Raw genomic sequence first — 56,687 nt, 5'->3', positions numbered from 1 at the left:
GGCACCGCCATCTTCACCAACGACGACGGCGGCGCCGCCCGACAGTTCCAGAACGAGGTCGAGGTCGGCACGGTCGGCATCGACGTCCCCGCCCCCACCGCGTACCACTCCTTCGGTGGCTGGAAGAACCCCCTCTTCGGCGACACCCATGCTCACGATGACGAACTCCGAGGCGGCGCCGGCATGCACCTCGGCGTGGTCACCCACATTCACATGCGTGCGACTTCCAGGATTTTCGGTCCTCCCCTGTCTCTCCGCGCGCACGAATTCCCGGTCAGCCTCGATTCTCGTGCCCCGGCCCGTGCAAATCCTCGTTGCTGTGCGAATCGCGAACCCACTCGACGGTAGATGCGAACCTGCACGTCAGCACGCCGAATAGGCGCGGGGTCCTGAGCCGTCCGCGCGTGCGGTGGTCACTTTCGCGATCAATCCCTCTCACATCTCGATGCCTTGACAACGGCGATGCAGTGTGACCACCATTACTGCATCATGTGATAGAGGTTATCACAGTATGAGAGGAAATTATGAAGGTTGCGATCCTCGGCTTGGGTGAAGCCGGAAGTCTCTACTCGTCGGGATTCCTCGCGAAGGGCTGGGAGGTGACCGGGTTCGACCCGGCCGACACCGCCACTCCCGCGGGAGTGCTGCGCTTCGACGACGTCGCCGACACTGTGCGGGGTGCGGATCTGGTGCTGAGTCTGACCAGCGCGAAGGTGGCGGTGCGGGCGGCGCTCGACGCCGCACCGCATCTGTCGGCCGGCATTTGCTACGCGGACATGAATGCCGCGCCGGCCGAGATCAAGGCGCAGGTCGCCGACGTGGTCGGCGCGGCAGGCGCTGCGTTCGCCGATGTCGCGGTGGTCGGGTCCGTCCCCGCCCACGGGGCGCGTACCGCTCTGGTGGTCAGTGGCGACGGATCGACCGCGGCGGCCGCCTATTTCGAGGCGCTCGGCGCCGCGGTCGAGGACATCTCCGGTGCGCCCGGGGACGCGTCGAACCGCAAGCTGCTGCGCAGCGCGTTCATGAAGGGCCTCGGCGCGTTGATCGTCGAATCGGTCGATGCCGGGATCGCTGCCGACGCCGAGCAATGGGTGCGTGCGCAGATCGCCGGTGAGCTGTCCGGCAGCTTCTCGGCCCTGGACCGGCTGCGGGACGGCACCCGCAAGCACGCCGCCCGACGCTCGGTGGAGGCGGCCGCCTCGGTCGAGCTCCTCGACATCCTTGGGGTCCGCCCCGTCCTCGCGTCCGCGACGGCCGAGGTGCACCGCACCCTCGCCGATGCGAATGGACGCGCCACCGACGAGTTGCTCGAGGCCTACGCCGGGCTCCCGGTCGCCAACATCGGCGACGCCCGCCAGCGCATGGGCATGGTCGATTCGGGTATCCATGCCATGTGGAAAGGTGCACGGATCGTCGGCCGTGCCCGCACGGTGTGGACCCGGGCCGGCGACAACAAGGCGCTGCACGAGGCGCTGGCGAAGGTGCAGCCTGGTGAGGTGATTGTCATCAACGGACAGGGCGACCAGAACCGGGCCTTGATGGGTGAGTTGATCGCCGAACGCGCCCGCTCCCGCGGCTGCGTCGGCATGATCATCGACGGCGCCGCCCGCGACATCGATGTCCTGCAGGAGATCGGATTCGGTGTGTGGGCCCGCGCGGTGAACCCGTCCGGCCCCTACAAGGACGGCCCCGGCAAGATCGACGTCCCGGTCGCGGTCGGCGGTGTCGTCTGCGCACCCGGCGATCTGGTCGTCGCGGACGACGACGGCGTCATCATCATCCCGGCGGCCGAAGCGTTCACCAGCCTTGCGGGTGGCCGGGCGGTCGAAGCCGACGAGGCGCAGCGTCGCGCCGCGATCATCGCCGCCCGTAAGGTCGCGGCATGATTGCCATCTGGGCGTTGCTGGCGTTCATCGCGTCCATCGTCTTCTGGAATGCGGTGCTCAAACGCAACATCGGTGAGGCGATGATCGTCGGGTTCGTCGTCGTCGGGGCCTTCGCCGGCCGTGACGCCCCGAAGTACATGTGGGAGGGCTTCGTCAATTCGATGCAGGAGGAAGTGACGTTCGCCGGGCTGGCGTTCATCTTCATGAGCTTCATCCTCGCGAAGACCCCGGTGCTGGACCGGCTCATCGACATCCTCAACTCGTTCCTCGGCCGCCTGCGCGGCGGCCCGATCTACACGTCCACCGTCGCCGGCGGCATGTTCGGTGCCATTGCGCATGTCGGCGCCTCGGTCACCGCCGCGGTCGGCTCTGTCACCGTGCCGTGGATGAAACGCTCCGGCGTGAGCGGCGAACTGTCCGCGACGGTGGTAGCCGGCTGCGCGGGCATGGGCGTGACGTTCCCGTTCAGTGCGACCATGTTCATCCTGGTCGGGTCGAGCACCGTCACCGGGATGATGGCCGCGGACGACATCATCGTTCCGCTCGCCATCGCCGGCCTCTGGTGCCTCGGCTACCGGCTGGTGCTGAGCTACTACCTGGTCCGCAAGAACGGCCTGCAGCCGATCGCCCCGGAGGACCGGATCCCGGTCAAGCGGAGCCTGCGGGTCGGGTGGACCTCGCTGTTGCTGTTCGTCCCGATCCTGATCCCGCTGCTGCTCACCCGCGGTCCGATCGCCGCACCCATCGCGCACTACACCGACCTGGTGATGTCGAGTGCTCTGAGCCTGATCACCTGGATCCCCGTCCTGATGATCCTGCTGGTGCTCTTCCTCGGGCGCCGGCACCTGCCCAAAACCAGCACGGGCTGGTGGAAAGTCCTCGGCGACGCCGCCCCCCAGTTCGGCGTCATCGGTATCACCATCGTTGCCGCGTTCTCCGCGTCGGCGGTGCTCGCCAAGCTGAAACTGCCTCAGCAGTTGACCGCGATGCTCGAAAGCCTCAGCGCACCGTCCTGGCTGATGGCGATCCTCGTCGGGATCATCATCGTCATCATCGCGATCCCGCTGACCGCCTCTGCCACCATGGCCTCGGTCGGCCCCGTCGCCGTCGCCGCCCTGGTCGGCACCGGTATCGCCGCCCCCGTCGCCGCGGCCGCCGTCTTGGTCTTCGCGTCCACCGAGGGCGCCTCCCCGCCCTCGGGCGCTCCCATCTACGTCGCCTCCGGTATCGCCCGGATCGACCCGTCGAAGATCTTCATGCCACTCCTGAAGTACTACTGCATTCCCATCCTCGGCATCGGGGTACTGATCGCCCTCGGCCTCCTCCCCGTCTAATCCCGCGACAGGACACGTCATGTTCCAGAAAAGCGTCTCTACCCTCTTCCGCATCAGCGTCGTCGCGTTCCTGCTCGGCGGACTGGCGATCGTGCTCGGCCAATCCGTCGGACTGATCCTCGGAGACGGCGTCGTCGTCACCCACGTCGAGGAACTGCTCGCCCCTTACGCCTACGGTGCCGCAGGCATCGCCGGACTGCTCGCCTTCGTCTTGTCGTACTTCCACCACGGCGGAGAGGAGGACGCCCTCGGAAACGAGGACTCTCCCGCCCGCACCGCCGAACACGTCGGATGACCAGGCGGATGAGCACGATCGGTGCCGACTCCACCTACGCCGACCTGTGCGCCCGCACCGACGGCGCCCCGGCCGGGTCGAGTTGGGGAGTCTTCGACAACCGGGACCGGGGGACGGCGAACTTCGCCGGCCCCGGGCAGGTCCGCGACGCCGCCACCCTGGTCACCCGGGGTGCGGTGTTCGCCCTCGACTATCCGCTCGGCGCGTTCGACCCACCGATGGCCCGGTCGCGCACGGCGCCGAAGCACACCATCGTCTCCGCGCACGCCGAATCCCGCGACGACCTCCTCGACGGTTTCTACCTGCAAGCCAGCAGTCACCTCGACGGATTGCGCCACCGACGGGTGTCCGGGCACGGCTTCTATGGCGGCATTCCCGACGACCAGGTCACCGAAGGGTCCCCGGCGCTCGGGATCCAGGCCTGGTCGCAGGACCCGATCGTCGGCCGCGGCTTGCTCCTCGACCTCGAAGCGCTTCACGCCGAACGCGGGCATCCCCTCGACCACACCCTGGGTCCGGCGCTCGACCCTGCCGACCTGGACGCCGCCGCGCAGCGCCAAGGCTGCGAGATCCGCGGCGGTGACCTTATTCTCGTCCACACCGGCTGGGCGCACTGGTACCTCACCGCCACCGACGACCAACGCAACGAGGTCCGGACCGGCCGCCGTTCCACCGGCTTCGCACAGAGCCGCTACCTCGCACAGTGGTTGTGGAACAACAAGATCGCCCTCTTCGGCACCGACACCTTCGCCGTCGAAGTTCTCCCCGTCCTCCCCGACAGCCAGTTCACGGAGTCAGCCCCCGAGGATGCCGGCATGATGCACCAGGAACTGATCGGCAAACTCGGCGTCCCCCTCGGCGAACTGTGGAACCTCACCGCACTCGTCGAGGACAGCCGCCGCACCCACTCCTGGGACGCCCTGGTCACCGTCAAACCGCTCAACTTCGTCGGCGGGGTCGGTTCGCCCTGCAACGCGACCGCCATCCGCTGACAGGTTTATCGCACAATGATAAGTTTCATCGAAAGTAGGTGAATCGAGGAGGAAACATGGCGGCGCCGACCAACAACATGCGATCACTGGACCGCGCGTTCGACGTGCTCGGTGTCCTCCAGGAGGCCAAGCAGCCCCTGCGGCTCAGCGAAGTCGCCCGCCACGCCTCACTGCACGTCGCCACCGTGCAACGGATCCTCGGCGTGCTCCTCGAACGCGGGTACGCCGCCCGCATCGGCGACACCTACACCGCCGGGCCCGCTGCGCTCGCGGTCGCGCACGCGTTCATGGTCACCAACCCGCTCAGTGTCCTTGCCCAGCCCATGCTGCAGCAGCTCGCCGCGAGTACGGGGTTCACCGCGTCGATGTATGTGAAGGTCGAGTCCTCCCGAGTGCTCATCGCGCGGGTGGAAAGCGACCATCCGCTCAACTACATCCTCCCCGTCGGTGAGCGCCTGCCGCTCTACCTGGGCGGCGCCGGGAAGACGATCCTCGCTCATCTCGACACCGCGGAGGTCGACGAGATCCTCGGCGGTATCGGCGACATGGCATTGGCCAGCGGTGCGACCGTGTCGAAAGCGGAACTGTTCGCCCAACTCGACAAGATCCGCAGCGATGGCTTCGCCGTGTCGGTCAGCGAACGCCTCTACGGCATCGCCTCCGTCACCGCCCCGGTCCGCGCCTCCGACGGCACCCTCGTCGCCGTCCTCGGCGTCACCGGACCCGCCGACACACTGACCGACACCCAGATCGACCACCTGATCCCCGAAGTCCGTCGCGCCGCCACCACTCTCGGCACACGGGTACCCGTCGCCGGCTAGCCGGAGCAATGGCCAAACCTGCACGTAGTCAAGACATCATCGCCTTCGTCCATCAAAGCCAACGGGGCGGTTCCCCGACTTCACCGTCGATGTTCACGCCGACGGTGCCGCGTCCGGCGGCCCACCGCACGACCGCGGCGAGGGGTCCGGACACCTTCTCGGCGGGCGGTGAATCCGGCCGCACGGCAACCGGTTCATTTCCGTCGACCGCGAGCATCAGGCCGGCACCGAGGTCCTTGCGCCGCCACATCCCGACGATGTCGGTGAGCAGCGACTCGAGGACCACGTCGGGGAAGTCGCCGAACCGGCCGCCGTTGCCGAGGTCGACCGCATGGATCCACACCTCCCGGGTGCGCATCCACGCCGTCTCCGACACCGGCACCAGACGGCCCTGCGCGGTGCGGACCTGCGCATCCCACGCCGAGGCGGGCAGGTTGCGCCACTTCTCGTCGAGCCGGGCGACGGTGTGGTCGAACAGGTTCCGCAGCGCCGCCGCCGACAGGGTGGCGCCCTCGACGATCTCCCGGCCCCGCTGCTCCGCCGACGCATACATCGGGGTCTCGATCCCGGTGGCCGCCCAGTCCAGCAGCCGGCACAACGCGGCGGCGTTGTAACCGACGTGCGCGAGCAGATGCCGCCGCGACCACCCGGACAGGAGGGTCTGCCCGTCGAGGTCGGAATCGGACAGCTCGGCGAGGCGTTGCGCGAAGTACGCGGTGCCGCGGCGCGCGATCAGCAGCCGCTCGGCCAGGGGAAGATCGTGGAAACCCACCGGGTGCACCCCTACTTGACGATCGTCGTGTTGCGGACGGTGCCCAGGCCCTCGATGGTGACCTCGACGGTCTGCCCGTCCTGAATGTAGAGACCGGGCTTACGGGCGTGCCCGACCCCGCCCGGGGTGCCGGTGATCACCACGTCACCGGGCTGCAACGTCACGATGTGCGAGATGTACTCCACCAGCCTGGCCGGGGTGAACACCAGATCGTCGGTGGTGGTGGACTGCACCACCTGCCCCTCCAATTTCGTGACCAGAGTCCCGCCGAACGTGTACGAGTCGGTGGTCGTCAGGAACGGCCCGAAACCACTGGTCTTCTCGAACGTCTTGCCCTGATCCCACTGCAACGTCCGGTACTGGTAATCGCGCATCGTGTAATCGTTCATCACCGAATACCCGGCGATGTACTGCTCGGCGTCCGCCTCCGGCACCTGGTACGCCTGCCTGCCGACGACGAACGCCAACTCCCCCTCCCAATCCAACTGGGCGGCGGCATACGAGGGGACGATCACGTCGTCGTACGGACCAGTCAACGCCTCCTTGAACTTCGCGAACAGGGTCGGGTACTCGGGCAGATCCCGGCCCATCTCCTGGATGTGGTTGGCGTAGTTCAAGCCGACGCAGATGATCTTCCCCGGGTTCGGGACCACCGGGGCGTAATCGGCCCCGTCGAGATCGACGGTGGCACCGGACGCGTTCTGCGCGAGGGTTTTCCAGTCAGGGTCGGCCAGCAGGGCGGACAGGTCCGGGTACCCGTCGATGATCGTGGCGGTGGTGTCGGAATCGACGCGGACGGCGACGGTGGCGCCGGCGCGGCGCAGGGTGGCAAGCTTCATGGGATTTTCAGGCTCCTTCGGAGATGTAGGTGCGATCAAAGTGCAGGCGCTCGACGATGGGGGCGTCGGAGAACGCGAACAGGTCGAACTCGGTGTCGGCCTCGATCGACCACTCCGTCCAGGACGGGACGACGATCATGTCCCCCGTGCCGACCTCACGGTTCTCGCCGTCGAGGACGAACCGGCCGGAACCGTCGAACACCTGGTAGACGGTCGATCCGACGTCGCGGCGGGGCCGGGTGCGGGCGCCGACGCGCAGGCGGTGGAACTCGGCGCGGATCGTGGGCATCACGTCGCCGCCGGTGGTCGGGTTGGTGTAGCGGACCGCGGCGTGACCGGGTTCGGTGGTCGCCGCGTACCCCTCGTCCTCCAATGCCAGCTGCTCGCGCAGCGCGGCGTCGGTGTGCTCCCACCGGTACGCCGCGATCGGCGACGACGCCTTCGCGTCCAACCCGACCAGCGGCCGCAGCCCCGGATGCGCCCACAACCGCTCCGACCGGGACACATCCGGGGTGGAATCGTCGGTGACGTTCTCGGACCCGAATTCGAAGAACCCGGTGTCGGTGTAATGCACGAACGGGATGTCCAGGCCGTCGATCCAGGCCATCGGCTGATCGGTTTCATTGTGGTGACCGTGGAAATGCCAACCCGGGGTCAACAGGAAATCGCCGCGCCGCATCGCCACCGGATCCCCGTTGACGACCGTCCACACCCCCGCCCCCTCGACGACGAACCGGAACGCGTTCTGCGCGTGCCGGTGCTCGGGGGCCACCTCCTTCGGACCCAGATACTGGATCGCCGCCCACAACGTCGGCGTCACATACGGCACCCCACCCAACCCCGGGTTCGCCAGGGCGATCGCCCGCCGCTCCCCACCCCGGCCGACCGGCACCAGATCCCCGGCCCGCCGCGCCAACGGATACAACGTCGACCACTTCCACACGAACGGCACCGCCCGCGACGCCGGCGTCATCGGCATCAGATCACCGACTTGCGTCCACAACGGATTCAGGTGCTCGGCCTCGAAATCGGTGTAGAGCTGTGTCAGCTCCGGAGCGTCGTCGACGTGCGGTTCGGTAGCGGTCATGGCGTCGACGCTAGGAGGGTCGGCGTCCCGGCTGATAGAGAATTCTTCTGTCCAGAATTATCGTCAGGGTTCGAGGTCGGCGATGTCCACCTCGAGTTCGCGGATCGCGTTCTTGATCTGCGACACCAGCGGTCCCTGCGAGTGCTGCCGGAAGCGGGTGATGGGCACGGCCACCGTCAGCGCCCCGACGGCCGTGCGAGCCCGGTTCCGGATCGCGACACCGAACGCCGCGACCCCTTCCTCGGTCTGCTGCACGTTGACGGCGAATCCGACGGCGCGGGCGGCGGACAGTTCCCGCCGGAACCGCTCGAAGTCGTCGGGCGACAGGCGGCGGTCGCCCCACTCGCGGTCGTCGTCGGGCAGATCCGCGGGCCGCAGGTACAGCTGTTCGAGGGTCGCTCGCGGCAGTTCTGCCAGCAGAATGCGTCCTCCCGCAGTCAATTCCGCGTCGAGCACCTGACCCTGACGGTCACCGACGCGCAACATTCCCGTCGACTCGGCGGACGAGAGGAAGCGCGCCTGGGTGCCGACGCGGATCACGAGGTTGACGGTCTCGCCGCACAGGATCGCGAGGGCTTCCATGTGGGGCCTGCAGAGGTCGGTGAACTCGCGCGTCCACCCGCGCTGGGCCGGGCCGGCGCCCATCGCCGACCCGGGGTGGTACATGCGTTTCTCGTCCTGAACGGCGAACCCTCGGTACACCAGCATCGCCAGCAGCCGGTGCGCGGTGGACGGCGCGATGCCGAGTTCCTCCGCAGCGTCCTTGAGCCGCAGCCCGCCGACGTCGCGCAGCATCTGCAGCAGGCGCAACGCGTTGTCGACGGACTCCAACATGTACGTCGGCTTTTCGATCGTTCGCTTCTTCTGCACAGCAGAACTTTATTGCACGCGAGCTGTGCGCCGCATCACCCTCGATTCATGCCCCTCACTGCCACCACTACGGTGCCGCCGACGAACCGTGTCGGATTGGACCGCAACGCCGCGATCGCCGTCGTCGTCTGCTGGCTCTTCGTGGTCTTCGACGGCTACGACCTCATTGTCTACGGCAACGTCATTCCGAGCCTGCAGAAGGAGTGGGGCATCAGCGCCGCGACAGCGGGCACCCTCGGCAGCCTCGCATTCCTCGGGATGATGATCGGCGCGGTGCTCGCGGGACGCCTCTCGGACGTGGTGGGACGCAAGCGTGCGGTGATCGGGTGCGCGATCGTCCTGTCCGTGTTCACCGCGCTGTGTGCGCTGGCGACCGGACCCGTCATGTTCGGCGCGTTGCGTCTGATCGCCGGACTCGGCCTGGGCGGCCTCGTGCCCACCTCCAATGCGCTTGCTGCAGAACTGATTCCTGCGAAGTGGCGCGCCGCGGTGGCCACGATGATGATGTCCGGTGTTCCCATCGGCGGTTCGATCGCGGCGCTGCTCGGCATCCCCGTCATCCCGAACTGGGGTTGGCAGCCGATGTTCGCCTTCGCGCTCGTCCCGCTGATCCTGCTGGTTCCGATCGCGTGGAAGACGCTGCCCGACCACACTGCGGCGGTGACGTCGGCGGAGGTGCGGCCGGCAACCGGCTTCAGCGCACTGCTCGGTACCCGGTTCCGTTCCGTCAGTATCATGTTCGCGCTCGCCACGGTGGTCACCCTGCTCGCCTGGTACGGCCTCGGCACGTGGCTGCCCAAACTCATGCAGGGCGAGGGCACCGATCTCGGCAGCGCGCTCACGTTCGCCCTCGCTCTCAACCTCGGCGCCGTCGCGGGCTCGTTCGTCACCGCGTGGGGCGGCGTCCGGTTCGGCACGATCCCCACGAGCATCGTCGCCGCACTCCTCGCGGGTCTCGCCCTGCTGGCGTTGCTCACCGCCCCACCCGTGGCGCTGGTCTACGTCATATTCGTGCTCGCCGGCGTCGGGACACACGGAACCCAGTGCCTCATCATCGCCGCGGTCGCGTCCTACTACCCCGATTATCTGCGGGGCACGGCCCTCGGCTGGGCGCTCGGCGTCGGCCGCGTCGGAGCCGTCGCCGCACCGCAGATCGGTGGCTTGCTCCTTGCCGCCGGACTCGGCGCGGATTCGAACTTCATCCTCTTCGGCGTCAGCGCGCTCGTCGCCGCACTGCTGCTCACCGTGATCTGGCGACGCTTCCCCTCCCCCACGTGAGTGCCGCCGTGTGCCCCGGCACGCATTGCCACTCACATGCCCCGAACGCACGAAACGAAGGAACTGTCATGTCGAATCTGCAGGACGCACGCATCATCATCGCCGGAGGCGGGATCGGCGGCGCGGCCAACGCCCTGGCCCTCGCCCGGAAGGGCGCGAACGTCACGTTGTTCGAACGTGCCTCCGAGTTCGGGGAAGTCGGCGCCGGACTGCAGGTCGGACCGCACGGCGCCCGCATCCTCGACTCCTGGGGCGTACTCGACGACGTTCTCTCCCGGGCCTACCTGCCGAAGAACATCGTGTTCCGCGACGCCGTCACCGCGGAGGTGCTCACCACGATCGACCTCGGCACCGAGTTCCGTGCCCGCTACGGCGGACCGTACTTCGTGACCCATCGCAGCGACCTGCACGCGACACTCGTCGACGCCGCACGGGATGCGGGCGCCGAACTGCACACGGGCATCACCGTCACCGACGTAATCACCGACGGTGACAAGGTGACCGTCAGCACCGACGACGGCCGCACCCACGAAGCGGACATCGCGCTCGGCATGGACGGCCTCAAATCCCGGCTGCGGGGGAAGATCTCGAACGACGAGCCCGTGTCGTCCGGCTACGCCGCCTACCGGGGCACCACCCCGTACCAGGACGTCGAACTCGACGAGGACATCGAGGACGTAGTCGGCTACATCGGACCGCAGTGCCACTTCATCCAGTACCCGCTGCGCGGCGGCGAAATGCTCAACCAGGTCGCGGTGTTCGAATCGCCCGGTTTCAAGAATGGAATCGAGAACTGGGGTGGCCCCGAGGAGCTCGAACAGGCCTACGCGCACTGCCACGAGAACGTCCGCCGCGGGATCGACTACCTGGGGAAGGACCGGTGGTGGCCGATGTACGACCGCGAGCCGATCGAGAACTGGGTGGACGGGCGGATGATCCTGCTCGGCGACGCAGCGCACCCGCCACTGCAGTACCTGGCCTCGGGAGCTGTGATGGCGATCGAGGACGCCAAGTGCCTCGCCGACTATGCCGCCGAAGACTTCTCCACGGGCGGAAACTCCGCGTGGCCGCAGATCCTGAAGGAGGTCAACACCGAACGCGCACCGCGCTGCAACCGCATCCTCACTACCGGACGCATGTGGGGTGAGCTGTGGCACCTCGACGGCACCGCCCGCATCGCGCGCAACGAACTGTTCCGCACCCGCGACACGTCGAGCTACAAGTACACCGACTGGCTGTGGGGGTATTCGTCCGATCGCGCGTCATAACCGCTTCTCTGCCGGAATGGTTCGGCAGACTGGGAGCGTGACCCTCAACCTGGTGCAGACCCGTGTGTGGCGCGATGGCGAGTGCGTCGGCAAGGATTTCCCGCTTGCCGACGTGTCCGAACAGGTGAAGGACGAGAATGCGCTCGTGTGGGTCGACCTGTGCGACCCCGACCACGAGTGCCTGACCGAGCTTGCGGCCGAGTGGTCGCTCGATCCGAACGCCATCGAGGATGCCGTCGCCCGCGGTGAGCGGCCGAAGGCGACGCGCTATGCGGGCCATGCGTTCGTGACCGCGTACGCCACCTGGTTCGAGACCGACGACGTCAGCACTCTCGGCGTTCTCGATTCTCGGCTTCGGCTCAGCCGCGTCTCCGCGTTCGTGGTGTCGAACGGGATCATCACGGTGCGGCGGGACGATCGATTCGACATGTCGCAGGTGGTGGAGCGCTGGGAGGAGGACCCCGCACTGCTCACACCGGGTTCCGGCGCACTCGCGCTCCTGCACGGACTGCTCGACGCCATCGTGGACGGGCAGTTCGAGACGATCGAGACGATCGACGACGCGATCGAAGCGCTCGAGGAGGGCTTGTTCGACGAGTCCGCGCGGACCCGGGAGATTCAGCAGCGCACGTACCGGCTGCGGAAGGAACTGGTGCAACTGCGTCGCGTCGTGCTGCCGATGCGGGAGGTGGTGGGCGCCGTCATGCGCGGGCGGGCCGAATCCCCACGCGACAAGTCGCCGGTTCTCGACAGCTTGTACACCGATCTCTACGACCACGTGACGCGCGCCGCGGAGTGGACGGAGTCGTTGCGCGACATGGTGGTGACCGTCTTCGAGACGAATCTGTCGCTCCAGGATGCCCGGCTCAACACCGTCATGAAGAAGCTCACCGGATGGGCGGCCATCATCGCGGTTCCCACGGCGGTGACCGGGTGGTTCGGTCAGAACGTCTTGTTCCCCGGAGTCGGGCAGCTGTCGGGGATGATCGCCAGCACCATCGTGATCGTGACGTCGGCCACCCTGCTCTACATCCTGTTCCGCCGACGCGACTGGCTGTAGTCGGGACGGACAGCCCTCAGGGCGCCGTCTTCGCTCCTGGCGACCCGGTCTCGCCCGCGGGAACGGCGGCGGCCTCGCTCATCAGGCGGGTGATCTCGGCACGGTCGGCGTCACCGGGCAGCCCCCAGCCGGTCCGGTAACCGTAGAGGTCGGCGAGCGTGATCGAATGCCGGTTGCCGTCCGCGACCTCGACGTCCGACGCGGTGATCAGGCCCGGGTGCGCGACACCACACGCCTCGGCCACCTTGAATACGTCCCGGCGCAACGCCCGCAGGTAGTTCGCGGCCCGGACCGATTTGATGCCGGCGTCGAGTCCATGTGCGAGCCAGTGATTTTGCGTCGCAACACCCGTCGGGCACCGATCGGTGTGACACTTCTGCGCCTGGATGCACCCGACCGCGAGCATCGGCTCACGCGCCACATTGATCAGGTCACATCCGAGCGACATCGCCGCCACGGCATTGTCGGGCAGGCCCAGCTTGCCCGAGCCTATGAACGTGATGCCGTCGGTCAGACCGGCTTCCGCGAACTTGGCGTACACGCGCGCGAAGCCGCTACGGAACGGCAACGAGACCGCGTCGGTGAACACCAGCGGCGCAGCGCCGGTACCGCCCTCACCCCCGTCGATGGTCACGAAGTCGACACCCCGCCCGGAGTTGCTCATCGCGTCGACGAGCAGGTCCCAGAACGTCGGGTCGCCGACTGCGGACTTGATCCCGACCGGCAGCCCCGTCTCGGCGGCCAGGAGCTCCACCCAGTCGAGCATGCTGTCGACGTCACGGAAGGCCGTGTGCCGGGACGGGCTGATGCAGTCACGGCCCTCCGGTACGCCTCTGATCTCGGCGATCTCCGGTGTCACCTTCGCCCCGGGCAGGAGACCCCCGAGGCCCGGTTTCGCGCCCTGACTGAGTTTGATCTCGATGGCCCGCACCGGCGCCGACTCGACGAGCGCCCGAAGCCGCGCCAGGTCGAACCGGCCGTCCTCGTCGCGGCAGCCGAAATACGCGGTCCCGATCTGGAAGATCAGGTCTGCGCCGTTCCGGTGGTACCGGGAGATTCCACCCTCGCCGGTGTTGTGCAGGCAATCGGTGGCAGCGGCACCACGGTTGAGAGCGACCACGGCCGCGGACGACAGCGCCCCGAAACTCATCCCCGAGATGTTCACGATGGAGCGCGGGCGGAAGGCATTCGTCCGGCCGCGGGCGGCACCGAGCATCTTCGCCGACGGAATCGCGAGCTGTTCGTCGGCATGCGGCATCGCCGAGGGAGGAATCTCCGAGAACGTCCGGTGCTTGATGATGGTGTAGCCGTCGGTGAACTCGATGTCGTTGTCCGTACCGAACCCGAACGTGTCGGTCACCCGCTTCGACGACGCGTACACCCAGCGACGCTGGTCCCGGGTGAAGGGACGTTCCTCGTCGTTGCCGGTCGTAATGTACTGCCGGAGTTCCGGGCCGAGCGACTCGAGCAGATAACGTCCGTGCCCGACCACGGGAAAATTCCGGAGCAGCGCGTGACGTCGCTGAACAAGATCGTACGACGCGATCGCAGCCGCGGCGGCTGCCGGAATTGCCAGGGCGTTCCACCGCTTCATGAATTCACCGTACGCGCGCGCCGCCACTCGGATCGGCTCCTCGCGCCAATTTCACCCCGGCACGGACCCCTGAGTCGGAGCCTCCTGCGACACCGCAAGCAGCACCCGCAGATTGTCGGTGACCACCCGAGCGGAAATGGTCGGATCGATGGCGCGCTGAATACCCAGTCCGACACCGAGACTGAGGATGCTGCCGGCCGCGTCCTCCACGGGCACGGGCAGGACGACCCCGAGCGAGTCGGTGAACGACTTCAGCAGTGTCACCGTGATGTCCCGGGCCACCCCGAGAGTGGCGGTGAGTGCGTCGCGGAGTTCGGGATCGTGGCGGGACAGCACGATCAGCTCGAACTCCAGCATGGTCCACCCGACGTCGCCGAGCGTCTTCTCCGCCCAGGCCTGGAACGCCTCGAGCCGCTCCTCCATCGTGCCGCCGCCGCCGAGTGCCTCGGCGATCTCCTGCCCCTTGGTGGCGTGGATGAGCCCCAGCACCTCGAGGCACAGTTCCTTCTTGTTCTTGAAGTTGGAGTACACGGCACCCTTGGAATAGCCGGCCTCGTCGGCGACCTTCTCGAGCGACGTGGCCGCGTACCCGTCGGCCAGGAAGAGGTCGCGGGCAGTCGCGACGAGATGCGCCCGTGTGCGCGCCTGACTCTCCGACCTGGTCAATCGCGCCATGCTCACCCTTTCGCCGAAGCCCTTGCGAGAATATTCTAATTTTCATATACCACCGGTATCTGGTTTCTGCTAGCTTCTAGATATGACTTCGAGTGACATACAACCCAGCCGCGGACTGGTGATCGGGTGCGGCGGCACGCTCGGCGCGGCCTGGACCGTGGCGGCCCTGGTCGCCGTGAGCGACGCGCTGGGCTGGGACCCGCGCGACGCCGACGTACTCGTGGGCACGTCCGCGGGCGCCGAACTCGTCACCATGCTCGGCGGCGGGGCAGGCGTCGACGACCTGCTAGCGATGCAGCTCGGTGGGCCCACCCATCCGGCGCTCGACGGACACCTCGCCGCCGCACCGGGACGGTTCCCGCCGCTCCCCAGACCGGGCCTCGGCTCGCCCGGCTTGTTGCGCCGCGGGCTCCCACCCGTGACCGCCGCGAGCGGCCTCCTCCCCCACGGCCGCGGCGACGCCGCCTGGCTCGACCGGCTCGCACAGCGGTTCACCTGCGCCTCCGGCTGGGTGAGTCACCCCGCGGCGTGGCTGGTGAGCATGGACTACGACACGGGAGAGCGCATCGCGTTCGGCTCACCCGGTGCACCGACCGCCACCCTGTCCGAGGCATTGCGGGCGTCGTGGGCGATTCCCGGCTGGTATCCACCGGTCCCCATCGGCGGCCGCCGGTTCGTCGACGGCGGCGCGGCGTCCACCGCATCCGCCGACCTGGTGCTGCCCCTCGAACTCGACGAGGTGATCGTGCTGGCACCGATGGCGTCGACGGGCCGCATCGCCGGCCGCCGGGCGGCCCGCGTCGAACGCCTGATGCTGCGGAACTGGATGAGTGCCGGGCTGGACGCCGAGATCGCGAAGCTGGAGGCGGCAGGCACCCGGGTGATCCGGCTCGACGCGACCGCCGAGGACCTCGCCGTCATGGGTCCGAACTTCATGGACGGCCGGCGCCGGCTCGCCACCCTCGAACATTCCCTCGTCACCACCCGCGCTCAGCTCGCGAACGGAGTACGCGCATGACGCATTACGACATTCTGATCGTCGGTGCCGGGATCTCCGGCATCGGAGCCGCGATTCGCCTGAAGCAGAGCGGAATCGACAACTTCGCCATCCTCGAGAAGGGCGACGCACTGGGCGGGACCTGGCGTGACAACACCTACCCGGGCTGCGCGTGCGACGTCCCCTCGGCGCTGTACTCCTACTCGTTCGCACCCAACCGGGAGTGGTCGCGGTTGTTCGCCGGACAGGAGGAGATCCGCCGGTACATCGAGCGCACCGCCGCCGAACACGGGGTGCCCGCACACGTGAAGTTCGGCACCGAGATGCAACGTGCCCAGTGGAGCGAGCCGAGCAGGCGGTGGACGGTGGACACGTCCGCGGGCACGTTCACCGCGAACGCCGTCATCGCCGCCGCCGGACCGTGGAACGAACCGCTCGTTCCCGCCATCCCCGGCCTCGACACCTTCACCGGCGAGGTGTTCCATTCCTCCCGCTGGAATCACACCTACGATCTCACCGGCAAACGCGTGGCCGTCGTCGGAACCGGTGCATCCGCAGTGCAATTCGTCCCGGCGATCCAGCCGACGGTCGAGTCGCTGCATCTCTACCAGCGCACCGCGCAGTGGGTGCTACCGAAACCGGATCACACCCTGCCCGGTGTCGAGCGCGCGATCCTGCGCCGCGTGCCGGGTGCGATCCGGGCGCTGCGACGCGTCGAGTACGCGATCATGGAATCGCTCGGACTCGGTTTCCGGCACCCGTGGATCCTGCGGGTGATCCAGCAGGTCGGCAAGGCACAACTCCGCGCACAGGTGCGGGATCCGAAGCTGCGCAGGGCCTTGACCCCCGACTACACGCTCGGCTGCAAGCGACTGCTGCTGTCCAACACCTACTACCCCGCACTCACCCGACCCAATGTCGAGGTGCACGCCAACGCCGTGCAGTCGGTGCGCGGGAACGTCGTCGTCGGCAGCGACGGCGCCGAACGGGAAGTGGATGCCATCATCTTCGGCACCGGCTTCCACATCCTCGACATGCCGATCGCTTCCAAAGTGTTCGACGGCGACGGTCGCAGCCTCGACGATCACTGGAAGGGCAGCCCGCAGGCCTACCTCGGCACCACCGTCGCGGGTTTCCCCAACGCGTTCGTCCTCCTCGGACCCGCGCTGGGAACCGGCCACACATCGGCGTTCATGATCCTCGAGGCGCAACTCGACTACCTGATCCAGGCCGTCACCACGGCTCGGAGCAACGGGTGGACCAGGATGGAACCGCGCCGGGAAGTGCAGGACGCGTTCAACGCCCAGGTCCAGGAAGCCCTGGCCACCACCGTCTACAACGCCGGTGGCTGCCAGAGCTACTTCCTCGACGTCAACGGCCGCAACAGCTTCAACTGGCCGTGGTCGACCGACCGCATGCGGCAGCGACTCGGCCGGTTCGACGAGGCGGCGTACGACGTGTCGCGTGAGCCGGCATCGGCTACAGCGACTTCGCGATGATTCCCTTCATCACCTCGTTGGCGCCCGCGTAGATCTTCTGGACGCGGGCGTCCTCGTACATCCGGGCGATCAGGTACTCCCGCATGTACCCGTAACCACCGTGCAACTGCACACACCGGTCGATCACCGCGCACTGCTGCTCGGTGAGCCAGTACTTGACCATCGCCGCCTCGGACGGGTCCAGTTCCCCACGCAGGTGCGCCTCGATGCAATGGTCCAGGAACACCGCACACGTGCGGGCGATGGTCTGGCACTCGGCCAGCTCGAATGCCGTGTTCTGGAACTCGAACAGACTGTGCCCGAACGCCTGCCGCGACTTCGTGTACGCAACGGTGTCCTCCACCGCACGAGTCATCGCACCGGACGCCTGCGCGCCGATGATCAACCGCTCCTGCACCAACTGCGCCATCAACTGCCCGAAACCCTGCCCCTCCTCGCCGAGCAGATTCGACACCGGCACCCGCACATCGGTGAACGACAACTCCGACGTGTCGGCGCCGTGCTGACCGACCTTGTCCAACACCCGCCCGACAGCGAACCCGGGGCAGTCCCGCAGATCGACGATCAGCAGCGCCACCCCCTTGGCGCCGGCCTTCGGATCGGTCTTGACCGCCAGCACGATCATGTCGGCGGACGCGCCGTTGGTGATGAACGTCTTCGACCCGTTGACGACGTACTCGTCGCCGTCCCGGATGGCGGTGGTCTTGATCGCCTTGAGGTCCGAGCCGGCGCCGGGCTCGGTCATGCCGATGGCGCCGAGGATCTCCCCGGTCGCCATCCCCGGCAGCCAGGTCTTCTTCTGTTCCTCGGTGCCGTACTCGAGGAGGTAGTGCGCCACGATCCCCGAATGCACCGAGATGCCGAGCGCGAGGTCGCCGGCATAGCCCTGGGCCTCGAACACGGCGAGATCGTGCGCGAACGTGCCGCCACCGCCGCCGTACTCCTCCGGGATCGAGCAGCACAGCAACCCCAGCTCGCCTGCCGCGAGCCACACCGCACGGTCGATGCGGTGCTGGGCGTCCCACTTCTCGTTGTGCGCGACCACCTCGCGTTCGAAGAACCCGACCGCGAGCTCGGACAGCGCCTTGACCTCGTCGTCGTGCCAGGACGGGATGTGCTTCTTCATCGTCTGCCCCGGTTCTAGATGCGCCGGAAGAGTGCGGCGAGGGCCTGGCCGCCGCCGATGCACATCGTGACGATGCCCAGTTCGAGGTCGCGGCGCACGAGGTCCTTCGCCAGGCGCAGGCTCAGGATCGCGCCCGTTGCCCCGACCGGGTGACCCAGCGCGATCGCACCGCCGTACGGGTTGGTCTTCTCCGGATTCAGCTTCGCGTCCCGGATCACCGCGACCGCCTGCGACGCGAACGCCTCGTTCAGCTCGATCACGTCGATGTCGCCGGGGGTGGTGCCGGTCTGCTCGAACAGATTCGCCAGCGCCAGCACCGGGGCGTATCCCATCAGAGCCGGGTCCATCGCCGCGGTCGCGACGGCCTCGAGCGTGACCAGCCCGGTCAGGCCCTTCTCGCGGGCGGCGGACTGTGTGGCCAGCACCAGGGCCGCAGCGCCGTCGTTGATACCGGACGCGTTGCCCGCGGTCACCGAGCCACCCTCCTCGAACGCTGGCCGCAGCTTCGCCAGGGTCTCGAGGGTGGTGTCGGGCTTGGGGTGCTCGTCGACGTCGATCGTCTTCGGGCGGCGGCCCCCGATCTCGACCGGCGTGATCTCCTCGGCGAACGCGGCCTTGGCGGCCTCGGAGGCGGCACGGCGCTGGGATTCGACGGCGAACTCGTCCTGCTGCTGCCGGCTGACGTCGTACTTGCGGGCGACGGCCTCGGCGGTGCGGCCCATGTGCACGCCACCGAACGGGTCGGTCAGAATCGCGACCGTGCCGTCGACGAGCGTGCGGTCGCCGAGTTTGTAGCCCGAGCGGGCGGAGAAGTCGTAGAACGGCATCCGCGACATGCTCTCGTCGCCGCCGGCGAGGGCGAAGTCCACCCCACCCCAGCGCATCTGCTGCGCCGCCGACCACACGGCCTGCAGACCGGACCCGCACAGCCGGTTGACGGTATATGCGGGGGTCTTCTCGGGAAGTCCGGCGGCCAGGGCGACGCGGCGGGCGTTGTAGGCGTCCGGTCCGACCTGACCGATGCAGCCCATCACCACCTCGTCGATGTCGCCGCCCGGCACGCCGGCACGGTCCAGCGCGGCCTTCGCGGCGGTGGCACCGAGTTCGTGGGCGGGCACGTCCTTGAACGCACCACCGAAGCTGCCGATCGGGGTCCTCGCGCCGTCGACAACGACGATCGGTTCAGGAGAATTCATGACGTGCCCTTCCGTCTCTCTACCAGTACGGAGAGATAGTAGGACTTCAAAGTAACCAGCGGTTCACGCAGGGCCTCCGGCACGTCGCCGGGTCAGGTTCCGCGGATCAGGTCGGCGCACTTCTCGGCCATCGTCATGACCGTGATGTTGGGATTGACGTAGGGCAGTTTCGGCATGGCGGACGCGTCGACCACCCGCAGATCGCGGACACCCTTCACCCGCAGTTCCGGATCGAGGACGGCCATCGGATCGGTGGCCGCACCCATCCTGGCGGTCCCGGCCGGGTGGTACACCGTGTTGTGCGTCCGGTGCGCGTAGTCGATCAGTTCGTCGTCGGTGACCGCCTCCGGCCCGGGGGCCAGTTCCCTCGTGATCCAGCCGCGGAGAGGTTCCTGCTCGGCGATGCGACGCGCCAGCCGGATCCCGGCGAGCATCACCGCCTCGTCGTGGCCGTCGGGGTCGGTGAAGTACCGGGGATCCACTCGCGGACGATCCCGGAAGTCGCGGGAGCGGAGCCGGACCGTTCCGCGGGAGAGTCCCTGTGTGACGTTCGGGGTGAGACAGAAGCCGTTGTCCGTGGTGGGGTATCCCCACCGGAGCGTGTTCATGTCGAATGGCACGCTGCCGTAGTGCATCATCAGGTCGGGATGGTTCAACCCCTCCTCGGTGGTGGCGAACAGACCGATCTCCCACCACTGCGTGGACGTCTCGACCATCGGCCGGGACGCCTCCCAGAACACCAGCCCCTCGACGTGATCGTCGAGGTTCTGCCCGACCCCGGGGGCGTCGACCCGAACCTGCACACCCATCTCGCGCAGGTGCACCGTCGGCCCGATACCGGAGAGCATCAACAGTTTCGGTGTGTCGATGGCCCCGGCGGTGACGATCACCTCGCGGCGCGCCGAGACCGTGTCGTAGCCGGTGAGATCGGGGCGCTGGTACCGCACGCCGGTCGCCGCCATCGCGTCGTCGATGACGATCTCGCTGACCCGGCAGTCGGTGCGCACGTCGAGGTTGGGGCGGGACCCGAGGATCGGGTGCAGGTAGGCGTGCGACGTCGACATGCGCGTGCCGTCCTCGGACGCGTTGATCTGGAACCACCCCGCCCCGTCGAGCACCGTCTCGCCCCGGTTGAACTGCACGGTGGGCAACCCGACCTTCGCCGCAGCCTCGAGTAGCGCCACGCCGCACGGGTCGTTCGGCGGGACGTCACGCAACCGCACCGGACCGCTGCGGCCGTGCTGCTCGCCGGGGGCGTCGTTGTTCTCCACCCGCGCCACGAGCGGCAGGACGTCCTTCGCACCCCAGCCGGTGGCGCCCGCCGCCGCCCAGTCGTCGAGTGTCTCGGCGGGGGGCCAGAACGCGATGCACGAATTGTGGGAGGAGCATCCGCCGAGCACCTTGGCGCGGGCGTGCCGCATGAAGCTGTTGCCCTTCTCCTGCGGCTCCACCGGATAGTCCCAGTCGTAGCCGGAGTCCAGCAGATGCATCCATTGCGACAGCTCGAGGACGTTGCGGTCACCCACGTCGGACGGCCCGGCCTCCACGAGGCAGACGGTCACCGAGGGGTCCTCGCTGAGCCGCGCGGCGAGCACACATCCAGCCGTTCCCCCGCCTGCGATGACGTAGTCGAACACGGTGTCCGTCATGGCAGTTCACTCTCCGCCTCGTCCTTCGACGACGCCGCGTGCGAGGCGAGACATCCGATGTGGTTGCGGCCCTTCACCGCATACCAGAGGAGACCGAGCCCGAGAATGATGCCGATGTAGACGAACGCACCCCACGTGTTGTACCAGGGAGTGCCGTACACCTCGGGGCGCGGCCAGGCCAGATTGAGCGCCATCCCCACTCCCCACAGCACGGCGAAGATGTTCACCGGAAGCCCCCACCGGCCCATCGTGAAGTAGCCGCTCTCCGCGAGTTCCTTCGGCGGCCACTGCCCCTGCAGGCGTTTCTTCAGCAGCGGCCCGGTGACCATGAGGTACGCCAGGTAGATCATGATGATCGCGATCGACGTCAGCACCGTGAAGATCTGCGGCTGACCGATGTTGATGACGAGGATGAACGCCGCGAGCACACCGATCACGATGGCGGGGACCACGGGCGTCTGATGCTTCGGGTTGACGTGGGCCAGCCGTTCCCCGAACGGCAGCGCGTTGTCGCGGGCCATCGCGAACGTGAGCCGGATGGCCGCGGCGTGCACCGCGAGCGAACACACCGTGACCGCGACGACGATGCAGACCAGGAAGATCTTGCCGAGCGGTCCCCACATCACCTGCTCGACGATGTACTGCAGGCCGCCCTCGCTGCTGCCGATCAGCGGATCGTCGAGGTCGGGGGCCGACATGACGGCGAACACCAGGATCGCCCCGCCGATCACGAACGAGGCGAGGATCGCCCGCAGGATCGCCTTGGGCGCCGTCCGCCGGGGGTCGACGGTCTCCTCGCCGAGCGAACTCGCGGTGTCGAAGCCGTACATCACGTACCCGGACGCGAGTGACGCCACGAGGAAGACGGTCAGATAGCCGCCGCTCTCCCCGGCGCCGTAACCGTGGGTGGAGAAGAACACGTCCGGACCGCGAGTGATGTTGGCGGCGAGGATGACGGCGATGAGCACGGCCGCGATCAGTTCGATGAACACACCCGAACTGTTGATGAGGGCCATCAGTTTGACGCCGAATGCGTTGACGGCCGTGGTGAACGCGATCATGATGGTGCCGAGAATCACGGCGTTGGTGGCGAAGTCGTATTCACCGCTGCCGTCACCGACGATCTGGAACCCGCTCCACAACCGCGGAAGGTTGAGTTGCAGCGCGAGCACGACCGCGGAGAGGGTCACGATCGACGCGGTGAGCATCAGCCAGCCCGACGACCATCCCACGATCCTGCTGCCGAGCAGCTTGGCCCAGTTGTAGACCGAGCCGGCGACGGGGTACTTGGCGGCGAGCTCCATGAAACACAGGGCGACGGCCATCTGCCCGACGAACACCATCGGCCAGGACCACAGGTACGCCGGCCCCGCGGTGCCGAACCCGAAGTAGAACAACTGGAACGTGCCGGTGAGAATCGAGATGTAGCTGACCCCCGCCGCGAAACTGGCGAATTTGCCGAGGCTGCGGTCCAATTCCTGTTTGTACCCCAGTTCGCCGAGTCCACTGTCCCCCGGCGCACCTCCGTCACCCACTGCTCCGTGCCGAGTAGCCATGGTTCTCTCGCCTCTCCGTGCGCCGACCTAGCCGTTGTCGAACCACCCCGCCGCCGTGGGCGAGGTGTTGTGCCAGATATGTTTCGTCTCCTGGTATTCCGCCAGACCGGTGGGACCGAGTTCGCGCCCGTTCCCCGACATCTTGAAGCCGCCCCACTCGGCGGCCGCGGTGTAGTAGCCGAAGTCGTTGAGCCACACCGTTCCGTGGCGCAGACCGCGCACCATCCGCTCGCCCCGCGCACTGTCGGCGGTCCGGACGCCGGCGGCGAGGCCGTATTCGGTGTCGTTGCCCAGTCGCAGCGCCTCCTCCTCCGTGCTGAAGCGCTCGACCGTGAGGATCGGTCCGAACGTCTCCTCCTGCACGAGGCGCATGGTGCGGTCGCAGTGGTCGAAGATGGTGGGCAGGTAGTAGCTCCCGTCCGCCAGCGCGGGATCGGAAGGCCGGGCTCCCCCGGTCACCAACCGGGCGCCCTCGGAGAGGCCGAGCGCCACGTACCGTTCGACCTTCTCCCGGTGGGCCTCCGATACCAGCGGGCCGGTTCGGCTCGCGGGATCGAGACCGTTGCCCATCCGGATCTTCTCCGCCCGCGCGGCCAGTGCGGCGACGAACCGGTCGGCGATGGACTCCTCGATGATCAGGCGGGTTCCCGCCGAGCACACCTGCCCGGAGTGCAGGAACACCCCGGTGAGCACCTGGTCCACAGAGTCGTCTCCGTCGGCGTCGGCGAAGACGATGTGCGGATTCTTGCCACCGAGTTCCACCGCCACCTTGGTGACGTTCTTCGCCGCGGTCTCGAGGATGACGCGTCCGGTGGCCAGCCCGCCGGTGAACGAGATGAAGTCGACGTCGGGGGTGCCCGTGAGCGCGGCCCCCAGGACGGCGCCGCTGCCCTGCACGAGGTTCACCACCCCGGCGGGGGCACCTGCTTCGGCGATCAGCGCGGTGAACGCGATGGTGCTGAGCGGGGTCACCTCGCTCGGTTTGAGGACCATGGTGCACCCGGCGGCCAGCGCGGGCGCCACCTTCCAGGAGATCTGCAGCAGCGGGTAGTTCCACGGTGCGATGAGCACGCACACACCGATCGGCTCACGCACCACCCGGCTGATCACCTCGGGCCGGCCGACATCGACCAGATTGTCGGCTTCGACCGCGGCGAGTTGCGCGTAGTACCGGAACACCGACACCACGTCGTCGATGTCGATCCTGCTCTCCTCCAGCGTTTTTCCGGTGTCGAGCGTCTCGATGCGTGCCAGGATCTCCTTGTCGCGCTCGAGGAGGTCGGCGATCCTCGCGACCAACGCCGTGCGCTCGGCGACGGGTGTGTGGGGCCAGGTTCCCTCGTCGAACGCCGCGCGGGCCGCGGCGACTGCGCGGGTCGCGTCCTCCGGGGAGGCCTCGTCGACGGTGGCGACCACCGATCCGTCGGCCGGATTGATGCAGTCCCGGGTCTCACCGGAACTGGAGCGGATCCACTGCCCGTCGACGAACAGGCCCGTGTTCAAGTGGTCATCGATCGACTGGTCCTGCATCACTCAACTCCGTGTCTCGCCGGAACGAACGCACCCCCTTTACGGTATGCCGTCGGAGTCGCGGTGGGCGGGGATCGCGCACACATGTCCGATTCGCGACGGTATCCGTCACCGAGAAGACTGTGTCCGGTAGCCGGACGCGCGTGCGCCTAGCGGCTGCGATAGCGTCGTCACGCGAACTCTTCGCACATTCCCGGACAGGACACACCTAGAAACGGAGCACCCGTGGTCGCGATCGGCAACTCGGATCTGGACATCTTTCCCCTGGCCCTCGGTGGTAACACCTTCGGCTGGACCAGTGACGAACCGACGTCGTTCGAGATCCTCGACGCCTTCGCCGCAGGCGGCGGCAACTTCGTCGACACGGCGGACTCGTACTCGGCGTTCGCCGAGGGCAACTCCGGCGGCGAGTCCGAGACCGTCCTCGGAAACTGGATGGCGTCCCGCGGCAACCGCGACCACATGGTGATCGCCACCAAGGTCAGCCAGCACCCGGAGTTCAAGGGCCTGGCCCCCGCCAACGTCCGCGCGGCGGCGGAGGCATCCCTGAAGCGGCTGCAGACCGACCACATCGACGTGTACTACGCCCACTTCGACGACGCCGACACTCCCCTCGTCGACACACTCGGCGCCTTCGACGAACTGGTCCGCGACGGACTCGTCCGCCACGTCGCCATCTCCAACTACTCGCCCGAGCGCATCCGCGAGTGGCTGTCCCTGACGGCCGAGAACGGCTTCGCTGCCCCGATCGCGCTGCAGCCGCACTACAACCTGGTGCACCGCCACGACTACGAGCCCGAGGTGGCCGCGATCGCCACCGAGAACGGCCTGGGCGTCTTCCCGTACTACTCGCTCGCCGCGGGCTTCCTGGCGGGCAAGTACCGCACCCAGGCCGACCTGGACGGTCAGCCCCGCCAGCGGATGGCGACCCGCTACTTCTCCGAGTCCGGTCTCGCCGTCGTCGGGGCCCTGGCCGAGATCGCCGACACGCACTCGGCGGAAATCTCGACCATCGCGCTCGCGTGGCTCCTCACCCGGCCCGGCATCACCGCGCCGATCGCGAGCGCGAGCCGCCTCGAACAACTTCCCGCGCTACTCGACGCCCCGACCGTGACCCTGACCGCATCCGAGATCAGCCGGCTCACGACTCTCTCGGACGCGATCGGCGCCTGACCTCAGCTCAGCAGCTTGCTCCGGAGCCGGTCGACGGTCGCCGGGCTCAGACCGAGACCCTCGGTGAGATAGCGGTCGACCGTGCCGTACTGCTCGGTGAGCCGGCCGAGCCCGGCCTCGAGGTAGCTCCGGTCGACGCCCAGCAGCGGCTGGTAGATCTGCGCCACCGCCTCGCCGCGGCTGGCGGCGATCTGGTCGTACGTGATCTTCATCGACGCGGCGGTGTAGTCGTTGGTGAGCAGGTAGTCGTCGAAGATGGTGTCCTGCGGGACGCCCGCGATGGAGAGCAGCAGCGCGGATGCCCAGCCGGTGCGGTCCTTGCCCGCCGTGCAGTGGAAGATCTGCGGCCCGTCGGTGTCGGCCAATGACGTCAGGAGTTGCGCGAACCCGGCCCGGGTCGCCGCGTCGTCGACGAAGCTGCGGTTCATCTGCTGCATGAACGCGACGGCGTCGGCGGGCGACTTCAGTTGCGCGACTGCGGCACCGAGGTCTCCCGACAGGATGGGGATGCCGAGGTAGCGCGGCCCGGCCGGGAGCCGGTCGGGTTTTGCCGCCACCTCCTCGACGGTCCGCACGTCGTACACCGCGGTCAGTCCGAGCCCGGTGAGGACGGCGAGATCCTGATCGTTCGGAACCAGAGCGTTCGAACGGTAGAACACTCCCCTCGTGACGTGCCCTCCGCGGGTGGTGGCGTACCCCCGGCCCGTTCCCCCGACGTCGCGGAAGTTGTCGACCGACACCAGTCGAGGTGTCTCGACGACCGGGCCCGCGCTCCCGAAGTCGGACGAACCGAATCCCGGGAGGCTGATTCCGGGCAGCGACAGCGGGTCCGCCAAAGCGAGCGCAGGCGTGCCGAAACCCGCGAACAGGACGCTGCCGGTGATCAGCACCGCGGCGGTGGAGGTGACGCGTCGAGACATAGGGGAAGCCTTTCGATGGGCTGTCGGGGAGATCCGCCCGTCCGGCATGTCCGGAACGTCAGCGGGTAATCCACATCACAGTGGTCGGACGTTTCCCGTGGCTACGAGTTGTTCCGATCACCGGGAGAACCCGTTTCCCGCCGGCGGCGCCCACAGCAGACTCGGGCCGTCGGCAGCCGACGTGCCCGACGAAGATGACTCTTTGACGACGAGGATGTGAGCTGAGATGACCGAGACCGCACAGCAACTGGCGGGGAAGGTTGTGATCGTGACCGGGGCGGCGCGGGGGCTCGGCGCGGCCTTCGCCCAGCGCATCGTCGACGAGGGCGGCAGCGTCGTGGTCGGCGACGTTCTCGACGACGACGGCCGCGCGATCGTCGACCAACTCGGTGAGCGGGCGCGGTACAGCCACCTCGACGTCACGGACCCGCAGCAGTGGCAGGCCGCGGTCGACGTGGCGACGAGCGAATTCGGACGCGTCGACGGCCTCGTCAACAACGCCGGCATCTCCACCGGCCAATACATCGAGCACGAACCGCTCGAACACTTCCGGACGGTCCTCGACATCAACCTGACCGGCGTGTTCAACGGTCTGCAGGCCGTGATCGGTCCGATGCGCGCCGCCGGCGGCGGATCGATCGTCAACATCTCGTCGGCCGCCGGTCTGATGGGACTCGCGCTGACCGCCGGTTACGGCGCGTCCAAGTGGGGCGTGCGCGGGCTCACGAAGATCGCCGCCGTGGAACTGGGCACCGACCGGATCCGCGTCAATTCCGTCCACCCGGGGATGACGTACACCCCGATGACCGCGGGCCTCGGAATCCAGCAGGGCGAGGGCAACTACCCGAACACTCCCATGGCCCGGGTCGGCGTGCCCGAGGAGATCGCCGGTGCCGTCGGGTTCCTGCTGTCCGACGCGTCCACGTACGTCACCGGGGCGGAACTGGCCGTCGACGGCGGATGGACCGCGGGGCCGACCGTCAAATACGTCATGGGCCAATGAGATCGAATTCGGCAAACACACGAGGAGCACAGATCATGAATCGCTTCGACAACCGGCGGATCCTGGTGACCGGAGCCGCATCGGGCATCGGACAGGCCACCGCCCTCCGCCTGCTCGAGGAAGGCGGCACCGTCGTGGCAGCCGACGTGTCCGAGGACGGCCTCGCGCGGACAGCGGAACTGGCCGAGGCAGCAGGCACGGCAGGGCGACTCAGCGTGGCCGCAATCGACATCGGCGACGAGAAGTCCGTCACCGACGGCGTGAGCCGCAGCGTCGAGAAGCTCGGCGGACTGGACGTACTCGTGAACGCCGCGGGCATCCTCCGCGCCTCGCACACCCACGAGACGTCGCTGGACGTGTGGAATCAGGTGATCGGGATCAACCTCACCGGCACGTTCCTCATGGTCCGCGAATGCCTGCCCGCGCTGCTGCGCAACGACCGCAGCGTGGTCGTGAACTTCAGTTCCACGTCCGCCGCGTTCGCGCACCCCTACATGGCCGCGTACGCCGCGAGCAAGGGCGGCATCCAGTCGTTCACCCATGCACTGGCTCTCGAATACGGCAAGCAGGGTCTGCGCGCCGTCGGTGTCGCCCCCGGCAGCATCAAGACCGGCATCACCGACGCCACATCCGGATACGTTCCGTCCGATGCCGATTGGAGCCTGTTCGCCAAACTCTCACCCATCCTGCCCACCACCCTGGAATCGGGCGGCGCGGCGATGGGCGGACCCGAGCAGGTCGCCGGAGTCGTCGCCATGCTCGCCTCCGACGACGGCGCGTTCGTCACCGGAACCGAGATCCGCATCGACGGCGGAACCCACGCCTGACCGGTTGAACCCTTGCGCGTGCGACGGCGGCACGTAGGTTGGACACATGAGCTTGCCCACCCCTGCCGCCGATCGCACCGCGCTCGTCACCGGAGCGTCGTCCGGTATCGGTGCGGCCCTCAGCCGTGAACTCAGCCGCCGCGGTCACCAGGTGGTGCTCGTCGCCCGCCGAGCCGAGAAGTTGGAGGAACTGGCCACCGAGCTACGGGCCGCAGGTGGTCGGGCGCATGTGCTGGGTGCCGATCTCTCCGACCGCTCGGCCCGCGCGACGTTGCTCGACCGGGTCGGCGAGCTCGGGCTCACCCTCGACATCCTCGTCAACAACGCCGGCCTGTCCACGCTCGGCCCGGTGGCCGCGTCCGACCCGGACGCCGAGATGAACATGATCGAGGTCGACGTCATGGCCGTCGCCGACCTCTGCAGCCGCGCCCTGCCCGGCATGGTGCAACGACGCCGAGGAGCCGTCCTCAACGTCGCCTCCACGGCCGCGTTCCAGCCGCTGCCCGGACAGGCTGCCTACGCCGCCGGAAAGGCATTCGTCCTCTCCTACACCGAGAGCCTCACCGGCGAACTGAAGGGCACCGGTGTCACCGCGACCGCCCTCTGCCCCGGACCCGTCGACACCGGTTTCGGTGAGACAGCCGGCTTCGCGAAGGAAGACGCCGAAGCCGCACTGCCCAGCTTCATGTGGGAAAGCCCCGAATCCGTGGCCAGGACCGGAATCGACGGCCTCGACAAGGGGCACATGATCGCCATCCCCGGCCTCGCGAACCGGGCCGCGTCCGTGTTCGCCCACCTCGCACCGAACAAGCTCCTCGTCCCCGTCCTGGCCAGCCGTCATCCCGGATTGCGGACGTAGAAACTGCCGGCGTTTTACTGTGGCCTGGTGGAGATGACTACCGCTACTCGCCGATTCACACAGATCACCGCGACCGTGGCCGTCGCCGCAGCCGCCCTCCTCGGGAGCGCCGGTGTGGCCGCCGCCGACGAATGGCCGCCGGTACCCACCGAGCCCAGTCCGGTCGCGCCGTTCGACAACCAGAACTTCCTCACCCCCACCGATCTCGACTATTGGAATCCGTTCGTCAGCGCGAATCGGCTCACGTCACCGTTCGGAACCGCCAACCGCATCGTCTGCACAGGATTCCACGGCGTACTGCTCGACTGCTGGCAAGCCGACCAGAACGGGCAACCACACAAACTCGTCAAGTTGTCCATGGATTTCCCCGGATCCCTCGGCGCCACCCTCCCCGGCGGAGGTCCCGGGCACTTCGTCTACCCGGGCGTCATCCCGGGTATCTGAACCGGACTACAACGGGTCGCCCTCGACCCGTCCTGCCGGCAGCGCGCGGCCGCAGATCATCAGCGCGAGATCCTCGCCCGTTCCGCGTAATTCGGCGCCCGACCCGTACGACCAGTCGAGGTCCGTGGCCCGCAGGCCACGTCCCTCGATGTCGATGCCGAAATTCGAGTGCCCACCACCCGCCGTGAGATCGTTGAGGACGACGCGCATCGTCTCCTCCGGTACGTGTCGCGGCACCCCGAGCGGCACGGTGGCGTCGAGACCGTGGATCACCACATGGTTGAGCGCGCCGTGATAGCCGCCGCCCGGCGGGGTCCACCTGCGCATGATGTCCGAGCGCAGGTTGGCGACGAGTTCCGCCGGCGCCAATTCGGCGTCGCTACGGGCGATCTCGTTGGAGAGCCGGGTGAAATCGAACTCGCACTCACGCAGGCGCGCCATGAACTGCTCCTCGGAGTAGCGCGCGGCCATGGTGAGATGCGCGACCACTTCCCGAATCCGCCAGCCCATGCACAGCGACGGCGTGTCCCATTCCGCGTCCGAGATCCCGTCGAGCAGATCGGCCAGTGCCGAGAACTCGTTCGCGACCGCACGTTGCAGATCGGCGTCATCGGTCATCGCACCCAGCCCCCACATCTTTGTCGACGAGAGTCCCACACCACCGTAGCCGGGTATTGCCTTGGTCGAGCATGATTGATAGGATCGAACATACATTCGAACCTTGGGGGAGGTTGGTTGTGGGGGAATTGATTGCAGCAGATCTGGCCGAGTTGCGTGCGTTCACGGCGCGGCTACGAGCGGTCTCCGCTGGCGGTGATGCGGGGTTGGGGATCGAGTGGCTCGACGCGATCGAGGCGTTGAAGTCGGTCGGGTGTGCGGTGCAGGCGGTGATCACCGACGGCGTCGCCACGAGTATTCGTGCGGATCGCAGGGCTCGGGGGTTGCCGCGGGTGGAGTGGGACCGCGGCATTGCCTCGCAGATTGCGTTGGCGCGCAGGGAATCCCCGAACCGCGGTGGTCGGCATCTCGGGTTCGCGCAGGCTCTGGTGCACGAGATGCCCCACACCCTGGCCCTGTTGCGGTCGGGCCGGCTGAACGAATGGCGAGCCACGCTGCTTGTGCGGGAGACGGCGTGCCTGTCGGCGACGGATCGGGGCATCGTGGACCGTCGGTTGTGTTCGGACCCGGCCACTCTCGACGGGGTCGGCGACCGCGGGCTGATCGCGCGGGCGAAGGCGTTGGCGGTGGAACTCGATGCCGCGTCCGTGGTGCGGCGGCATCGTAAGGCGGTGTCCGAGCGTCGGGTCACGACACGGCCTGCGCCGGACTCGATGGCATATCTGAGTGTGCTGATGCCGGTCGAGCAGGCGGTGTGTCTGCAGGCCACGTTGGGTCGGGATGCGGACAGTCTGATTGCCACCGGGAACAGTGGCGGCCGGACCCGCAATCAGCTGATGGTGGACCTGTTGTTCGACCGTGGCACCGGGGCATCGGTGGCGGCGGGGGTGCCGGTGGCGGTGAATCTGGTGCTCTCGGACGAGACCTTGCTGGCCGGTGGGCACGAGGCGGCGCAGTTGCAGGGGTTCGGGCCGGTGCCGGCGGGGATTGCCCGGCAGTTGGTGGCAGATTCTGTCGATGCCGACGCGGAGACGTCGTTGCAGCGGGTGTATTCCTGCCCGCAGTCGGGGTCGTTGACCGCGATGGAATCGCAATCCCGCATATTTCCGAAGGGCCTGCGACAGCTGATCGACCTGCGGGACCGGACGTGCCGAACCCCGTGGTGTGACGCGCCGATCCGGCATCACGACCACATCCGCTCACGTCGAGAATCCGGTGCCACGACGGCGGACAACGGGTCCGGCCTGTGCGAGGCATGTAACTATGCGAAGGAAGGCGAGGGATGGTCCGCCCGCCCCGTGCACAACCCCGGCCGCACCCACCTCATCGACGTCGGCACCCCGACCGGGCACCACTACCGATCTGCGGCCCCGCTGCTACCGACCCCGGCGTACCTGCGCGTGTCATGAGGTGGTGGGGGTCAGCCTCTCGGTCGCCGGGGTCACTTGCTCCCACCTGACCAGGACGTGAGTTCGGCGATGTCTCCGTACAGCGTCGACTGGTAGGTGAGCATCAGTTCCTCCACCCCGCCGAACTGATCGCCGACGTGATGGGTGTTCTCCGCCGACAGCTCGCGGTCGCCGGAGCGTGAGATGAGTTCGTCGATGCGGCTGTCGAGACTCATCGCCCGGTTGACCGCCAGCACGGACCGCAGTTGCACCTCGGCTCGGGACAGCAGGTCGCCGATCCGTGCGAGTGCGGCGACGCGGTCGACCAGTTGATCCCACACCGGCTTCAGTGCGTTCTGCCGGGCCTCGATCTGTCGACGGGCCGTGTCGGAATGGGTGGCACGCAGCGCTTCGTCGAGTTCGGTCCGGATTCCGCGCAGCGCCACGGCATCGACGGCGATCTGTGTCAGTTCTTCGGCGAGGTCGAGTTGGTACCGCTGGATCGCAAAGTGCTCCGAATGCCAGACTGCGGAACCGTCGATCCTGTCGAAGAGCATCCCCGCCAGGTAGAGCAGGGTGTCGTACGAGTCGGCGAATCTGTCGTTGTCGAGATCGACGCCCTTGCCGATGGCCTCGGCGACGCGGCGGCCGACTGCGGCCATCGGGGTGTTTTCGGCGGCCTGACCGAGGCGTTCCGCCGCGGTGCCGCGGGCATAGTTGCCTGCACGTTCGAGCGCGGTGCCGGCGATCGGCGCCGGTGTGCGTTGCAGCGCCCGGAACAGCGCCTCACGCTGCTCGAGATCGAGATGGACACCCTCACGCCGATCCCGGCGCATCGCCCGGACACCGTTGCCGTAGTGCGCCGGCGACATCACGACCGCGGACCGAGACGACTGCAGCTTGCGGGCCAGTTCGGTGGCACGGTATTTGAACAGTAGTTGCGCCGGTCCGGGGCGCAGGCTGTCGGCGCGGCGCGCCAACTGGTGGTACTCGTCCGTCAGCAGACGCAGGGCCCCGAAGCCGCCGAGCGACGGGATGGTGCGGCCCGCGCGACGCCGGTGGGTGAGTACCTGCCGGGTAGGCGAATCGAGGTGTCCGGCGGCGATCAGGACGGCAGCGGCGTCCGACAACGGGGCGTGCGTGCCTGTGATCGCGGATCGTTCACACCATTGGCGGACCTGCAGGGAGATGCGTGCACGCCGCTCCTCGTACTGGGTGCTTTCCGACATCGGACCTCCTGGCGGTTCACTGGTCACCACTGTCCCAGAATTTCGTCCGACGCGCCGCGACCACTCGGGGCGGGGTGCGGTTCTAGGCTCTCCCTCATGACCTTCACGGTGCGTGCGGTGCTTCTGTTCGCGACGGCGTTGGTGGTGGCCGGTTGCGGTCGCGCAGCCGACGGATCCCCCGAGACCGGCGCCGTCGCGGGGCCCGCGACCACTCCGACCGTGACGACCGCACCGAAGACCACCGCACCGAAGACGACCACCACCACCAGCCCGACCACGACGACGTCGTCGCGCCCCACCACCACCACGACGACGACCACCACGAACACCCAGGCCCAGGCAGACCCGGAGACGTTTGCGGGCACCGCGGCGGGGAGCTACTACTTCACGACACCGAGCACCAAGTTCCACTGTGCGATCCTCACCGGCGGCGACGTCCCGACCGCCGGCTGTCACGGGCCGATGCCGGCGTCGGCGCCGAAGGTTCCGGGCGCGGGCGCGTCCGGCAGCCCGGTGACGCCCAACGCGATCGAGGTCGCCGGTGGCCGCCCCGGTCAGTTCGCCAGCGCCGGCGACCCCCGGTACTACCCGCTCGACCGATCTGCCGCCCCCGCACTGTCGTACGGCACCGCGTTACACGTGAACGACCTGACGTGCCTCGTCGACGAGACGTCCGGGGTCACGTGCCGTAGCGACGCGGGCCACGGATTCACGCTCTCGGACAGCGCGTTTCGAGTGTGGTGAGCCGGCTCAGCCCAGTTCGTCCGAGCGCCGTTCCATCAGCGTGCGCAGCTGGGCATTCTCTTTCGCGGTGAAGCCGATCGTCTCGATCTCCGCGATGCCGCGCCCGATGCCCTTGCGGATGCCGTCGAGCATTCTCGTGACCGCGCGTTCGGGGACACCGAGCCGGCCACCGGATTCGACGAAGTGCCTGCGGTTCAGCTTGTTCGCCTTGCCGTAGAAGTCGAGAGCCATCGGGTCGCGCCATCCGAGGTACGGCTGGGTGCACAGCAGGTCGTAGGCAGGTGTGACGCTCCACAACCCCGATTCGGCGAGCTGCACCGAGAAGTTCTTTCCGTGCAGGTCGCCGTTGCCGATCGCGTACGAATAGGCCACCAGCCGAAGCAGTTCCAGGGTGGCCACCCGGGCCGAACCGCCGCCGCGCTCACACACGCCGGCGAGTGCGGTGATCACGCTCTCGGTCTTCAGCCGGTACTTGGCGGCGGGGAACATCCCCATCACCTGGCACGCATCCTCCTGCGGTGTGCGGATGACGCGGCCGGACGAATCGACCCGCCGGTCGAATCGGGCGACGAGCAGACCGGCATTGCCCTTCCCGTCGCGCACCAGCTGGTGGTCGGCGACGGGCAACCCGCACTGCGCGGCGAGGCCCATGAAGAAGTGCTCGTTCTCGACCAACTGCGGATACCCCTGCGGTGGTGAAAGTTTGAGGATGGCAGGACCCTTCTCGGTGGCGATCGGCGTCGAGTACATCTGCGCCGACACCTTCGCCTGCACACCGGGTAGCGAGGTGGGGTCCAGTTTCACCGCCTCGTGCCCCGACATGTGCTCGAACAACGCCCGCAGGTCCTGGCGCTCGACCGCGTCGGGGTCGAACACCGGTGCGGTCTCGGGCGGCGGCACCCCCGCGGGTAGCACGCGCACGTCGCCGATCGTGTCGGCCCCGACCGCCATCAGGATCGTGAGGTGATCGTCTTCGGACGTCTTGGTGGCCGCCACCGCGCCCCGCAGCCGGATCCCTTCCGGGAGGAGACCCGCGAAGAACGGTGGGACGCTGCCCCCACTCGCGCGCACCTCGGTCGACGACGTGGGGATCGTCCACGCGATCTGCGGGGCGCCGGGGTCCTGCAGGTACGTGGCGTCGTAGCGGAAGACGACGTCGCCGCCCTCCCGCACGAGACTGCCCGCGAGGCGCTCGCCCTTGTAGACGTCGGCCCGGTCGATGTTGCTGAGGTTCTCGACCATCAGGACGCCACCTCCACGCCCGAGCGGGTGACGAGCGCCAGGCGGCATCCCATGGCGTCCGCGACGGCGTCGACGAGATCCAGTTGCACCGTCCCCCGACCCGATTCGATCGACTGCACGCTGGACCTCGACACCCCGGCCAGGTCGGCCAGCTCCGCCTGCGTCAGCCCGAGCTGGTGTCGCCGCGCCACGAACCCGTCGGCGACCCCGCCGGTCTCGGTTCGCTCGCGGCGGCGTGGGGTTGCCATGAAGCCTCCCTGCTCGGTGCAATGCTTGTCGACGGATGCTTAACGCCAGTGTGCGCCGATTTCGTCTCGAAGTCCATACCTATGACTGCGATCGCAAGCTTAAGGTGCGAGAAGAACGCAAAATGAATGCCCTCCGGCTTTAAGCATGCGATCACAAGCACAAGGCACCTCGTCACACCCACCCCCTACCCTGGATACATGCGCATAGGAGCACACGTCCGCCAGGACGAAGATCCGATCGGATACGGCGAACGGCTCGGCGCCGACGTCATCCAGATGTTCCTCACGGACCCGCAGAAGTGGGACAAACCGCCGACGCATCCGCGGACCGACGAGATCCGGAACAGTCCCATCGACGTCGTCGTGCACTCGTCGTACGTGATCAACGTGGCCAGCCTCAACAATCGACTCCGCATGCCGTCCCGCAACGCCGTCGCGCAGCAGGCGCAGGCCGCCGCCGACATCGGCGCGTTCGGGCTGGTGGTCCACGGCGGGCACGTCCGCGACGGCGAGGACGTGAACGCAGGGATCGTCAACTGGCGCAAACTCTTCGAACGCCAGGCCGACAAGGGCGGATTCCCGGTCCCCATCCTGATCGAGAACACGGCGGGCGGCGACTTCGCGATGGCACGGCACTTCGACGCCATCGACCGGCTGTGGCAGGAGGTCGGCGATTTCGGCGCCGGATTCTGCCTCGACACCTGTCACGCGTGGGCGGGCGGCGAGGAACTGGTCGGTGTCGTCGAACGCATCAAGGCCATCACCGGACGCATCGACCTGGTGCACCTCAACAACTCCCGCGACGAGTTCAACTCGGCCCGCGACCGGCACGCCAACCTCGCCGACGGAACCATCGACGCCGAACTGCTCGCCGAGGTCGTGCGCACCGTCGATGCGCCGGTCGTCCTCGAGACGCCGTCGGAGGGGCTGGCCGAGGACCTCGCGTACCTGCGGGAAACCGCGGGTTAGTCGCCCAGCCGGCCGGTCAGCCTGCGGTACCGCTCCTCGCTGACCGGGTTCAGGCCCTCCACGGTGACGTCGGTGCCGCGGCTCGCGTACTTGGTGGTGATGCCGTCGAGCGCGGCCACGGTGGACGCGTCCCAGATGGTGGCGCCCGACAGATCGATCACGACGCGGCCGGGGTCGTCGGCGTAGTCGAACGAGAACACGAGGTCGTTGGACGAGGCGAAGAAGAGTTGACCGCTCACCCGGTACGTCTTCACGTCGCCGTCGAGTTCGCCGCGCACGTCCACCATGTGGGCCACCCGGCGCGCGAACAGAACCATCGCCACCAGCACGCCGACACCCACACCGATCGCGAGGTTGTCGGTGGCGAGGGTGCCCGCCACGGTGCTGAGCATCACCATCGTCTCGCTCAGCGGCATCCGCCGGAGCGTGCGGACGCTGTGCCAGTCGAAGGTCGTGGCGGCCACCAGCACCATCACGGCGACGAGCGCCGCCATCGGAATGGTCCCCACCACGTCGCCGAGCCCGACCACGAGAATCAGCAGAAATGCACCGGACAGAAACGTCGACAACCGGGTTCGCGCGCCACCGGTCTTGACGTTGATGATGGTCTGCCCGATCAGTGCGCACCCGCCCATGCCGCCGAAGAGTCCGGTCACGATGTTCGCGACGCCCTGGCCCCACGACTCCCGCGTCTTGTCCGAGTGCGTATCGGTGACGGAGTCCACGAGTTTGGCGCTCATCAACGATTCGAGCAGTCCGACGACGGCCATCGCCAGCGCGAACGGCGCGATGATCTGCAGGGTGTCGGCCGTGAGAGGAACGTCCGGCAGCCCGATCAGAGTCGGCAGCCCGTCGGGCAGTTCACCCTGGTCTCCGACGGTGGGCACCGCGACACCGGCGAGGACGGTGAACGCGGTGAGACCGACGATCACCAGCAGCGGGGCGGGCACCGCCGTGGTCAGCTTCGGGATCCACACGAGCAGCGCCAGCCCGGCGGCGAGCAGCGCGTACACCGCCCACGGCACATCCGTCAGATACGGGAACTGGTGCACGAAGATGAGGATTCCCAGCGCGTTGCAGAACCCCACCATCACGCTGCGAGGCAGGAACCGCATGAGCCGCGCCACCCCGAGGAGGGCGAGGAGGATCTGCATCGCACCGCCGAGGAAGACGGCCGCAATGAGGTACTGCAAACCGTGTGACGCCATGAGCGGGGCCAGCACCAGCGACACCGAACCGGTGGCCGCGGAGATCATCGCGGGACGGCCACCGGTGAACGCGATGGTCATCGCCATGATCGCGGCGGTGAACAAGCCCACCCGCGGATCGACCCCCACGATGATGGAGAACGACAACGCCTCCGGGATGAGGGCCATCGCCACGACGAGCGCGGACAACGACTCGATACGAAACACCGTCGGATGCAGCCACACCGGCCGTCGGAGAGCGAGAGAGGGCACGGCGAGACAATCCTTCTTCCTGAGGGGACTCGGAAGATCCTATCCGGGTAGCGTTCGACCAGTACGGTTAGCTGATCCGCCGACAGAGGAGGAACCCCGTGCGACGCACACTTCCGGCCGTCCTGATCACCGTCCTGACCGCGCTGTCGATGGCGGGGTGTGGGAACTCCGACTCGGGGCCGGTCATCGACCAGGTTCGCGAGGCCGGGGTACTGAAAGTCGGCACCGAGGGCACGTACACACCGTTCAGCTACCAGGGCCCCGACGGTCAGCTCACCGGGTACGACGTGGATGTCATCCGCGCGGTCGGTGACAAACTCGGCGTCTCCGTCGAGTTCACGCAGACACCGTGGGACTCGATCTTCGCGGGCCTCGAAGCGAAACGCTACGACCTCGTCGCCAACCAGGTGACCGTCAACGACGAACGCACCCAGAAGTACGACCTGTCGACGCCGTACACCTACTCCGAGGGTGTGATCGTCACCCGCGCCGACGACAACTCGATCACCTCGCTCGCCGACCTGAACGGCAAGACGACGGCGCAGTCCGCGACGAGCAACTGGGCGCAGGTCGCCAGGGAAGCGGGCGCGAACGTCGAATCCGTCGAGGGGTTCGTGCAGGCCATCACCCTGCTCAAGGACGGTCGCGTCGACGCCACCGTCAACGACAATCTGGCCGTCGCCGAATACCAGAAGCAGACGAACGACACCGGTGTGAAAGTGGCTGCCGAAACCGGTGACACGAGCGAGCAGGCGTTCGCGGCCCGCAAGGACAGCGGTCTGATGCCCGACATCGACAAGGCCCTGGACGAACTACGCGCCGACGGAACGCTCGCCCAGATCTCGCAGAAGTACTTCGGCACCGACGTCTCGGCACCGACCAACTGAGAGCCTGCCTGTGGACGACGCAACAGTCCAGCTGATCCTGGACAACCTGTGGCCGATGCTGAAGGCCACGGTCACCATGACGATTCCGCTGACGATCATCAGCTTCACCATCGGGCTCGTCATCGCGTTGCTGGTGGCGCTCGCCCGGATCTCGTCGATCAGACCGCTGTCGGTGATCGCCCGCTTCTACGTGTCCATCATCCGCGGCACGCCTCTCCTGGTGCAGCTGTTCATCGTGTTCTACGCGCTGCCCCAGTTCGGCGTGGTTCTCGACCCCTTCCCGGCGGCCGTGATCGCGTTCAGCCTCAACGTCGGCGGGTACGCCGCCGAGGTGATCCGGTCGGCGATCCTGTCGATCCCCAAGGGCCAGTGGGAAGCCGCGCAGACCATCGGGATGGGGTACACCACCACACTGCAGCGGATCGTGCTGCCGCAGGCCGCACGGGTCGCGGTGCCGCCGCTGTCCAACACATTGATCTCGCTGGTGAAGGACACCTCGCTGGCATCGACGATCCTGGTGACCGAACTGCTGCGCGTCGCCCAGCTCGCCGCCGCACCGACGTTCGACTTCTTCGCCCTCTACAGCGTCGCCGCCCTGTACTACTGGGTGATCTGCATCTTCCTGTCGGCCGTCCAGGGCCGGCTCGAAGCCCGACTCGACAGGTATGTGGCCAAATGACCGACACCCCTCCCCTGCTTCAGGTATCCGGCGTCGAGAAGTCGTTCGGCGAGCATCACGTCCTGCGCGACATCAGCTTCGACGTGGGGGCCGGAACGGTGACCGTCATCATCGGGCCGTCGGGGTCCGGCAAGACGACGGTGTTGCGCACCCTCAACGCTCTGGACGTGGCGGACCGCGGGACGATCTCCATCGGCGACGTGTCCGTGGACTTCGGCGCCAAGGTGGACCGGTCGACGCTGGCCACGTTCCGCGGGCAGAGTGGCATGGTGTTCCAGGCCCACAACCTGTTTCCGCACAAGACGGTGGTCCAGAACGTCACCGAGGGGCCGATCGTGGTGCAGAAACGCCCCAAGGACGAGGCGCGCGCGGACGCGATGCGGTTGCTCACCCAGGTCGGCCTGGCGGAGAAGGCGGACCAGTACCCGTATCAGCTGTCGGGTGGTCAGCAGCAGAGGGTCGGTATCGCCCGGGCGCTCGCGCTGAAACCGAAACTGATGTTGTTCGACGAGCCCACGTCCGCACTCGACCCCGAACTGGTCGGCGAGGTGTTGCGGGTGATCCGGGATCTCGCGACCGAGGGCTGGACGATGGTGATCGTCACCCATGAGATCCGGTTCGCGCAGCAGGTGGCCGATCAGGTGTTGTTCGTCGACAACGGTGTCGTACTCGAACGCGGCACACCGAGAGACGTACTCGCCAACCCGACCGGGCCGAGACTGCGCCAGTTCCTGCACCGTATCCTCGACCCGCTGTGAACGGTCAGCGCAGGGATTTCTCCATGAGCACGACGCTCGGCCATTCCACGTCGAAGTCCCTGCGACCCACCAGGAAGAATCCCTGCTCCTCGTAGTAGTCGCGTAGCCGGGCGTTGGTTTCGACGCACTCGAGCCGGACGACGGACGCGTCCTCGGAGCGGGCGTGCTCGTCGACCCACCGGAGCAACTGGGCGCCGAGTCCCGCGCTGGCGTGCCGGCGGTCTGTCATGACCCGGGCCACGTAGGCGGCCGGTATGTCGTCCTCGGTCCACACGTCGGGGTCGGACCGCAGCACCCGCAGCGCGCCCACCACGATGCCCGCGAACAGCGCGACACGCCATTCCCCGAACTCGATCTGTTCACGAACGTCGGCGAGCGACACCTCACCCCGGGCGGGTGCGTCGAGTTCCCTGGCCAGGATCCAATCCTCAGCGTCCCAGTGCATCTGAACGATGTCTTCAGCCTGCTCGAGTACTGCCCGCTCCACGGTGACCGCCATGCACACACAGTAACCACCCCGCGACGAAAACAAACCACCGCTGTACCCGTGTCGATCTGCGATGATGTGACTGGAGTTACAGTTACATTCTGGGACAGTTACCTCAGGCGGTGGTAGCGATGAAGCTGTTTCGTGCAGTGGTCCTGATGACACTCTCCACCTGCGCGGCCGCGTTCGTCTGCGCCCATCCCCCACGTGTGTCCGCCCAGCCCCTGGGCACCGAATCCATTCTCCCGTCCCCCATTCCGGACGACGACTTCTTCGCGTGGCCGCCGAACGTCGCGGAGTTCGACGCCGGTGAGATCATCCGCTCGCGGGAAGTGACGCTCCGGGCGTTCCCGAACACGCTGGTGCCGCACCGGGCTCACCAGATCATGGTGCGTTCCAACGATTCCAAGGACCGTCCCGTGCCGGTGACCGCGACGGTCCTGGTGCCGACCGCGGCGTGGACGGCGCCGGAACCGAGACCGGTGGTCGCCTACAACATGCCCATCGACTCCCTGGGCGCCCGGTGCACCCCGTCCTACAAGATGGTGCACGACTGGCAGACCCTGGACCTGGACATCCCACCGGTGCTGTCGCTGTTCCTCGCGAAGAACTACGCGGTGCTCGTGCCCGACCACGAGGGACCGCGGATGGCGTACAGCGCGGGACGAATGGCGGGTCATGCCGTGCTCGACAGCATCCGCGGCATGAAGCGTCTGCCCGGTCTCGGGCTCTCGGACAGTCCGGTCGTCGCGACGGGTTACAGCGGTGGTGCGATCGCCACCGGCTGGGCGGCGCAACTGCAACCGTCGTACGCGCCGGACGTCGAACTCGCCGGCGCCGCCGCGGGCGGCATCCCCGCCGATTTCGGTTTGCTGCGCAGGACGATGAACGGCCAGCTCGGTTCGGGTCTGTACCTGTCCGCCGTCCTCGGGCTCGCCCGCGAGTATCCGGAAATGCTGACACTGGCGAATCCGCTCGGCGTGCTGCTGGCGACGTCCCCACTGAAGGACCAGTGCATCCTGGCCCTCGCACCCGCCGGGATCGCGTTGCTTCCCGCCGAACTGTTCGCGGCCGTACCCGACCCGTTCGGCAATCCCACGGCCCGAACGGTGGTCGCCGAAAACAGGATGGGCGCGCTCACCCCGGCCACGCCGGTGCTGCTGTATCACGGGTCGTCGCGGGTGTTCCTCGGCGACGAATGGATTCCGGAGGAGGGGGTGATCGCGCTGCAGCAGGAGTGGTGCCGCGGTGGCGGCGACGTCACCTACGCCCCGCAGTTCGGCGAGCACCTCACCGCGGCCGTGTTCGCGCTGCCCGAGGTGGTGCGCTGGATCGACGAGCGACTGGCCGGGGTGCCTGCGGCCGCGGGATGCCGCTGACGGTTATCCGTGCACGTGCGGCAACAGCAGATCGGCCTGACCGACCTGGACGACCCGCGCCTCGTCGAGCCACTTCGCGGTCTGCTCCCGTGCCCGCGTGATCAGCTCGTCGGCGTCGCCGAAGTCGGCGGGACTCGTGTCCAGTGGGCACAGCGGGGGCACCACCCGGATGTCGGCGGCACTCTCGTACCGTTCGATGTCGAGGGCGAGCCGCTGATTGATCGCGAGGGTCACACCGAGCAAACCCATGCCCAGGGCACTTCCGGGGACCTTCGAGAGGGTGCACGCATATCCGGTCGGGAGTACCCACACGGTCGTGGCCCCCAATTCGATTGCATGGGAGATGGGCGTGTTGTTGACGACCCCGCCGTCCATCAGCGCCCGGCCGTCGATCACCACGGGTGGGAGGATGCCGGGCAGCGCCGCGCTGGCGGTGACGGCGTCGACGGCCGGCCCCGTGGACAGCCGGACGTCCTTGCCGGTCAGCACGTCGGCGGCGATGACGTGCAGCGGGATCGGCGCGTCCTCCATCCGTTCGAACCGCAGATTCTGCTCCAGCAGCCTCCGGATGGCGCGGTTGGACACCAGATGGTTCCGGAGGCCGACGAAACCGGTGAATCCGGTGAGCAATCCGGTGGGGAACACCGCACTGCGGGTGAGACCACGCCACAGGTCGGCGAGTGCACGCAGATCTGCGTCGGAGGAGCCGCCGGCGAGCCAGGCACCGTTGAGCGCGCCGACGGACGTGCCGACGATGAGGTCCGGCCGAATTCCCCTGCCGATCAGGGTCTGCAACATGCCGACCTCGATGGCACCGAGGCTCGCCCCACCCGACAGAACGAAAGCTGTTGTCATGCAGCCACCGTAACGGGTCAGCCCCGCCGGTACAGGCTCGCGATGTCGTCGGCGAAGCGCTCGGTCACCACGGGACGCTTGATCTTCAGGGTGGCGGTCAGCTCTCCGTCGGCCTCCGTGAGGTCGCGGCCGAGGACGACGAACCGTTTGATCGACTCCGTGTGCGAGACGGTGGTGTTCGCGTCGTCCACCGCGTCCTGCAGGTCCCCGCGCAGCTCCTCGTCGTCGCGCAGGTCCGCCACCGTAGCGTCGGACGGCTTGCCGTGCGCGGACTTCCACTTGTCGAATTCCTGCGGATCGACCGTCAGCAGGGCACCGATGAACGGGCGGCCGTCGCCCACCACGACCGCCTGCGAGACGAGGGTGTGCGAGCGCAGCCGGTCTTCGAGGGGCCCCGGCGACACATTCTTGCCGCCGGCGGTGATCAGCAGATCCTTCTTGCGGCCGGTGATGGTGAGGTAGCCCTCGTCGTCCAGGTCGCCGAGATCGCCGGTGCGGAACCAGCCGTCGTCCAGCACGTCCCGGGTGGCGTGTTCGTTTCGCCAGTAGCCGCCGAACACGACGCCGCCGCGCAGTTCGATCTCACCGTCTGCGGCGATGCGCACGCTGTTGCCGTCCAGGGGCTGACCGACCGTCCCGATCTTCTGAGCGCCGGGGACGTTCACGCAGTGCGCGGCAGTCGATTCGGTGAGACCATAGCCCTCGTAGACCGGAACTCCCATGCCGCGGAAGAAGTGACCGAGCCTCGGGATGAGGGCCCCGCCACCGGAGATCGCCCACCAGCAGTCGCCGCCCAGGGCGGCACGGAGTTTCGCGTAGACGAGTTTGTCGGCGAGCGCACGCTCGAGCCGGAGTCGCAGCGACGGACCGCCCGTGTCCTGGGCCTCGCTGTACGCCACCGCTGTGGTCTCGGCGAAGTCGAAGATCCGTTTCTGCAGGCCGCCCGCCGACGCCGCCTTGCGCGCCGCACCGTCCCGCACCTTCTCGAACACGCGGGGTACACCGAGAATGGTGTTGGGCCGGAAACGTTCGAATTCGCCCGTGACCGTGCCGAAGTCGGACCAGTGTGCCTGCGTCGCGCCGGCCTCGAACATCGCCAGCGACACCGCGCGCGCCAGCACGTGCGCCAGCGGAAGGAACGTCAGGACGCGGTTGCCGGGCCGGGCGACGTCACCGATCGGTGCCGCGAGCAACGCCCGCACCTCCGACAGGAAGTTCCGGTGGGTGAGGGTGCAGCCCTTGGGACGGCCCGTGGTCCCGGACGTGTACACGAGCGAGGCGAGATCGTTGGCGGTCAGCGCCACCACCCGTTTGAACACCTCGGAATCGTCGATCGACAACCCGTCCTTGATGAGCGTGCCCACCGCGTCCTCGTCGATGGTGAGGATGCGCTTCAGCGTGTAGGGGATGCCGTCACCCTCGAAACTCGACGCGTGGGCCGGAGTCTCCACGAGCGCGGCGACCGCCCCTGAATCCTCGATGATCCACCGGATCTGGTCGTGCGAGGACGAGTCGTAGATCGGGACGGACGCGGCGCCGGCCGCCCAGATCGCGTAGTCGAGCAGCGACCATTCGAATCTCGTCGACGACAGCAGTGCCACACGGTCGCCGGGCTGGACACCGTTGGCGATCAAACCCTTCGCGACCCCGATGACGAGCGCGCCGAAGTCCTTGGCCGTCACGTCGACCCACCCACCGGACTCGGGACGTGTGTACATCACCCGATCCGGATGGCTCTCGGCGTGCGCGAACACCCTCAGCACGGCGTTCTCGTGGTCGGAGACGGTGAACGTCGGGGCGCTGGTGTACTCACGCACGGGTGTCGTCTCCGATGCTGTCGTGGTCTGTGTCGCCGCCCTGGCGGAATTTCCGGAGGTGCCGGGCGAACGCGGCGATTTCACTGTCCGACCACGTGGCCACCCGGTCGCGGACTTCCTCCACGCGGCGTGCGTCGGCGCCGGCCAGCACCGCGACGCCGCCGTCGGTGAGGCTCAACGGATGACCGCTGCGGAGCGGTCCCGGCTCGGCGTGCACCCACCCCTCGTCGATGCAGCCCCGGAGTTGACGCGACACGGTGGAGCGGTGCACGCCGAATGCGTCCGAGATCTGGGTGGCCCGGCATCCCGGATTGCGGGCGACGAAGGAGAGCAGCGAATGTTGAGCGAACGTCGGGGATCCGACGGGAGGACGGTCATCGGCAACCAGTTGACGGACGAGGCGGACGAGTTCGTCATGGACGGCCACCACGCCCGACGCGGGCGTTTCCTCCGGCTCGACCTCGTTGTGTTGCACACCGCAACTGTATCCGACCACTCTGGCCTCGACCACCCGCACCCCGATTCCCTTTGTCCTTCGCTCGACTCACGTTCTGCCCATACTGCTATCGATCGTTCGGAAATTCATTCGGCCCGAATCGTCACACGGTCACAATTGGAGAACGCTTTCCGTCCACCGCTACCGGCCGGACAACGGGCGCCGTCAGAAATCCGTTGCGGCCGCGGGCCCGTCGATACACTCTGTCCGCATGCTGATCAGACGCGAGAATCCGGGCGATATCGCCGCGGTGGCGGAGGTGCACCGGCAGGCCTTCGACGGCGACACTCCCCTCGAGGTCGGCCTCGTGACCCGATTGAGGTCGGGCGACGCGTGGATTCCGCAGCTGTCCCTCGTCGCCGAACTGGCCGGGTCCGTCGCCGGCCACGTGTGCCTGACCCGCGCGACCGTCGACTCCACGGACGTACTCGCGCTCGGCCCGATCGGCGTGCTCCCCGACCTCCAGCGCGACGGCGTGGGTTCGGCACTGATGCACGCCGCACTCGGCGGCGCCGACGCCAGGGACGAACCCCTGGTGGCACTGCTCGGTCACCTCGACTACTACCCGCGGTTCGGCTTCGTCTCCGGAACGTCGGTCGGGATCGAGCCGGACCAGCCCTCGTGGTCGTCCCACTTCCAGGTCCGCCGGCTCGCACGCTGGAATCCGAGCATCACCGGCACGTTCAGGTACGCCGCGCCCTTCTACGACCTGTGACGTCGTAACCGCTGGTAGTTTGAGGTGGCACGTGTCACGGGGGTGAGCGGAACCGAGGTAGGAAACGATGGAGCACGCGGCCGAGGGCGCCGGAACAGCCGGGCCGGTGGATGCGTCCGTCACGACGACCATCGTCCGCCGGGTCCTTCCCGGCTGCGACGAGGAGTTCGCCGACTGGATCCAGACCGGACTCGGGCTGGCCCGGCTGTTTCCCGGATTCCTCGGCGGAGGATGGCTGAAGGAGAGCAGCACCTCCGATGTCTGCGTGATCGTGCTGAAGTTCGAAACCCAAGCCGCGCTGGACAACTGGTTGACATCGTCGCTGCGGAACGGATGGCTGAGGACCGGCGGGAACATCGCGGTCGAGGAGCCGGACGAGCCGGCATCCGACGTGGAGAGCCTGTTCGAACGCCCTCGACGCCGGACCGTCGCCGGCCACGGTCAGGCGGACTCCCCGGGGATCTGCGCACCCGACGGCATCCCCTCCCCCAAATAGGTCTGATAAAACGGGCGCCAGTCCGCGGACGCATCTCCACGGTGACCGGGCGCGTCGGAGCCGTCGAGGTGCCGGTCGAGGTCGGCGAGGCAGACACTCCACCCGGCGGCGTTCCTGGCTGCCGTGTTGCGGACCTCGAGAACGTTGACGAGCGTCAGGGCGCACCCGTCCGCGGTCGGCTCGACCTCGAAGTGGATCTCGTCCCCGCCCCACGTGAACGCGAGCGTGCACGGGGCGCCGTAGACGAGGACCGTCCCCGTCTCGGGGTCGCTGTGCGGTTCCGGGAGGAACTCGATGTCGCCGCCGGCGTAGGTGTCGAGGCGGACCCGTGACGGAAACCAGTGCGCGAGCTCGTCCGGCTCCGACACGGCCTCCCACAGCCTCTGGACGGGGAACGGGTACGTGCACCGGAACCGCACGGCGGGACGACCCTTGAACTCGAAATACCTTCCGTGGATCACCGGCCCACTCCCTCGCTGTCGTACCTGACGACAGCTTGACACGGGAGACCGACGTCCACACCGAAGTTGGCCGACAATTCCGAGCACCCTCCTCCCTTCCTGTCGGACAACTCCCCTACGGTGGCGGAGTGACGTCGCCTTGGTCGGAGGGACAGGTCGCATCGGTCGCCCCCGATGCCGGCTCGCTCGCTGCCGCCGCAAAGCTGTCGGCCGCGTGGTCGGAGACGGGCAGCAACGGTGGCGCGCTCTGGGGACTGTGCCAGGGCAGCGGCAAGAGCCCCTATCGATCGGTCGTCGATCTCTCCGGGCCGGCGTACAACTGCTCGTGCCCGAGCCGGAAATTTCCCTGCAAACACACGCTCGGATTGTTGCTGATCTGGTCGCACGGCCGGGTCCCGGAGCAATCCGAACCGCCGCCGTTCGCGGCGGAGTGGCTGAGCCGCAGGGCGGGGCGGGCAGCCGCGCCGGCGGCTGCGGCCACCACGACGGCCGGTGCGAAGGCCACCGAACGCCGGACCGAGCGGGTGGCGGCGGGCCTCGACGAACTCGACCTGTGGCTCACCGACCAGATCCGCGGCGGGCTCGGCGCAGCCGACATCTCGGCATCCGCGTTCGACGCCATCGCCGCCCGCATGGTCGACGCGCAGGCGCCCGGCGTCGCGTCCGCCCTGCGTCGCCTGCCGATCGTCGTGGCCACCCGCGCCGACTGGCCGGACCGGCTGCTCCGCGAGTACGCCAGGCTGCACCTCCTCGTCGTCGCCCATCGCCGTCTGAGCGAACTACCGGAACCACTGCAGGCGTCGGTGCGCTCGCACGTGGGGTACCCCGTGGCAACCGACAGCGTGCGCGGCGAGCCGGGAGTCCGTGACCGGTGGATGGTCCTGGGAATGCAGACCACCGAGGAGAAGCGCCTCTTCACCCGCAAGGTGTGGCTGATCGGCCGCAACCACGGTCGCCGCGCCATCCTCCTGGACTTCGCGCACGGCTCCGCGAACTTCTCGACAGTGGTCCCGCCGCTCGGTTCGCTCGTCGACGCCACCGTGCACTTCTACCCCGGCGCCGCGCCGCTGCGCGCCCAGTTCGGCGACGCCCACGAGACCCCCGAACCATTCACCACCGTCGCACCGAGCGACATCGACACCGCTCTCGACCACTTCGCCGCCGCGGTCGGCGCCGACCCGTGGGTCCGCTCGTGGCCGGCGCTGCTCACCGGCGTCACCCCGGCAATCGACGACGGGCACTGGTTTCTCGTCGACGCGGAGGGGCGCGCGCTGCCGCTGTCCGGCGAAGACCCGGTCCTGTGGCGGCTCCTCGGAATGTCCGGCGGCCGTCCCGTCACCGTGTTCGGGGAGTGGACCAGCGAATCGCTGGTTCCCGTCTCGGTGTTCGATCGCGGCGACGTGTACCCGCTCGGGCCCGGCACGCCCTCGCCCGCGGCGGCGGGGAGCCGGCGATGAGCGAACTCCTGTCCGCCGCCCTGCTCGGCACGGCACGGTCCACCCCCTCGTTCGAGGATCTGGCCACCGGCGAACTGACGCAAGCGGTCAGCGGTGATCCGGCGGAGACCCTGCTGGGCGCCGCCGCGCTCGAGAACGCATACCGCGACGGCGGGGTCGCCGCCTCCGCGCGCGTGCTGCCCGCCCCCGCCGAGGACGATCCGCGGCTGCAGTTGCCGCCCGCGTCCGCGTCGCACCTGATGCAGTTGCTCGCAGCCAAGTCGTGGACGCTCACCGAGTGGTTCGCGGTCGTGGCCGAGCGGAATTACCGCGCGCCGGATCATCTCGTCGCCGACCTGATGGCTGTGGCCCGCACCAACGACGCCCACCGCGAGAGCATCCTCCGACTGGTGGGCCCCCGCGGCCAGTGGCTCGCCGCGCAGAACCCGGACTGGTCGATGCTGGTCCGCCGATCCGATCGCACCGACGTGTGGACGCACGGCGCACACCAGGAACGACTGCAATGGCTCACGGCGATGCGGGCGGTGAACCCGGCGATCGCGATGACCGAACTGAGCCGCACCTGGGATTCCGAACGGGGCGAGCACCGGGCGGCGTTCATCGCCGTTCTGGGAACGGGGCTGAGTGATGCCGACTCCGCATTGCTCGAGCACGCACTCGACGACCGGCGGAAAGAAGTGCGCCAGCAGGCGGTCCAGTTGCTGCGCCAGCTGCCGAACTCCGCATACGCCGAGCGGATGGCCGCTCGCGCCCGGGCATGGGTGCGCGTGGAGAAGAAGCCGCTGCGCACCCGTCTCGTGGTGAACATGCCCGGCTCCCTGGACGATTCGGCCCGTCGCGACGGCATCGAGGACGTCCATTTCAAGAACAAGGGAATCCGCAGCTGGTGGTTGCGGATGGTGGTCACCGCCGCCCCCTTGTCGGTGTGGGAAGGCATGATCGGCTCCGCCTCCACCGCGTTGGAGATTCGGATCGAAGACCAGTGGCGGGAGGTGATGATGGAGGCGTGGACCACCGCGACCGTGCTGCAGCGCAATCCGCGCTGGGCGTCGGCTCTGCTACACCGGGAGGGACGGACAACCGAACGGCGCGTCGTGCCGATCGTCCCCGCCCGCGAACGCCTCGCATACATCCTGTCGGGTCGCGCCGACTCCTACCTGCTGGGCGTCGACGGCGCCGCCCTGTTCGACGGTCTGCCCCACCCCTGGCCGCTCGACCTGGCCGAGCGGGTGATCGCTCGCCTCGAGGACGTCGCCGGGCGGCACGCCGAGACCGGCAAGGATCTGGGGCAGTTCTCCCGGCACAGCCACTACTCGACCCTCCGCAGCGCCGAGACGCATTTCCCGTTCGCTGCGGCGCCGCTTCTCCGAGCAGCCGCCGAACGCACCCGTGATCCCGGCTGGCACCAGGCATTCGCCACTGTCGCCACCAACATCGACCACCGCAGAACAGTCCTGAAGGAGCTCGAGTGACCGAGATCGCGGCCGCCCAGGCCGACCTGCTACGACCCCACGCCGAGCAGGCCTACGCCGACGAACTCGCCGCCCTCGCCGCGCACGACACCCGGCCCCGGCCACCGTCGTGGAAATTGTCTCCGTGGGCGGTCGTGACGTACCTGCTCGGCGGCGAACTCGACGACGGCACCGTCATCACCCCCAAGTACGTCGGTCCCCGCCGACTCATCGAAGTGGCCGTCGCGACGCTCGCGACCGACCGCGCGCTGCTTCTGCTCGGCGTCCCCGGCACCGCCAAGACGTGGGTGTCCGAACACCTGTCGGCGGCGGTCTCCGGCGAGTCGACCCTGCTCGTCCAGGGAACGTCGGGGACGCCGGAGGAGGCCATCCGGTACGGCTGGAACTACGCGCGGCTTCTCGCCGAGGGCCCGACAGCGGGTGCACTCGTTCCGTCCCCCGTCATGACGGCCATGCAGGGCGGGCGAATCGCACGGGTCGAGGAACTCACCCGCATTCCCGCCGATGTGCAGGACGCGCTCATCACCGTGCTGTCGGAGAAGACGCTGCCCATCCCCGAACTGGGCACCGAGGTGCAGGCCGCCAAGGGTTTCAACCTGATCGCCACCGCGAACGACCGCGACCGCGGGGTCAACGAACTGTCCTCCGCTCTGCGCAGACGGTTCAACACGGTGGTCCTGCCGCTGCCCGCCGACGAGGAGGACGAAGTCGCCATCGTCGCGCGGCGCGTCGAGCAACTCGGGTCCTCGCTGGAACTGCCGGAGATTCCGGCGACCGTCGACGAGATCCGGCGCGTGGTCACCGTGTTCCGCGAACTCCGGTCGGGCGTCACCGGCGACGGCCGTACCAAGCTGAAGTCGCCGTCCGGAACGCTGTCCACGGCGGAGGCGATCTCCGTCGTCACCAACGGACTCGCCCTCGCCGCGCACTTCGGCGACGGGGTGCTCCGCCCGTCCGACGTCGCCGCCGGCATTCTCGGGTCCGTGCTGAAGGACCCGGTGGCCGACAAGGTCGTGTGGATCGAATACCTCGAGGCCGTGGTCCGCGAACGGGAGGACTGGGCCGACTTCTACCGGGCGTGCCGCGAGGTCACCGGGTGAACTCCGACGTCCGTGTCTTCGGCATCCGCCACCACGGGCCCGGTTCGGCACGATCGGTGCGGCGCGCGCTCGACGAATTCGTCCCCGACGCCGTCCTGATCGAAGGGCCCGCGGACGCCGATCCGCTGGTCGCGTTGACCGCCTCCGACACCATGGAACCTCCGGTGGCCCTGCTCGCGTATGCCACCGGGGAGCCCCGGACGGCGGCGTTCTGGCCGTTCGCCGTGTTCTCCCCGGAGTGGCAGGCGCTGTCGTGGGCGGCCGGGCGCGGCGTCGACGTCCGCTTCTGCGACCTTCCCGCCGCCAATACCCTCGCCGCAGACGACGCCGAGCCCCGTACCGAGGATCCGCTGACCCAGTTGGCCGCTGCGGCGGGCTACGACGACACCGAACGCTGGTGGGACGCCGTCATCGAATCGGGTTCGGGTCCCGACTCGTTCGACGCGATCACCGAGGCCATGACCGCTCTGCGGGACACCGTCGAACTCGACGAGCCCACCAGCAGGCGCGAGGCGTACATGCGCCAGACGCTGCGGAAGGTGATCAAGGGCGGCGCCCAGCGGATCGCGGTGGTGTGCGGCGCCTGGCACGCCCCGGCACTCGCCGGTCCTCTGGGTCCGGCCACCGCGGACGCGCGAATCCTCAAGGGAATCCCCAAGATCAAGACCTCGCTGACGTGGGTGCCGTGGACGCATTCACGACTGTCCGCGGCGTCGGGATACGGCGCCGGGATCACCTCCCCCGGTTGGTATCACCACCTGTTCACCGCACCGGACCGCACGATCACCCGATGGCTCACGAAGGTCGCGCGGGTGCTGCGGGACGAGGACCTTCCGGTATCGAGTGCGCATGTCATCGAATCCGTCCGTCTCGCAGACACGTTGGCGGCGATGCGTGCGCGGCCGCTGGCCGGTCTCTCCGAGGTCACCGAGGCCACCCGCGCCGTGATGTGCGACGGCGACGACGTCCTGCTCGACCTCATCACACGGCGACTCGTCGTCGGCGAGGCACTCGGCGCCGTCCCGGAGAACACCCCGACGGTTCCCCTCGACGCCGACCTGCGGGCGCGGGCGAAGACGCTGCGCCTCAAGCAGCAGGCCACCGAGAAGACCATCGACCTCGACCTGCGCCGAGACAACGACGTCGCGCGGTCCCGGCTCCTGCACCGCCTGCAGATCCTCGGTGTCGACTGGGGCACGCCGGCCGACAGTGACATCCGCGGCACCGGCACATTCCGTGAGACGTGGTCCCTCACCTGGAAACCCGAACTGGCGGTGTCGATCATCGAGGCGTCGCTGTGGGGCACCACCGTCGAGGCCGCGGCGACAGCGAAGGTGCGTGAGGAGGCGTCGGCCGGTGACGTCTCGCTCGCCCAGCTCACCGGGCTGCTCGAGCAGGCCCTCCTGTCGGATCTCGGCGATGCGCTGGCCGAACTGCTGCGGGCGCTGGAGACGGCGGCCACACTCGACCACGACGTGATGCACCTGATGGATGCCCTGCCCGCGCTCACCCGCACCTTGCGATACGGGGACGTCCGCGGCACCGACGTCTCGTCCCTCACCCGCGTCACCGACAGCCTGCTCGTCCGCATCTGCGCCGGACTGCCCACCGCGATATCGGGTCTGGACGACGACAGCGCACTCGACCTGCGCCGCGCCGTCGATGACGTCCACGCGGCGGTGATGCTGCGCGACGACGATCGTGCGTCGGCGCGGTGGCTCGGCACACTCGCAGGCCTCGTCGACCGCAGCGACGTGAACGGCCTCGTGATCGGGCGCATGGTCCGATTGCTCCGCGACGCAGGCACCGTCAGCGAAACCGAGTCCGCCACCCGACTGTCGCGGGCGCTGTCCGTCGGCGCCGATCCCTCCGCCAAGGCGGGGTGGGTCGACGGCTTCCTCGGCGGCGGAGGGCTGCTGCTGGTCCACGACCGGCAACTGCTGCAACTGCTCGACGGATGGGTGTCGGGGCTGCGCGAGCAGGACTTCGTCGACGTACTGCCACTGCTGCGGCGCACGTTCGGCGGGTTCGAAACCGGGGAACGCCGGGCGATCGGGCAGTCCGTGGAGGGCGGGTCCACCGCCGATGCCCGCGCCGAGGTCGACGCTCGTCGGGGCACGATCGCGATCCGGACCGTCGCGGACATTCTGGGGGTGACGTCGTGACCGAAGACGCGGAGCGGCTACGCCGCTGGCGGCTGCTGCTGGGCAACGCCGCCGAGGAATCCACCGGCGGTCTCGCGTCCAAGGCGGACGCGGCGATGGACGGCGCTCTGGCCGCCCTGTACGACACCAGCAGCGAAGGGACGAAGAGCCGCCGTCGCGGCGCGGGTCTCGGCGGATCGGCGCCGAAGGTCGCGCGCTGGCTCGGCGACATCCGCACCTACTTCCCGAGCAGCGTCGTGCAGGTGATGCAGAAGGACGCCATCGACCGGCTCGGCCTCACCCAGCTGCTCCTCGAACCCGAACTGCTCGACGCCGTCGAACCGGACGTCCACCTCGTCGGCACGCTGCTGAGCCTGAACCGGGTGATGCCCGAGACCAGCAAGGCCACCGCCCGGATGGTCGTCGAGAAGGTGGTCCGGGAGGTGGAGGAACGGATCGCGCAGAAGACCAGGACCGCCGTCACCGGTGCCCTGAACCGGTCGGCCCGCATCACCAACCCCAAGTACCGCGACATCGACTGGAATCGCACGATCCGCGCCAACCTCGCGCACTACCTCCCCGAGTACAAGACGGTGGTGCCGGAGCGGCTGCTGGGATACGGCCGCCGATCGCAGGCCGTGCACCGCGACGTCGTCCTCGCCATCGACCAGTCCGGGTCGATGGCGTCGAGCGTCGTGTACGCGTCCGTGTTCGGCGCGGTCCTCGCCTCGATGCGCGCGCTGAAGACGTCGCTGGTCGTGTTCGACACGGCGGTCGTCGACCTCACCGACAAGCTGTCCGATCCCGTCGACGTGCTGTTCGGCACGCAACTCGGCGGCGGCACCGACATCAACCGGGCCATCGCCTACAGCCAGTCACTGATCGACAGACCGACCGAATCGCTGTTCGTGCTGATCTCGGACCTGTACGAGGGCGGGATCCGCGCGGAGATGCTGCGGCGGATGGCGGCGATGACGAACGCGGGCGTCCAGGTGGTTGTTCTGCTGGCACTGTCCGACGACGGCGCCCCGTCGTTCGATCACGACAACGCCGCGGCCCTCGGGGTGCTCGGCATTCCCGCATTCGCCTGCACCCCGGACAAGTTCCCGGAACTGCTGGCGCTCGCACTCGAACGCGGCGACATCGGCAGGTGGGCGGACGGTCTTCAGACGGAGTGACCGCGGGTCAGCCGGCAGCCATCCGGCGGTCGCTGTGCAGTTCGGGGTGCGCGTCGGCGCGGATCCTGAGCAGGACCAGTCCGGAGACCGAGGCGACGATCAGCGATGCGACCGTCCAGGGAACGTGCAGTTCGGAGATCCCGACTCCCGCACCGACGAGTCCCACGAAAAGCAGGCTCCACATGATCGCTTTGACTGGACCGGACCCCATGGCAATGCTCCTTCACCGAGATTACGTACATCCCCCGTGAGTTCTGGTGTGCGCGCAGAACGTTAGCCGCGTCACACTGGAGTCTCTGTGCGACACGTCGTAAACGCTCTTTCCGATACCAATCCGAGACCTGGACCCGTGAGTACTTATTAACCGCGGGCGGTATAAGTACTCACGGGGGCGGCTAGATGATGCTGATGGTCCCCTGGGTGGTCGCCGACGCGAGCACCCGCAGGTGGTCGTCGGACCCGCCGAGGGTGTGCTCGATGGCCGTCAACCGGCTCACGTAGTGGCCGACCGGATACTCGGCCGTCATGCCGATGCCGCCGTGCATCTGGATCGCTTCCTGCCCGATCGTGCGGGCGGAGCGGCCGATCTGCAGCTTGGCGCGGGAGGCGACCACCGGATCGGCGGCTCCGTCGGCCAGCGACATCGTCGCGTAGAGACTCATGCTGCGAGCCAGTTCCAGCAGCACGTACATGTCGGCCGCACGGTGCGTGAGCGTCTGGAACTTCGCGATCGGGACACCGAACTGCTTGCGGGTCTTCAGGTACTCGGTGGTCAGTCGCAGCGCTTCCTCCATCGCGCCGACGGCCTCCGCACACAGTGCCGCCTGCGCCCGGATCTGCGCGCTCTCGATCGCCGACGATGCGTCGCCGCCCGCACCGAGAGGCTCCGCCGGGGTGTCCGACAGTTCCACCTGCGCGGCCCGCAATCCGTCGTGGGTCGCGTAGGCGGTGCGGGTCAGGCCGCTGGCATCGGCGTCGACGAGGAACAGTCCGACCCCACCGTCCGGGAGTGCCGCCGTGACGACCAGGGTGTTCGCGCTACTGCCGTGCGGAACGGGGTTCTTGGTACCAGTGAGGGTCCACGCGTCGCCGTCCTTCTTCGCGGTCGTGGACACCTGGGTGGACGGCCAGCGCACACCCGGTTCCCGATCGGCGAAGGCCAGCAGGAGATTGCCCTCGGACACGTCCGGCAGAATCCGGCGACGCTGCTCCGTGCTGCCGGACGCAGCGATCAGACCGCCGGGGACGAGCACGGCGTCGAGGACGGGTTCGGGCGCGAGGCGGCGGCCGATCTCGGTCATCACCGACGCGACCTCGACCGGTCCGGCGCCCATTCCGCCGTCTTCCTCGTCGAAGCTCAGGCCCAGCAGTCCCACCTCGGCGAGTTGCTTCCACACCTGCGGGCTCCACCCCTGCTCGGTGTCGGTGACGGCGTTGCGCTTCTCCGCGTCGTAGCTGCGGCCCAGCAGTTCGCGGGTGGTGTCGCGCAGCAGTTTCTGTTCGTCGGTCAGTTCGAAGTCCATGTCACGCCCTCACAATCCGAGGATCGAGGAGGCGATGATGCTGCGCTGCACTTCGCTCGATCCGCTGTAGATGGAAACCTTGCGGTAGTTCAGATACGTCGGAGTCGTCCGCTGCGCCCAGAGCGGCGAGGCGATGCCGTCACCTGCGGCGAAGGGCAGGGAGTCGGGTCCCGCGACGTCGGTCAGCAGTTCGAGTGTGGCCTGCTGCAGTTCGGACCCGCGCAGCTTCAGCAGCGACGACGCCGGGTTCGGCTTGCCGTCGGCCGAACTGGCCACCACCCGCAGCTGGGTGAGTTCGAGCGCGATGATCTCGTTCTCCAGTTCGGCGATCCGGGCGGCGAACAGCGGATCGTCGAGCAGCGTCCCCTCGCCGACCGAGATCTCGGCTGCGCGTTCCTTCGCCTGCGCGAGACGGACTTTGGAAAATCCCAGCCGGGTCACACCGGTGCGCTCGTTGCCGAGCAGGAACTTGGCGTAGCTCCAGCCCTGGTTCTCCTCGCCCACGAGGTTCTCGGCCGGCACGCGCACGTCCTCGAAGAAGATCTCGTTGACCTCGTAGCCGCCGTCGATCAGCTTGATCGGGCGCACCGTGACGCCGGGCGTCTTCATGTCGACGAGGATGAACGAGATGCCGGCCTGCTTCTTGGGGGCGTCCGGGTTGGTGCGGGCAAGGACGAAGATCCAGTCGGCGTGCTGCGCGAGGGTGGTCCACGTCTTCTGGCCGTTGATCACGTAGTCGTCGCCGTCGCGGACGGCGCGGGTCTTCAGCGACGCGAGGTCGGAGCCTGCCTCGGGTTCGGAGAATCCCTGGCACCACCAGATGTCGAGGTTGGCGGTCGGAGGAAGGAACTTCTCCTTCTGCTCCTGCGAACCGAAGGCCGCGATGACGGGGCCGACCATGCTGGTGTTGAACGCGAGCGGCTCGGGTACCGACGCGAGCTGCAGTTCGTCGAGCCAGATGTGCTTCTGCACCGGAGTCCAGTCGCGGCCGCCCCACTCGACCGGCCAGTGCGGCGTCGCGAGCCCGTTGGCGTTCAGAATCCTCTGGGACTCGATGAACCCTTCCTTCCCCACTTCTTCACCACGCGCATACCGCTCGCGGATCTCCGCCGGAATCTGCGTGGTGAAGAACGTTCGCATCTCGTCGCGGAACGCCAGCTCCTCGTCGGTCAAGGCCAGATTCATCGGAATTCCTTCGCACTCGAGGTCGGATTCATGTTCTGTTCCCGACGTTACTCCCTCGTGCGACTCCGCCGCCCGTGAGTACTTGTTAACCGCCGGGGGGCTGTTTCAAATTTCCGGGTCGGGGTCTCCGCGTGCCGCGGCGCCCCGACC

At 68.0% G+C, this 56,687-nt stretch carries 54 protein-coding genes and 1 pseudogene (1 of these 55 running past the window's edge); 30 read left to right on the top strand and 25 right to left on the bottom strand.

All coding sequences use genetic code 11. The features are described from left to right. The 6 genes and pseudogenes from QM693_RS14080 to QM693_RS14055 form a co-directional block, all read left to right on the top strand. Positions 1–165, top strand: a pseudogene (locus QM693_RS14080) (aldehyde dehydrogenase family protein); its annotated part reaches 18 nt to the left of the window's first position; the annotation flags it as partial. A gap of 359 nt (positions 166–524) precedes the next feature. Continuing rightward, entirely contained in the window at positions 525–1,886 is a 1,362-nt protein-coding gene (locus QM693_RS14075; RefSeq protein ID WP_283331131.1) for an RraA family protein, read from the top strand. Then, positions 1,883–3,220 (top strand): TRAP transporter large permease subunit, encoded by a 1,338-nt coding sequence (locus QM693_RS14070; protein WP_005250744.1) that lies wholly within the window; start codon positions 1,883–1,885, stop codon positions 3,218–3,220. The genes QM693_RS14075 and QM693_RS14070 overlap by 4 nt, the downstream gene beginning before the upstream one ends. Before the next feature lie 19 nt (positions 3,221–3,239). Continuing rightward, on the top strand, positions 3,240–3,515 hold the full coding sequence (locus tag QM693_RS14065) for a hypothetical protein (RefSeq protein WP_283331130.1): 276 nt from the start codon (positions 3,240–3,242) through the stop codon (positions 3,513–3,515). Between the two features lie 8 nt (positions 3,516–3,523). Next, positions 3,524–4,507, top strand: coding sequence for a cyclase family protein (locus tag QM693_RS14060; protein WP_283352618.1), 984 nt, complete (start codon positions 3,524–3,526; stop codon positions 4,505–4,507). A 56-nt stretch (positions 4,508–4,563) separates the two neighbouring features. Continuing rightward, positions 4,564–5,328, top strand: a complete 765-nt coding sequence (locus QM693_RS14055) for an IclR family transcriptional regulator (RefSeq protein WP_283331128.1) — start codon at positions 4,564–4,566, stop codon at positions 5,326–5,328. Positions 5,329–5,380: 52 nt separating this feature from the next. Here the strand turns inward: QM693_RS14055 and QM693_RS14050 are convergent, their stop codons facing one another. The 4 genes from QM693_RS14050 to QM693_RS14035 form a co-directional block, all read right to left on the bottom strand. Then, a complete protein-coding gene (locus tag QM693_RS14050) occupies positions 5,381–6,100 on the bottom strand; it encodes a maleylpyruvate isomerase family mycothiol-dependent enzyme (protein WP_283331127.1) in 720 nt (239 codons plus the stop codon). A gap of 11 nt (positions 6,101–6,111) precedes the next feature. Then, on the bottom strand, positions 6,112–6,939 hold the full coding sequence (locus tag QM693_RS14045) for a fumarylacetoacetate hydrolase family protein (RefSeq protein ID WP_283331126.1): 828 nt from the start codon (positions 6,937–6,939) through the stop codon (positions 6,112–6,114). Positions 6,940–6,946: 7 nt separating this feature from the next. Continuing rightward, positions 6,947–8,026, bottom strand: coding sequence for a cupin domain-containing protein (locus QM693_RS14040; RefSeq protein ID WP_283331125.1), 1,080 nt, complete (start codon positions 8,024–8,026; stop codon positions 6,947–6,949). A 63-nt stretch (positions 8,027–8,089) separates the two neighbouring features. Further along, positions 8,090–8,896 carry an IclR family transcriptional regulator gene (locus QM693_RS14035; RefSeq protein WP_283331124.1) on the bottom strand — a complete coding sequence of 269 codons (807 nt, stop codon included), beginning with the start codon at positions 8,894–8,896 and terminating at the stop codon, positions 8,090–8,092. 48 nt (positions 8,897–8,944) lie between these two features. On the opposite strand from QM693_RS14035, the gene QM693_RS14030 reads away from it, so the two are divergent. From QM693_RS14030 to QM693_RS14020, 3 genes are all read left to right on the top strand, one after another. Beyond that, entirely contained in the window at positions 8,945–10,174 is a 1,230-nt protein-coding gene (locus QM693_RS14030) for an MFS transporter (RefSeq protein ID WP_283331123.1), read from the top strand. 68 nt (positions 10,175–10,242) lie between these two features. Beyond that, entirely contained in the window at positions 10,243–11,442 is a 1,200-nt protein-coding gene (locus QM693_RS14025) for an FAD-dependent monooxygenase (protein ID WP_283352617.1), read from the top strand. A gap of 37 nt (positions 11,443–11,479) precedes the next feature. Next, a complete protein-coding gene (locus QM693_RS14020; RefSeq protein WP_280780008.1) occupies positions 11,480–12,502 on the top strand; it encodes a magnesium transporter CorA family protein in 1,023 nt (340 codons plus the stop codon). Positions 12,503–12,518: 16 nt separating this feature from the next. Here the strand turns inward: QM693_RS14020 and QM693_RS14015 are convergent, their stop codons facing one another. Together QM693_RS14015 and QM693_RS14010 are read right to left on the bottom strand one after the other, a co-directional pair. Beyond that, the gene (locus tag QM693_RS14015; RefSeq protein WP_283352616.1) at positions 12,519–14,096 is read right to left on the bottom strand and encodes an FMN-binding glutamate synthase family protein; all 1,578 of its coding nucleotides are present in this window, start codon (positions 14,094–14,096) and stop codon (positions 12,519–12,521) included. Positions 14,097–14,147: 51 nt separating this feature from the next. Then, positions 14,148–14,771, bottom strand: coding sequence for a TetR/AcrR family transcriptional regulator (locus QM693_RS14010; protein ID WP_283331120.1), 624 nt, complete (start codon positions 14,769–14,771; stop codon positions 14,148–14,150). Positions 14,772–14,853: 82 nt separating this feature from the next. On the opposite strand from QM693_RS14010, the gene QM693_RS14005 reads away from it, so the two are divergent. Together QM693_RS14005 and QM693_RS14000 are read left to right on the top strand one after the other, a co-directional pair. After that, entirely contained in the window at positions 14,854–15,789 is a 936-nt protein-coding gene (locus QM693_RS14005; protein WP_283331119.1) for a patatin-like phospholipase family protein, read from the top strand. Then, a complete protein-coding gene (locus QM693_RS14000) occupies positions 15,786–17,267 on the top strand; it encodes a flavin-containing monooxygenase (protein WP_283352615.1) in 1,482 nt (493 codons plus the stop codon). The genes QM693_RS14005 and QM693_RS14000 overlap by 4 nt, the downstream gene beginning before the upstream one ends. Here QM693_RS14000 and QM693_RS13995 read toward each other — a convergent pair. The 5 genes from QM693_RS13995 to QM693_RS13975 form a co-directional block, all read right to left on the bottom strand. Then, complete coding sequence (locus QM693_RS13995; protein ID WP_280780003.1) at positions 17,248–18,393, bottom strand: acyl-CoA dehydrogenase family protein; 1,146 nt, start codon at positions 18,391–18,393, stop codon at positions 17,248–17,250. The two genes, QM693_RS14000 and QM693_RS13995, sit on opposite strands and share 20 nt — an antisense overlap. 14 nt (positions 18,394–18,407) lie before the next feature. Beyond that, on the bottom strand, positions 18,408–19,589 hold the full coding sequence (locus QM693_RS13990) for a thiolase family protein (RefSeq protein ID WP_283331117.1): 1,182 nt from the start codon (positions 19,587–19,589) through the stop codon (positions 18,408–18,410). A gap of 92 nt (positions 19,590–19,681) precedes the next feature. After that, positions 19,682–21,238: a GMC family oxidoreductase gene (locus QM693_RS13985; protein ID WP_283331116.1), complete on the bottom strand. Its 1,557-nt coding sequence runs from the start codon at positions 21,236–21,238 to the stop codon at positions 19,682–19,684. Then, complete coding sequence (locus QM693_RS13980; RefSeq protein WP_283331115.1) at positions 21,235–22,794, bottom strand: APC family permease; 1,560 nt, start codon at positions 22,792–22,794, stop codon at positions 21,235–21,237. The genes QM693_RS13985 and QM693_RS13980 overlap by 4 nt, the downstream gene beginning before the upstream one ends. 27 nt (positions 22,795–22,821) lie before the next feature. After that, on the bottom strand, positions 22,822–24,324 hold the full coding sequence (locus QM693_RS13975; RefSeq protein ID WP_283331114.1) for an aldehyde dehydrogenase family protein: 1,503 nt from the start codon (positions 24,322–24,324) through the stop codon (positions 22,822–22,824). A 225-nt stretch (positions 24,325–24,549) separates the two neighbouring features. Between QM693_RS13975 and QM693_RS13970 the strand changes: the two genes are divergently transcribed. Continuing rightward, complete coding sequence (locus QM693_RS13970) at positions 24,550–25,497, top strand: aldo/keto reductase (RefSeq protein ID WP_283331113.1); 948 nt, start codon at positions 24,550–24,552, stop codon at positions 25,495–25,497. A gap of 2 nt (positions 25,498–25,499) precedes the next feature. Here QM693_RS13970 and QM693_RS13965 read toward each other — a convergent pair whose 3' ends face one another. Next, positions 25,500–26,417 carry a tyrosine-protein phosphatase gene (locus QM693_RS13965; protein WP_283352614.1) on the bottom strand — a complete coding sequence of 306 codons (918 nt, stop codon included), beginning with the start codon at positions 26,415–26,417 and terminating at the stop codon, positions 25,500–25,502. 226 nt (positions 26,418–26,643) lie between these two features. Here QM693_RS13965 and QM693_RS13960 point away from each other — a divergent pair, with 226 nt between their 5' ends. The 4 genes from QM693_RS13960 to QM693_RS13945 are packed head-to-tail and all read left to right on the top strand — an operon-like array spanning position 26,644 to position 29,550. Further along, positions 26,644–27,420, top strand: coding sequence for an SDR family oxidoreductase (locus tag QM693_RS13960; RefSeq protein ID WP_280779996.1), 777 nt, complete (start codon positions 26,644–26,646; stop codon positions 27,418–27,420). Positions 27,421–27,455: 35 nt separating this feature from the next. Then, positions 27,456–28,247 carry an SDR family NAD(P)-dependent oxidoreductase gene (locus QM693_RS13955; protein ID WP_280779995.1) on the top strand — a complete coding sequence of 264 codons (792 nt, stop codon included), beginning with the start codon at positions 27,456–27,458 and terminating at the stop codon, positions 28,245–28,247. A gap of 46 nt (positions 28,248–28,293) precedes the next feature. After that, positions 28,294–29,106, top strand: a complete 813-nt coding sequence (locus QM693_RS13950; RefSeq protein ID WP_007300348.1) for an SDR family NAD(P)-dependent oxidoreductase — start codon at positions 28,294–28,296, stop codon at positions 29,104–29,106. Between the two features lie 33 nt (positions 29,107–29,139). Continuing rightward, positions 29,140–29,550, top strand: coding sequence for a hypothetical protein (locus QM693_RS13945; protein ID WP_283331111.1), 411 nt, complete (start codon positions 29,140–29,142; stop codon positions 29,548–29,550). 6 nt (positions 29,551–29,556) lie between these two features. Here QM693_RS13945 and QM693_RS13940 read toward each other — a convergent pair whose 3' ends face one another. Beyond that, a complete protein-coding gene (locus tag QM693_RS13940) occupies positions 29,557–30,168 on the bottom strand; it encodes a maleylpyruvate isomerase family mycothiol-dependent enzyme (protein WP_247250605.1) in 612 nt (203 codons plus the stop codon). Between the two features lie 119 nt (positions 30,169–30,287). Between QM693_RS13940 and QM693_RS13935 the strand changes: the two genes are divergently transcribed. Further along, positions 30,288–31,577, top strand: a complete 1,290-nt coding sequence (locus QM693_RS13935; protein ID WP_283331110.1) for an HNH endonuclease — start codon at positions 30,288–30,290, stop codon at positions 31,575–31,577. A 32-nt stretch (positions 31,578–31,609) separates the two neighbouring features. Here the strand turns inward: QM693_RS13935 and QM693_RS13930 are convergent, their stop codons facing one another. Then, complete coding sequence (locus tag QM693_RS13930) at positions 31,610–32,785, bottom strand: hypothetical protein (RefSeq protein ID WP_283331109.1); 1,176 nt, start codon at positions 32,783–32,785, stop codon at positions 31,610–31,612. Positions 32,786–32,881: 96 nt separating this feature from the next. Here QM693_RS13930 and QM693_RS13925 point away from each other — a divergent pair, with 96 nt between their 5' ends. Beyond that, positions 32,882–33,529 (top strand): hypothetical protein, encoded by a 648-nt coding sequence (locus QM693_RS13925; protein ID WP_283331108.1) that lies wholly within the window; start codon positions 32,882–32,884, stop codon positions 33,527–33,529. A gap of 6 nt (positions 33,530–33,535) precedes the next feature. Here the strand turns inward: QM693_RS13925 and QM693_RS13920 are convergent, their stop codons facing one another. Both QM693_RS13920 and QM693_RS13915 read right to left on the bottom strand, forming a co-directional pair. Beyond that, positions 33,536–34,771 (bottom strand): type II toxin-antitoxin system HipA family toxin, encoded by a 1,236-nt coding sequence (locus tag QM693_RS13920; protein ID WP_283331107.1) that lies wholly within the window; start codon positions 34,769–34,771, stop codon positions 33,536–33,538. Beyond that, a complete protein-coding gene (locus QM693_RS13915; RefSeq protein ID WP_009474594.1) occupies positions 34,771–35,019 on the bottom strand; it encodes a helix-turn-helix transcriptional regulator in 249 nt (82 codons plus the stop codon). Before QM693_RS13915 ends, QM693_RS13920 begins: the two co-directional genes overlap by 1 nt. A 198-nt stretch (positions 35,020–35,217) precedes the next feature. Here QM693_RS13915 and QM693_RS13910 point away from each other — a divergent pair, with 198 nt between their 5' ends. Beyond that, the gene (locus QM693_RS13910) at positions 35,218–35,988 is read left to right on the top strand and encodes a deoxyribonuclease IV (protein WP_283331106.1); all 771 of its coding nucleotides are present in this window, start codon (positions 35,218–35,220) and stop codon (positions 35,986–35,988) included. Here the strand turns inward: QM693_RS13910 and QM693_RS13905 are convergent. Then, positions 35,985–37,448 carry a SulP family inorganic anion transporter gene (locus QM693_RS13905; RefSeq protein WP_283331105.1) on the bottom strand — a complete coding sequence of 488 codons (1,464 nt, stop codon included), beginning with the start codon at positions 37,446–37,448 and terminating at the stop codon, positions 35,985–35,987. The genes QM693_RS13910 and QM693_RS13905 overlap by 4 nt on opposite strands. 98 nt (positions 37,449–37,546) lie before the next feature. Between QM693_RS13905 and QM693_RS13900 the strand changes: the two genes are divergently transcribed. From QM693_RS13900 to QM693_RS13890, 3 genes are read left to right on the top strand one after another with little or no spacing between them, the layout of a single operon-like run. Then, complete coding sequence (locus QM693_RS13900) at positions 37,547–38,335, top strand: amino acid ABC transporter substrate-binding protein (RefSeq protein ID WP_283352613.1); 789 nt, start codon at positions 37,547–37,549, stop codon at positions 38,333–38,335. A gap of 10 nt (positions 38,336–38,345) precedes the next feature. Next, on the top strand, positions 38,346–39,014 hold the full coding sequence (locus QM693_RS13895; protein ID WP_009474599.1) for an amino acid ABC transporter permease: 669 nt from the start codon (positions 38,346–38,348) through the stop codon (positions 39,012–39,014). Then, the gene (locus tag QM693_RS13890) at positions 39,011–39,772 is read left to right on the top strand and encodes an amino acid ABC transporter ATP-binding protein (protein WP_283331103.1); all 762 of its coding nucleotides are present in this window, start codon (positions 39,011–39,013) and stop codon (positions 39,770–39,772) included. Before QM693_RS13895 ends, QM693_RS13890 begins: the two co-directional genes overlap by 4 nt. 4 nt (positions 39,773–39,776) lie before the next feature. Here QM693_RS13890 and QM693_RS13885 read toward each other — a convergent pair whose 3' ends face one another. Then, a complete protein-coding gene (locus QM693_RS13885; RefSeq protein WP_061044573.1) occupies positions 39,777–40,271 on the bottom strand; it encodes a GNAT family N-acetyltransferase in 495 nt (164 codons plus the stop codon). Positions 40,272–40,390: 119 nt separating this feature from the next. Between QM693_RS13885 and QM693_RS13880 the strand changes: the two genes are divergently transcribed. Next, positions 40,391–41,638, top strand: coding sequence for a lipase family protein (locus tag QM693_RS13880; protein WP_283352612.1), 1,248 nt, complete (start codon positions 40,391–40,393; stop codon positions 41,636–41,638). 3 nt (positions 41,639–41,641) lie between these two features. Here the strand turns inward: QM693_RS13880 and QM693_RS13875 are convergent, their stop codons facing one another. The 3 genes from QM693_RS13875 to QM693_RS13865 are packed head-to-tail and all read right to left on the bottom strand — an operon-like array spanning position 41,642 to position 44,827. Beyond that, on the bottom strand, positions 41,642–42,493 hold the full coding sequence (locus QM693_RS13875; protein WP_283331100.1) for a patatin-like phospholipase family protein: 852 nt from the start codon (positions 42,491–42,493) through the stop codon (positions 41,642–41,644). Positions 42,494–42,510: 17 nt separating this feature from the next. Beyond that, entirely contained in the window at positions 42,511–44,310 is a 1,800-nt protein-coding gene (locus QM693_RS13870) for an AMP-dependent synthetase/ligase (protein WP_283331099.1), read from the bottom strand. Continuing rightward, on the bottom strand, positions 44,303–44,827 hold the full coding sequence (locus QM693_RS13865; RefSeq protein ID WP_105418891.1) for a MarR family winged helix-turn-helix transcriptional regulator: 525 nt from the start codon (positions 44,825–44,827) through the stop codon (positions 44,303–44,305). Before QM693_RS13865 ends, QM693_RS13870 begins: the two co-directional genes overlap by 8 nt. Positions 44,828–45,017: 190 nt before the next feature. On the opposite strand from QM693_RS13865, the gene QM693_RS13860 reads away from it, so the two are divergent. Beyond that, positions 45,018–45,521 (top strand): GNAT family N-acetyltransferase, encoded by a 504-nt coding sequence (locus tag QM693_RS13860; protein WP_283352611.1) that lies wholly within the window; start codon positions 45,018–45,020, stop codon positions 45,519–45,521. A 67-nt stretch (positions 45,522–45,588) separates the two neighbouring features. Continuing rightward, entirely contained in the window at positions 45,589–46,017 is a 429-nt protein-coding gene (locus QM693_RS13855; protein ID WP_280779974.1) for an antibiotic biosynthesis monooxygenase, read from the top strand. Here the strand turns inward: QM693_RS13855 and QM693_RS13850 are convergent. After that, a complete protein-coding gene (locus QM693_RS13850; RefSeq protein WP_280779973.1) occupies positions 45,963–46,478 on the bottom strand; it encodes an SRPBCC family protein in 516 nt (171 codons plus the stop codon). The genes QM693_RS13855 and QM693_RS13850 overlap by 55 nt on opposite strands. A 128-nt stretch (positions 46,479–46,606) precedes the next feature. Here QM693_RS13850 and QM693_RS13845 point away from each other — a divergent pair, with 128 nt between their 5' ends. Genes QM693_RS13845 through QM693_RS13825 form a run of 5 tightly spaced genes read left to right on the top strand, consistent with a single transcriptional unit; the run spans position 46,607 to position 53,829 of the window. Further along, complete coding sequence (locus tag QM693_RS13845) at positions 46,607–47,935, top strand: SWIM zinc finger family protein (RefSeq protein ID WP_283352610.1); 1,329 nt, start codon at positions 46,607–46,609, stop codon at positions 47,933–47,935. Continuing rightward, the gene (locus QM693_RS13840) at positions 47,932–49,407 is read left to right on the top strand and encodes a DUF5691 domain-containing protein (RefSeq protein WP_283352609.1); all 1,476 of its coding nucleotides are present in this window, start codon (positions 47,932–47,934) and stop codon (positions 49,405–49,407) included. The genes QM693_RS13845 and QM693_RS13840 overlap by 4 nt, the downstream gene beginning before the upstream one ends. Then, a complete protein-coding gene (locus tag QM693_RS13835; protein WP_283331094.1) occupies positions 49,404–50,507 on the top strand; it encodes an ATP-binding protein in 1,104 nt (367 codons plus the stop codon). Before QM693_RS13840 ends, QM693_RS13835 begins: the two co-directional genes overlap by 4 nt. Next, positions 50,504–52,672 carry a DUF5682 family protein gene (locus QM693_RS13830; protein WP_283352608.1) on the top strand — a complete coding sequence of 723 codons (2,169 nt, stop codon included), beginning with the start codon at positions 50,504–50,506 and terminating at the stop codon, positions 52,670–52,672. Before QM693_RS13835 ends, QM693_RS13830 begins: the two co-directional genes overlap by 4 nt. Further along, the gene (locus tag QM693_RS13825; RefSeq protein WP_283352607.1) at positions 52,669–53,829 is read left to right on the top strand and encodes a VWA domain-containing protein; all 1,161 of its coding nucleotides are present in this window, start codon (positions 52,669–52,671) and stop codon (positions 53,827–53,829) included. The genes QM693_RS13830 and QM693_RS13825 overlap by 4 nt, the downstream gene beginning before the upstream one ends. Positions 53,830–53,836: 7 nt before the next feature. Here QM693_RS13825 and QM693_RS13820 read toward each other — a convergent pair whose 3' ends face one another. The 3 genes from QM693_RS13820 to QM693_RS13810 form a co-directional block, all read right to left on the bottom strand. Further along, complete coding sequence (locus QM693_RS13820) at positions 53,837–54,040, bottom strand: hypothetical protein (RefSeq protein ID WP_005252231.1); 204 nt, start codon at positions 54,038–54,040, stop codon at positions 53,837–53,839. Positions 54,041–54,224: 184 nt separating this feature from the next. Then, entirely contained in the window at positions 54,225–55,352 is a 1,128-nt protein-coding gene (locus QM693_RS13815; RefSeq protein WP_283352606.1) for an acyl-CoA dehydrogenase family protein, read from the bottom strand. A 9-nt stretch (positions 55,353–55,361) separates the two neighbouring features. Then, positions 55,362–56,537 (bottom strand): acyl-CoA dehydrogenase family protein, encoded by a 1,176-nt coding sequence (locus QM693_RS13810; protein WP_280779966.1) that lies wholly within the window; start codon positions 56,535–56,537, stop codon positions 55,362–55,364. Positions 56,538–56,687: the final 150 nt, after the last annotated feature.

The sequence above is a fragment of the Rhodococcus sp. IEGM 1305 genome, assembly GCF_030058635.1.
Lineage (GTDB): Bacteria > Actinomycetota > Actinomycetes > Mycobacteriales > Mycobacteriaceae > Rhodococcus_F > Rhodococcus_F opacus_D.
This window is presented reverse-complemented; position numbering and strand designations above follow the sequence as displayed.

Excerpts from the sequence above, each read along its gene's own strand:
- QM693_RS14075 (WP_283331131.1), top strand. The coding sequence starts at position 525 with ATGAAGGTTGCGATCCTCGGCTTGGGTGAAGCCGGAAGTCTCTACTCG.
- QM693_RS14070 (WP_005250744.1), top strand. The coding sequence starts at position 1,883 with ATGATTGCCATCTGGGCGTTGCTGGCGTTCATCGCGTCCATCGTCTTC.
- QM693_RS14065 (WP_283331130.1), top strand. The coding sequence starts at position 3,240 with ATGTTCCAGAAAAGCGTCTCTACCCTCTTCCGCATCAGCGTCGTCGCG.
- QM693_RS14060 (WP_283352618.1), top strand. The coding sequence starts at position 3,524 with ATGAGCACGATCGGTGCCGACTCCACCTACGCCGACCTGTGCGCCCGC.
- QM693_RS14055 (WP_283331128.1), top strand. The coding sequence starts at position 4,564 with ATGGCGGCGCCGACCAACAACATGCGATCACTGGACCGCGCGTTCGAC.
- QM693_RS14045 (WP_283331126.1), bottom strand. The coding sequence starts at position 6,939 with ATGAAGCTTGCCACCCTGCGCCGCGCCGGCGCCACCGTCGCCGTCCGC.
- QM693_RS14040 (WP_283331125.1), bottom strand. The coding sequence starts at position 8,026 with ATGACCGCTACCGAACCGCACGTCGACGACGCTCCGGAGCTGACACAG.
- QM693_RS14030 (WP_283331123.1), top strand. The coding sequence starts at position 8,945 with ATGCCCCTCACTGCCACCACTACGGTGCCGCCGACGAACCGTGTCGGA.
- QM693_RS14025 (WP_283352617.1), top strand. The coding sequence starts at position 10,243 with ATGTCGAATCTGCAGGACGCACGCATCATCATCGCCGGAGGCGGGATC.
- QM693_RS14015 (WP_283352616.1), bottom strand. The coding sequence starts at position 14,096 with ATGAAGCGGTGGAACGCCCTGGCAATTCCGGCAGCCGCCGCGGCTGCG.
- QM693_RS14010 (WP_283331120.1), bottom strand. The coding sequence starts at position 14,771 with ATGGCGCGATTGACCAGGTCGGAGAGTCAGGCGCGCACACGGGCGCAT.
- QM693_RS14005 (WP_283331119.1), top strand. The coding sequence starts at position 14,854 with ATGACTTCGAGTGACATACAACCCAGCCGCGGACTGGTGATCGGGTGC.
- QM693_RS14000 (WP_283352615.1), top strand. The coding sequence starts at position 15,786 with ATGACGCATTACGACATTCTGATCGTCGGTGCCGGGATCTCCGGCATC.
- QM693_RS13995 (WP_280780003.1), bottom strand. The coding sequence starts at position 18,393 with ATGAAGAAGCACATCCCGTCCTGGCACGACGACGAGGTCAAGGCGCTG.
- QM693_RS13990 (WP_283331117.1), bottom strand. The coding sequence starts at position 19,589 with ATGAATTCTCCTGAACCGATCGTCGTTGTCGACGGCGCGAGGACCCCG.
- QM693_RS13985 (WP_283331116.1), bottom strand. The coding sequence starts at position 21,238 with ATGACGGACACCGTGTTCGACTACGTCATCGCAGGCGGGGGAACGGCT.
- QM693_RS13980 (WP_283331115.1), bottom strand. The coding sequence starts at position 22,794 with ATGGCTACTCGGCACGGAGCAGTGGGTGACGGAGGTGCGCCGGGGGAC.
- QM693_RS13975 (WP_283331114.1), bottom strand. The coding sequence starts at position 24,324 with ATGCAGGACCAGTCGATCGATGACCACTTGAACACGGGCCTGTTCGTC.
- QM693_RS13965 (WP_283352614.1), bottom strand. The coding sequence starts at position 26,417 with ATGTCTCGACGCGTCACCTCCACCGCCGCGGTGCTGATCACCGGCAGC.
- QM693_RS13960 (WP_280779996.1), top strand. The coding sequence starts at position 26,644 with ATGACCGAGACCGCACAGCAACTGGCGGGGAAGGTTGTGATCGTGACC.
- QM693_RS13955 (WP_280779995.1), top strand. The coding sequence starts at position 27,456 with ATGAATCGCTTCGACAACCGGCGGATCCTGGTGACCGGAGCCGCATCG.
- QM693_RS13950 (WP_007300348.1), top strand. The coding sequence starts at position 28,294 with ATGAGCTTGCCCACCCCTGCCGCCGATCGCACCGCGCTCGTCACCGGA.
- QM693_RS13945 (WP_283331111.1), top strand. The coding sequence starts at position 29,140 with ATGACTACCGCTACTCGCCGATTCACACAGATCACCGCGACCGTGGCC.
- QM693_RS13940 (WP_247250605.1), bottom strand. The coding sequence starts at position 30,168 with ATGACCGATGACGCCGATCTGCAACGTGCGGTCGCGAACGAGTTCTCG.
- QM693_RS13930 (WP_283331109.1), bottom strand. The coding sequence starts at position 32,785 with ATGTCGGAAAGCACCCAGTACGAGGAGCGGCGTGCACGCATCTCCCTG.
- QM693_RS13925 (WP_283331108.1), top strand. The coding sequence starts at position 32,882 with ATGACCTTCACGGTGCGTGCGGTGCTTCTGTTCGCGACGGCGTTGGTG.
- QM693_RS13920 (WP_283331107.1), bottom strand. The coding sequence starts at position 34,771 with ATGGTCGAGAACCTCAGCAACATCGACCGGGCCGACGTCTACAAGGGC.
- QM693_RS13915 (WP_009474594.1), bottom strand. The coding sequence starts at position 35,019 with ATGGCAACCCCACGCCGCCGCGAGCGAACCGAGACCGGCGGGGTCGCC.
- QM693_RS13910 (WP_283331106.1), top strand. The coding sequence starts at position 35,218 with ATGCGCATAGGAGCACACGTCCGCCAGGACGAAGATCCGATCGGATAC.
- QM693_RS13890 (WP_283331103.1), top strand. The coding sequence starts at position 39,011 with ATGACCGACACCCCTCCCCTGCTTCAGGTATCCGGCGTCGAGAAGTCG.
- QM693_RS13885 (WP_061044573.1), bottom strand. The coding sequence starts at position 40,271 with ATGGCGGTCACCGTGGAGCGGGCAGTACTCGAGCAGGCTGAAGACATC.
- QM693_RS13880 (WP_283352612.1), top strand. The coding sequence starts at position 40,391 with ATGAAGCTGTTTCGTGCAGTGGTCCTGATGACACTCTCCACCTGCGCG.
- QM693_RS13875 (WP_283331100.1), bottom strand. The coding sequence starts at position 42,493 with ATGACAACAGCTTTCGTTCTGTCGGGTGGGGCGAGCCTCGGTGCCATC.
- QM693_RS13860 (WP_283352611.1), top strand. The coding sequence starts at position 45,018 with ATGCTGATCAGACGCGAGAATCCGGGCGATATCGCCGCGGTGGCGGAG.
- QM693_RS13855 (WP_280779974.1), top strand. The coding sequence starts at position 45,589 with ATGGAGCACGCGGCCGAGGGCGCCGGAACAGCCGGGCCGGTGGATGCG.
- QM693_RS13840 (WP_283352609.1), top strand. The coding sequence starts at position 47,932 with ATGAGCGAACTCCTGTCCGCCGCCCTGCTCGGCACGGCACGGTCCACC.
- QM693_RS13820 (WP_005252231.1), bottom strand. The coding sequence starts at position 54,040 with ATGGGGTCCGGTCCAGTCAAAGCGATCATGTGGAGCCTGCTTTTCGTG.
- QM693_RS13815 (WP_283352606.1), bottom strand. The coding sequence starts at position 55,352 with ATGGACTTCGAACTGACCGACGAACAGAAACTGCTGCGCGACACCACC.
- QM693_RS13810 (WP_280779966.1), bottom strand. The coding sequence starts at position 56,537 with ATGAATCTGGCCTTGACCGACGAGGAGCTGGCGTTCCGCGACGAGATG.